General features: G+C 36.5%; 45 protein-coding genes, 1 rRNA gene, 1 pseudogene and 1 CRISPR repeat array (1 of these 48 running past the window's edge). Of the genes and pseudogenes, 7 read left to right on the plus strand and 40 right to left on the minus strand.

The genetic code is table 11. The features are described from left to right. From H3R25_RS06405 to H3R25_RS06430, 6 genes are all read right to left on the minus strand, one after another. Positions 1 to 414: ribosomal RNA gene (locus tag H3R25_RS06405) — 16S ribosomal RNA — on the minus strand; the annotation flags it as partial. Positions 415 to 984: 570 nt separating this feature from the next. Further along, positions 985 to 2,292, minus strand: coding sequence for a serine--tRNA ligase (gene serS / locus H3R25_RS06410; RefSeq protein ID WP_198194634.1), 1,308 nt, complete (start codon positions 2,290 to 2,292; stop codon positions 985 to 987). 417 nt (positions 2,293 to 2,709) lie between these two features. Beyond that, complete coding sequence (locus H3R25_RS06415; protein ID WP_198194635.1) at positions 2,710 to 3,675, minus strand: AEC family transporter; 966 nt, start codon at positions 3,673 to 3,675, stop codon at positions 2,710 to 2,712. 6 nt (positions 3,676 to 3,681) lie between these two features. Beyond that, positions 3,682 to 5,325 carry a malolactic enzyme gene (locus tag H3R25_RS06420; protein ID WP_198194636.1) on the minus strand — a complete coding sequence of 548 codons (1,644 nt, stop codon included), beginning with the start codon at positions 5,323 to 5,325 and terminating at the stop codon, positions 3,682 to 3,684. Positions 5,326 to 5,520: 195 nt separating this feature from the next. Beyond that, complete coding sequence (locus tag H3R25_RS06425; RefSeq protein ID WP_109715121.1) at positions 5,521 to 6,048, minus strand: GNAT family N-acetyltransferase; 528 nt, start codon at positions 6,046 to 6,048, stop codon at positions 5,521 to 5,523. Next, entirely contained in the window at positions 6,048 to 6,653 is a 606-nt protein-coding gene (locus H3R25_RS06430; protein WP_198194637.1) for a TVP38/TMEM64 family protein, read from the minus strand. Before H3R25_RS06430 ends, H3R25_RS06425 begins: the two co-directional genes overlap by 1 nt. Positions 6,654 to 6,895: 242 nt before the next feature. Between H3R25_RS06430 and H3R25_RS06435 the strand changes: the two genes are divergently transcribed. Both H3R25_RS06435 and H3R25_RS06440 read left to right on the plus strand, forming a co-directional pair. Beyond that, positions 6,896 to 7,684, plus strand: a complete 789-nt coding sequence (locus H3R25_RS06435) for an alpha/beta hydrolase (RefSeq protein WP_198194638.1) — start codon at positions 6,896 to 6,898, stop codon at positions 7,682 to 7,684. 114 nt (positions 7,685 to 7,798) lie between these two features. After that, a complete protein-coding gene (locus H3R25_RS06440; protein ID WP_198194639.1) occupies positions 7,799 to 9,175 on the plus strand; it encodes an NAD-dependent succinate-semialdehyde dehydrogenase in 1,377 nt (458 codons plus the stop codon). 48 nt (positions 9,176 to 9,223) lie between these two features. On the opposite strand, the gene H3R25_RS06445 is transcribed toward H3R25_RS06440, so the two are convergent. From H3R25_RS06445 to H3R25_RS06485, 9 genes are all read right to left on the minus strand, one after another. Beyond that, entirely contained in the window at positions 9,224 to 10,258 is a 1,035-nt protein-coding gene (locus H3R25_RS06445) for a zinc ribbon domain-containing protein (protein ID WP_198194640.1), read from the minus strand. Positions 10,259 to 10,354: 96 nt separating this feature from the next. Then, positions 10,355 to 11,911 (minus strand): ATP-binding cassette domain-containing protein, encoded by a 1,557-nt coding sequence (locus H3R25_RS06450; protein ID WP_198194641.1) that lies wholly within the window; start codon positions 11,909 to 11,911, stop codon positions 10,355 to 10,357. A gap of 297 nt (positions 11,912 to 12,208) precedes the next feature. After that, positions 12,209 to 15,157 (minus strand): MMPL family transporter, encoded by a 2,949-nt coding sequence (locus tag H3R25_RS06455; RefSeq protein WP_198194642.1) that lies wholly within the window; start codon positions 15,155 to 15,157, stop codon positions 12,209 to 12,211. Positions 15,158 to 15,171: 14 nt separating this feature from the next. Continuing rightward, positions 15,172 to 15,735 carry a TetR/AcrR family transcriptional regulator gene (locus H3R25_RS06460; protein ID WP_074425966.1) on the minus strand — a complete coding sequence of 188 codons (564 nt, stop codon included), beginning with the start codon at positions 15,733 to 15,735 and terminating at the stop codon, positions 15,172 to 15,174. Positions 15,736 to 15,921: 186 nt separating this feature from the next. Beyond that, complete coding sequence (locus tag H3R25_RS06465; protein ID WP_198194643.1) at positions 15,922 to 16,851, minus strand: serine hydrolase; 930 nt, start codon at positions 16,849 to 16,851, stop codon at positions 15,922 to 15,924. A gap of 13 nt (positions 16,852 to 16,864) precedes the next feature. Then, positions 16,865 to 17,782 carry a magnesium transporter CorA family protein gene (locus tag H3R25_RS06470; protein WP_074426120.1) on the minus strand — a complete coding sequence of 306 codons (918 nt, stop codon included), beginning with the start codon at positions 17,780 to 17,782 and terminating at the stop codon, positions 16,865 to 16,867. Positions 17,783 to 17,918: 136 nt separating this feature from the next. After that, on the minus strand, positions 17,919 to 19,229 hold the full coding sequence (locus H3R25_RS06475) for an extracellular solute-binding protein (RefSeq protein WP_198194644.1): 1,311 nt from the start codon (positions 19,227 to 19,229) through the stop codon (positions 17,919 to 17,921). 250 nt (positions 19,230 to 19,479) lie between these two features. Further along, complete coding sequence (locus tag H3R25_RS06480) at positions 19,480 to 20,982, minus strand: FAD-dependent oxidoreductase (protein ID WP_198194645.1); 1,503 nt, start codon at positions 20,980 to 20,982, stop codon at positions 19,480 to 19,482. 11 nt (positions 20,983 to 20,993) lie between these two features. Next, the gene (locus tag H3R25_RS06485) at positions 20,994 to 22,241 is read right to left on the minus strand and encodes an MFS transporter (RefSeq protein ID WP_198194646.1); all 1,248 of its coding nucleotides are present in this window, start codon (positions 22,239 to 22,241) and stop codon (positions 20,994 to 20,996) included. Positions 22,242 to 22,352: 111 nt separating this feature from the next. Here H3R25_RS06485 and H3R25_RS06490 point away from each other — a divergent pair, with 111 nt between their 5' ends. Further along, positions 22,353 to 23,264: a LysR family transcriptional regulator gene (locus H3R25_RS06490; RefSeq protein WP_198189015.1), complete on the plus strand. Its 912-nt coding sequence runs from the start codon at positions 22,353 to 22,355 to the stop codon at positions 23,262 to 23,264. 57 nt (positions 23,265 to 23,321) lie between these two features. Here H3R25_RS06490 and H3R25_RS06495 read toward each other — a convergent pair whose 3' ends face one another. The 5 genes from H3R25_RS06495 to H3R25_RS06515 are packed head-to-tail and all read right to left on the minus strand — an operon-like array spanning position 23,322 to position 28,740. Further along, a complete protein-coding gene (locus H3R25_RS06495) occupies positions 23,322 to 24,635 on the minus strand; it encodes an extracellular solute-binding protein (RefSeq protein WP_198194647.1) in 1,314 nt (437 codons plus the stop codon). A gap of 49 nt (positions 24,636 to 24,684) precedes the next feature. Next, positions 24,685 to 25,980 (minus strand): MBL fold metallo-hydrolase, encoded by a 1,296-nt coding sequence (locus H3R25_RS06500; RefSeq protein WP_198194648.1) that lies wholly within the window; start codon positions 25,978 to 25,980, stop codon positions 24,685 to 24,687. Continuing rightward, positions 25,964 to 26,788: a carbohydrate ABC transporter permease gene (locus H3R25_RS06505; RefSeq protein WP_109715108.1), complete on the minus strand. Its 825-nt coding sequence runs from the start codon at positions 26,786 to 26,788 to the stop codon at positions 25,964 to 25,966. The genes H3R25_RS06500 and H3R25_RS06505 overlap by 17 nt, the downstream gene beginning before the upstream one ends. Continuing rightward, positions 26,789 to 27,655 carry a carbohydrate ABC transporter permease gene (locus H3R25_RS06510; RefSeq protein WP_046306029.1) on the minus strand — a complete coding sequence of 289 codons (867 nt, stop codon included), beginning with the start codon at positions 27,653 to 27,655 and terminating at the stop codon, positions 26,789 to 26,791. Then, on the minus strand, positions 27,655 to 28,740 hold the full coding sequence (locus H3R25_RS06515; RefSeq protein WP_198194649.1) for an ABC transporter ATP-binding protein: 1,086 nt from the start codon (positions 28,738 to 28,740) through the stop codon (positions 27,655 to 27,657). Before H3R25_RS06515 ends, H3R25_RS06510 begins: the two co-directional genes overlap by 1 nt. 840 nt (positions 28,741 to 29,580) lie before the next feature. Between H3R25_RS06515 and H3R25_RS06520 the strand changes: the two genes are divergently transcribed. Continuing rightward, the gene (locus tag H3R25_RS06520) at positions 29,581 to 30,405 is read left to right on the plus strand and encodes a helix-turn-helix domain-containing protein (protein ID WP_074425976.1); all 825 of its coding nucleotides are present in this window, start codon (positions 29,581 to 29,583) and stop codon (positions 30,403 to 30,405) included. A 240-nt stretch (positions 30,406 to 30,645) separates the two neighbouring features. Here H3R25_RS06520 and H3R25_RS06525 read toward each other — a convergent pair whose 3' ends face one another. From H3R25_RS06525 to H3R25_RS06545, 5 genes are all read right to left on the minus strand, one after another. Continuing rightward, a complete protein-coding gene (locus tag H3R25_RS06525; RefSeq protein WP_109715105.1) occupies positions 30,646 to 31,533 on the minus strand; it encodes a DNA/RNA non-specific endonuclease in 888 nt (295 codons plus the stop codon). Positions 31,534 to 31,635: 102 nt separating this feature from the next. Further along, a complete protein-coding gene (locus tag H3R25_RS06530; RefSeq protein WP_198194650.1) occupies positions 31,636 to 32,589 on the minus strand; it encodes an exonuclease domain-containing protein in 954 nt (317 codons plus the stop codon). A 9-nt stretch (positions 32,590 to 32,598) separates the two neighbouring features. Then, positions 32,599 to 33,423, minus strand: a complete 825-nt coding sequence (locus H3R25_RS06535) for a Sir2 family NAD-dependent protein deacetylase (RefSeq protein ID WP_198194651.1) — start codon at positions 33,421 to 33,423, stop codon at positions 32,599 to 32,601. Positions 33,424 to 33,436: 13 nt separating this feature from the next. Then, positions 33,437 to 34,072, minus strand: a complete 636-nt coding sequence (locus H3R25_RS06540; RefSeq protein WP_101138703.1) for a DUF421 domain-containing protein — start codon at positions 34,070 to 34,072, stop codon at positions 33,437 to 33,439. 12 nt (positions 34,073 to 34,084) lie between these two features. Next, entirely contained in the window at positions 34,085 to 34,534 is a 450-nt protein-coding gene (locus H3R25_RS06545) for a DUF3290 family protein (protein ID WP_074426121.1), read from the minus strand. Positions 34,535 to 34,811: 277 nt separating this feature from the next. On the opposite strand from H3R25_RS06545, the gene H3R25_RS06550 reads away from it, so the two are divergent. After that, positions 34,812 to 35,726 (plus strand): proline-specific peptidase family protein, encoded by a 915-nt coding sequence (locus H3R25_RS06550; protein ID WP_198194652.1) that lies wholly within the window; start codon positions 34,812 to 34,814, stop codon positions 35,724 to 35,726. Positions 35,727 to 35,914: 188 nt separating this feature from the next. Further along, positions 35,915 to 37,168, plus strand: a complete 1,254-nt coding sequence (locus tag H3R25_RS06555; RefSeq protein WP_198194653.1) for a glycosyltransferase family 2 protein — start codon at positions 35,915 to 35,917, stop codon at positions 37,166 to 37,168. A gap of 107 nt (positions 37,169 to 37,275) precedes the next feature. Beyond that, a CRISPR array of direct repeats spans positions 37,276 to 37,839; the repeat unit is 36 nt; unit sequence GTTCTAATCATCATTGATTTAACAACCATCTAAAAC. A gap of 32 nt (positions 37,840 to 37,871) precedes the next feature. Here H3R25_RS06555 and csn2 read toward each other — a convergent pair. The 6 genes and pseudogenes from csn2 to H3R25_RS06585 all read right to left on the minus strand — a co-directional run bounded on the left by csn2 (position 37,872) and on the right by H3R25_RS06585 (position 46,487). Then, positions 37,872 to 38,525: a type II-A CRISPR-associated protein Csn2 gene (gene csn2, locus H3R25_RS06560; protein ID WP_232354579.1), complete on the minus strand. Its 654-nt coding sequence runs from the start codon at positions 38,523 to 38,525 to the stop codon at positions 37,872 to 37,874. Between the two features lie 11 nt (positions 38,526 to 38,536). After that, positions 38,537 to 38,842 carry a CRISPR-associated endonuclease Cas2 gene (gene cas2 / locus H3R25_RS06565; protein ID WP_187158499.1) on the minus strand — a complete coding sequence of 102 codons (306 nt, stop codon included), beginning with the start codon at positions 38,840 to 38,842 and terminating at the stop codon, positions 38,537 to 38,539. Then, positions 38,820 to 39,736: pseudogene (gene cas1 / locus H3R25_RS06570) on the minus strand (type II CRISPR-associated endonuclease Cas1). The gene cas2 and the pseudogene cas1 overlap by 23 nt, the downstream one beginning before the upstream one ends. A gap of 218 nt (positions 39,737 to 39,954) precedes the next feature. Further along, a complete protein-coding gene (locus H3R25_RS06575; RefSeq protein ID WP_255527107.1) occupies positions 39,955 to 41,184 on the minus strand; it encodes an MFS transporter in 1,230 nt (409 codons plus the stop codon). A gap of 94 nt (positions 41,185 to 41,278) precedes the next feature. Then, entirely contained in the window at positions 41,279 to 45,463 is a 4,185-nt protein-coding gene (gene cas9, locus H3R25_RS06580) for a type II CRISPR RNA-guided endonuclease Cas9 (RefSeq protein ID WP_198194656.1), read from the minus strand. Between the two features lie 118 nt (positions 45,464 to 45,581). After that, positions 45,582 to 46,487, minus strand: a complete 906-nt coding sequence (locus H3R25_RS06585) for an L-lactate dehydrogenase (RefSeq protein WP_122034240.1) — start codon at positions 46,485 to 46,487, stop codon at positions 45,582 to 45,584. 197 nt (positions 46,488 to 46,684) lie between these two features. Here H3R25_RS06585 and H3R25_RS06590 point away from each other — a divergent pair, with 197 nt between their 5' ends. Continuing rightward, positions 46,685 to 47,626, plus strand: coding sequence for an aldo/keto reductase family oxidoreductase (locus H3R25_RS06590; protein WP_198194657.1), 942 nt, complete (start codon positions 46,685 to 46,687; stop codon positions 47,624 to 47,626). 101 nt (positions 47,627 to 47,727) lie between these two features. Here H3R25_RS06590 and H3R25_RS06595 read toward each other — a convergent pair whose 3' ends face one another. The 9 genes from H3R25_RS06595 to H3R25_RS06635 all read right to left on the minus strand — a co-directional run. Next, entirely contained in the window at positions 47,728 to 48,732 is a 1,005-nt protein-coding gene (locus H3R25_RS06595; protein WP_198194658.1) for an SLAP domain-containing protein, read from the minus strand. 92 nt (positions 48,733 to 48,824) lie between these two features. Next, entirely contained in the window at positions 48,825 to 50,087 is a 1,263-nt protein-coding gene (gene rpoN, locus H3R25_RS06600; protein WP_198194659.1) for an RNA polymerase factor sigma-54, read from the minus strand. Positions 50,088 to 50,147: 60 nt separating this feature from the next. Continuing rightward, the gene (locus tag H3R25_RS06605) at positions 50,148 to 51,263 is read right to left on the minus strand and encodes a glycoside hydrolase family 172 protein (protein WP_109715092.1); all 1,116 of its coding nucleotides are present in this window, start codon (positions 51,261 to 51,263) and stop codon (positions 50,148 to 50,150) included. 2 nt (positions 51,264 to 51,265) lie between these two features. Further along, entirely contained in the window at positions 51,266 to 53,419 is a 2,154-nt protein-coding gene (locus tag H3R25_RS06610; protein WP_198194660.1) for a hypothetical protein, read from the minus strand. 1 nt (position 53,420) lies between these two features. Beyond that, positions 53,421 to 54,248: a PTS system mannose/fructose/sorbose family transporter subunit IID gene (locus H3R25_RS06615; RefSeq protein WP_109715090.1), complete on the minus strand. Its 828-nt coding sequence runs from the start codon at positions 54,246 to 54,248 to the stop codon at positions 53,421 to 53,423. After that, a complete protein-coding gene (locus tag H3R25_RS06620; protein ID WP_109715089.1) occupies positions 54,245 to 55,069 on the minus strand; it encodes a PTS sugar transporter subunit IIC in 825 nt (274 codons plus the stop codon). Before H3R25_RS06620 ends, H3R25_RS06615 begins: the two co-directional genes overlap by 4 nt. A 10-nt stretch (positions 55,070 to 55,079) precedes the next feature. Next, positions 55,080 to 55,577, minus strand: coding sequence for a PTS sugar transporter subunit IIB (locus H3R25_RS06625; protein WP_109715088.1), 498 nt, complete (start codon positions 55,575 to 55,577; stop codon positions 55,080 to 55,082). 11 nt (positions 55,578 to 55,588) lie between these two features. Beyond that, positions 55,589 to 56,005 carry a PTS fructose transporter subunit IIA gene (locus tag H3R25_RS06630; RefSeq protein WP_109715087.1) on the minus strand — a complete coding sequence of 139 codons (417 nt, stop codon included), beginning with the start codon at positions 56,003 to 56,005 and terminating at the stop codon, positions 55,589 to 55,591. 133 nt (positions 56,006 to 56,138) lie between these two features. Then, on the minus strand, positions 56,139 to 57,671 hold the 3' portion of the coding sequence (locus H3R25_RS06635) for a sigma 54-interacting transcriptional regulator (RefSeq protein ID WP_198194661.1). It continues 1,029 nt past the right edge of the window; 1,533 of the gene's 2,562 nt are visible here — the last part of the coding sequence; its start codon lies beyond the right edge, outside the window; it ends in the stop codon at positions 56,139 to 56,141.

Below are 57,671 nucleotides of genomic sequence, written 5' to 3' on the forward strand. Positions count from 1 at the left end.
CCATCAGACTTGCGTCCATTGTGGAAGATTCCCTACTGCTGCCTCCCGTAGGAGTTTGGGCCGTGTCTCAGTCCCAATGTGGCCGATCAGTCTCTCAACTCGGCTATGCATCATTGCCTTGGTAAGCCGTTACCTTACCAACTAGCTAATGCACCGCGGGCCCATCCTTTAGTGACAGCTCGAAAGCCGCCTTTCATAGCTTGAGCATGCGCTCTTACTTCTTATTTGGTATTAGCACCTGTTTCCAAGTGGTATCCCAAGCTAAAGGGCAGGTTGCCCACGTGTTACTCACCCATCCGCCGCTCGCGCTATTAAATTCCTACCGAAGTATTCCTTTAACTTTGCTCGCTCGACTTGCATGTATTAGGCACGCCGCCAGCGTTCGTCCTGAGCCAGGATCAAACTCTCATTTTTAAATGTTTGTTTGAATGTTTGCTCATTCGTTCCAAGATTTGCATCTCGGATTTATTTGCTTGCGAAATTGACTTCGCTCTTTTGTTTTGGGTTCTTTAAACCCGCACATTTTTGCGAAAACATTGTTCAGTTTTCAAGGTACTACCTGCCGCTTATTGCAGCGCCTTAGATATTTAATCAGATCTTGTTCTCTTTGTCAAGAACTTTTTTCTGACCGCTATCTTCGACTTGCCTTAGCAGCGTGTGTTATCTTACTAAACCTGCTAACTTTTGTCAACTGGTTTTGCTCGATTTTTTCTTTGTCCGACAGTGCTTTTGAGCACTTCGTCAAGAACAAATAATACTTTACTCCAATTGGTAGAACTCGTCAAATAATTTTTTATGTTCGGTATTCGAGGAGTACTAAATCAAAATTAGTTTAAGCTAATTACTAATATCATCATTATCTCTAATTATAATATTTACTTTAAAATAAAATATTCGTAATTTGTTCATTTTTGGGTTGGATTTTGTAATTTTATGGCAAAAAAATTTCAATAAAAAAAGGTCGAAATCGACCTTTTAAGTTATTTAGATTAAGCTTTCTTCCTTAGTAATCTTTGTTTTACCATTCATATAAGGAACTAAAGCTTCAGGAACTGTTACTGTTCCGTCTTCATTTTGATAGTTTTCTAGAATTGCTGCAACTGTTCTACCTACTGCTAGTCCTGAACCGTTTAATGTGTGAGCTAAGTGCAATTTACCATCTTCATCGCGATAACGAATTTGGGCACGACGTGCTTGGAAGTCAGTACAGTTTGAACAACTGGAGATTTCACGGTACTTATCTTGAGCTGGCATCCATACTTCTAGATCATAAGTTTTTGCACTAGTAAAACTTGCATCCCCTGTTGACAATGCAACGACATGGTATGGCAAGTTCAGTTTTTGTAATAAGTGTTCAGCATTCTTGGTTAATTTATCAAGTTCATTCCATGATTCTTCAGGCTTACAGATTTTAACCATTTCAACCTTTCTGAATTCATGCATTCTGATTAATCCACGAGTATCACGACCAGCTGAACCTGCTTCACTTCTAAATGCTGGTGAAAGTGCAGTTACATTAATTGGTAACCGATCTTCATGAATAATTTCATCACGGAAGTAGTTAACTAATGGAACTTCTGCAGTTGGAATTAAAGTTAAATCAAGTGGCTTGTCAGGATCATCATTATCTACAATTGTGTAAACATCTTCACGAAATTTAGGGAATTGGCCCGTACCTTGCATTGATTCATCATTAACTAAGTAAGGTGGAATTACTTCTGTATATCCTTCTTTAGTATTTTCATCTAAGAAAAAGTTAAATACAGCACGTTCAAGTAATGCACCGGCACCTTTATAGTAAACAAAACGTGCACCAGAAACTTTTGCACCACGATCCCAGTCTAAAATGTCTAAATCAGTTCCTAATTCCCAATGTGCTTTTGGTTTAAAAGATAATTTAGTAGGTTCATGCCACTTACGTACTTCTTCATTGAAACTTTCATCAGGGCCAATTGGGTCTGAATCATCTGGGAAGTTAGGCAATCTTAACAAAATATAATTTTGCTTTTCGGTTAAGTCAGCAACTTTTTCATCAAGTTCTTTAATTTCTTGACCAACTTCACGCATTTTTTCAATCGCAGGAGTTGCATCTTCCTTGTTTCTCTTCTTTTCAGCAATTTCCTTTGAAACTTTGTTACGCTCTGCCTTTAATTGTTCACTACGGTTCAAGCCCTCACGACGATCAGCATCAATTTTTACCAATTCATCGAGTTCTTCAGGCTTAATGCCACGTCTACTAAGTTTGTCCTTAGCCCAATCAAGATTCTCGCGAATCACTTTAATATCTAACATAGTTTACCTCCACAAAAAAAGCCAATTCATCCCTCAAATTGGGACGAATTGGCTCTACATGGCTTCGCGGTACCACCCAGTTTCAACCACGAATTTCGCAGTTGCACTTCATTAAGTTGGCGATAACGGTGCCGCAATGCCGTGTAACTATTAATTACCCACATTAATGGAATCTGGAAACGACTTCTATTCGCTTACACCAAAATGCGAACTCTCTGAATCAGTCTTAGGACTCCGTGTTTTGAAATTATTTTAAGTCATTCCTACCCGTTTGGCAAATACTATTTTAAATTATATGAACATTTATATTTTAACCAAAATAAAACCAATATACTTATTGCGGCATCAAGTTAATTCTTACCTGCAAAAAAAGAAATCCAAGCATTACTTGGGTTTCCTTTTATTTAACATTATTTACTACAAAAGCATTTGGGTTATTTCTAAAACGAGCGGGACAACAATCACAAACAATACAGTCGAAGTAGTTACAACATTAGTTGCATATTGTACATCCCCATGCGATTCACCTACAAGAATCGGTAAAACTGCTAAAGCAGGTGTCGCGGACTGTACTATCAATGTTTGTTTTGCTAGCCTCGTTAGTGCTGGTCCCCAGCTTCCACCAACAACAATTAAGGTAATCATCAATGCTGGAACTAATACAAATCTACCAAGTAAAGCCCAAATTGTATCACGGTCGAGGTGAATAGACTTTAAACCAGCATCAGCCAAAATAATACCAATATAAATTAACGACATTGGTGTTACAATTCCACCAACCATGCCTAAAACAGCAGTAATCCAACTTGGGATTGGTACTTCAACTAGCAAGCAGAGCAAAGCAATTAAGAAACCTACTAGTGGTGCTGGTAGTAATTTCTTCCAGTTAAATTTTTGCTGTTTCTGTTTTTGTACAGTTGGATCATCACTAGAAATAAAGAAGACACCGATTGCCCAAGTTGAAACTGTATTTAATACGTAGTAAATCAAAAAATACGGCATACTTTTTTGACCAAACAGCGCAATATTTAATGGTAATCCAATAAAAATCGTATTGGCATTAGTAATCGCATTAATAAATGTCCCTCGCCTACCTTTACGGATTCGTAAAACTTTGCATAGTAACCAAGCAAAGAAATAGCTTAAGGCAAAACAGATGATTGCATAGATCAGGCCACCAGTTAGGCCAAATAATTTTTCCCTCGTTAGATACTTTAAAACCGAAACAAAAATTGAAGCAGGTAAAGCAATATTCATAATCAAATACGAAATGTTACTTTTAAATTGATCACCAAGCTTTCCACTACTACGCAACCAATACCCTAATGCAATCACTAACAAAAGTTCGACAACACTAGTCAAAGATGTAAGAAAGGCTTGCATTTATTCTCACTTCCAATCATCTGAATAAACTGGAGACCAGCGCAAAGCTTGCACTGCTTCTTCACCATCTTGATAATCGTTTTGATTAAGGTGGTCTTTAATTGCTTGGTTAGCTACAGCTTTTGCCACAGTTTGTGAAAAGACGTTTAATTTTTCAACCGGTGGTAAAACTGCGGCTCCCGGCTTACTTGAATCAACAATTCCACCTAGAGAATGGGCAGCAACACTAATCATCTCATCACTCAAAATCTTAGCATTGACTGCTAATGCTCCTAGGCCAAGTCCAGGATATACTAATGCATTATTAGCCTGACCAATTTCATATTTTGTTCCTTGATATTCAACTGGATCAGCTGGGATACCGGTTGCCACCAATGCCTTTCCTTTCGTCCATTGAATCAAGTCCTGGGCTTTTGCTTCAGCTAACTGTGTCGGATTAGACAGTGGAAAAATAATTGGTCGCTCAGTATGAGCTGCCATTTCTGTCACAATTTCTTGCGTAAAAGCACCAGATCTAGTCGAAGTTCCGACTAAAATGTCTGGATGTACTGCTTGCACAACACTCTTTAAATCTGTTAGTTGCTCCGGATGGGCAAACTCAGTCTTTTTTCTAACAAAAGGCTTCTGGGCAGGAGTTAAATCAGGGGTATCCTCAAATAGCAGTCCCTGTTTATCAACTAGGTAAAAATGTTTGCGTGCTTCATCTGGTTTCATCCCCATTTGCAACATTTCGGCATATACTTGTTCAACAATCCCGGTTCCAGCAGTTCCAGCACCAAAGCAAACATATTTTTGTTCGGTTAGCTTTTGGCCACTGATTTTTAACGCGCCTAAAATTCCCGCTAAAACAATTACACCAGTTCCTTGAATATCATCGTTAAAAGTTAGGATTTGTCCGCGATAGTGTTTCAACAAATTGTCAGCATTGTCACGACCAAAATCTTCAAAGTGGAGGTATAGCCCAGGAAAAAGCTTTTCAACCGCCTGAACAAAACGATCAACAAATTGATAATATGGCTCGCCATTTATACGCCGATGATGATTACCCAAATAAAGCGAATCACTCAGCAGCTTCTCATTGTTTGTTCCAACATCAAGTACTACTGGTAAAACACATGCTGGATCGACACCTGCCGCAGCAGTATAAACCATCAACTTACCAACAGAAATGTCGACACCTTGTGTGCCCCAATCACCTATTCCAAGAATTTCTTCACCATCGGTTACTACGATTAGTTTGATGTCTCGACCGTCAGCCGCATTTTTCAGGCTAGCCTCAATTTGATCAGGCTCATCAATAGAAAGAAAAGCGGCATTCTGTGGATTAACAAACAAATGACTGTAATTTTCAATTGATTCCGCAATTGTCGGATCATAAACAATGGGCATAAACTCAGTTACGTGTTCACTAAAGATCTTAAAAAACAAAACACGATTTGTATTAAAAACAGTCATGAGAAAAATGCGCTTTTCCAAATTAGTCTTTTTCTCTTGGTATTGCAGATAAACTTCACGCGCTTGTTCCTCAAGCGTTTGCTGTTTTGGCGGCAGCATTCCTTCTAAATGATATTGCTCACGCTGCTCTTTTGTATAAGCAGTGCCACGATTCAAAAACGGATCATTTAATCTTGTTTGACCTATCTTATCCATTTTGGACACTCTCCCATCTGTGTAATAATATATTCATTTATTAACACTTTCAGGGTATTCCCTTTATGTAGCAAGTTCAAATAATTAGCTTACTTAAGGTAATTAGCACTTTTTACAGACTCAATTTAATGCTTTTAGTTAGCGTAACTATTTTTAGCAAAAAAGTCTGGGAAACTGTATTTCCCAGACTCAAGTTTAATGATCTTTCAGCCATTGTGCTTTTTTCAGCACGTAATATTTTTCTTCGTATTTGAACAGCTTACTAATCTGACTTAGGTCAACCGCATAAGCATAGTCAAAACCTAGCGTCTTGAGCAATTTTTGTGAACGCAGGTTCTGCTTAAAAGTGCCGGCCCAGATTTCTCTTTGTTGCAACTTTTTAAATGCAAAATCAAATAGTAAGGTTAACGCCTCTGTCATATAACCATGGCCTTCAAACGCACGATCAAGTAGAAAGCCAACTTCCTTGGTATCTAGCAGTTCTTTTTCGCTCGTTCCTCGTTCATATAGTTCGACCAAGCCGATTACTTCTTCTGTTTGCATTAGACAAACCGCATAACTATACTTGCGTGCAGCGTATTGACCAGCGGCAACTTCTGCTTGGGCAAAATTGTCATAGTGCTGAAAAGCGGCTAGCTGCTTATAATAATCGTCCTGACCCCATTTTAACAATACTTCTGCATCAGTATTTTGAAAGGGTCTCAAAAACACCCGACTACTCATTACTTACCAACAATCTTGAGAAGCCAGTCCATCCCAAACATTAAAGCGAAACTATAAGCTGCGATTGTCCATGGTTTACCTAAAATAATGATCCAGAAATATGTCCAGAATTTCATGTCTGTCAATCCTGCTAATAAACATAGAACATCATCAGGAGCCATAGGCGCAACTATACAGACCGCAAAGAACCAGTTAAATTTATTCTGATTTTTAGTCCATTTCATATACTTATCAAGGGTCTTTTCGGACACAATATGCAGAATAAAGGGCCTACCATAAAAGCGGGCTAAGAAGAAGTTGATAATCGAGCCAATGCAGACACCAACGTAGTTATAGATAAAGCCTGCTAAAGGGCCAAAGAACACAACCCCACCCAGCAAAGACACTCCGCCTGGAATAATTGGAATGACCACTTGAATAATCTGGATTAACACAAAAATAACTGGGCCAATAATTCTTTTATCAGCCAGATATGCTTTCATTTTTGCTTGACTAGTAAAAATTCCTAAATTGTACCAGTAAATACATAATAAAATGATGATAATCCCGCTAACAACGGTCAAGATATTAATTAATTTTCGACTGGTTTTAGCTGACAGATGCATAGCTTACCTCCAATATTAGGGCTCATTTTACCAAAAAACTTAGTCTAATGATTAGTTTTTACGTCATTTAACTTAATAATTAAAATATTTTAACTTTTTTAAAGATTGCACTTAAATTTGCATCATGTAACTTAATGATAAACTAAAAAGAAGAAATTAAACGTACTAATAACTTTTATTTAAGTATAGTCCATCTAAACAATTAAAAAATAGTAGCCTAAATAATTGGGAGGAAATAGACAATGACAGAGATTTTAACTGATATCATCTTCGACGAGCAAAAGCAATTAGCGACAGATATTTATTTGCCCCAAAGCAACGCAAAAACCAAAATTTTGCTATTTTGGCACGGTGGCGGTTGGTTCCGTGGCGATAAAAGCAATCTTAAAGAGTTATGTTTGATGGCAGCTACTCGTGGTTTTCTTGTTTTTGCCCCTAATTATTCACTTGCTCCTCAAGCAATTTTTCCTGCTGCACATGAAGACAGCACTAATTTTGTTAAATGGCTATTAAACAGTAAATATGTCGCAGAAGGAACACAAATCAGTCAAATTGGCGTTAGCAGTGGGGGTACGCTAGCCTTACTAGTGGCAGGAAAATATGGCTTTCCAACCGTTACGTGGTCTGCGCCCGTCTCATTCTCTAATTGGATGAAAGATCATCCCACAGTTAAGCCATCACCTCAGGCTCATAAAGATTTTGGAACAGAAGACTTGAATGAAATCAATGACTCATTTTACAAGTATTTCACTTTAACCTATGCCGGTTCACCAAAAATGAGCACGCTCAAACTAATCGATGCAGCGTCATATGATTACCACAATCTCCATCAGCTTTTAATGATTAATTCAACTGATGAATTAGCACCAACTAAATATCTGCTTGCTTTTATTAACTATTTAGCCAGTCAAAATCTTGGGATTGAACTCAAATTAATTCCTGGGAAACGTCATGCAATGGCGTATGCCAGCGAGTACATTGATTTTTCTTTGACATATCTCGAAAACAGTCTAATGAATAACCAGCAGTAATACCGGTTAATTAAAAGTTAAAATTAGTAGCTAGTGCAACTTTTTATTGAAAACGGTTTATAATAGAGTTTATCTATTTGTAACGTAGAAAAGTATCTTTTAAGGAGAATTAATATGGCTAAATATCAATCAGTCAATCCATATACCAATGAAACTTTTGCCAGTTACGATAATCCAACAGCTAGTCAAATTGAAGATGCAATCAACTTGGCAGATGCACTTTATCATAAATGGCGTCACGAGACTCCAGAAAGTCGCGCTGAAATTTTACACCAAGTTGCCGATGGCTTCCGCCAAAATGAGGAAGAAATGGCTAAAATAATGACTCTAGAAATGGGCAAAATGATCAACGAGTCCAAAGGAGAAGTTGAACTATGCACATCAATTTGCGATTACTACGCTGATCATGGTCCACAAATGCTTAAGCCACAACCAATCGAATCAAACTTGGGTAATGCTTATTATCTTAAGCAAGCTACAGGAGTAATCATGGCTTGTGAACCTTGGAACTTCCCACTTTATCAAGTCATTCGTGTTTTTGCGCCAAACTTTATTGTCGGTAATCCAATTTTATTAAAGCACGCACATAATGTTCCTGGTTCTGCCGCATTAACTGCCAAAATAATTAAACAGGCTGGTGCACCTGAAGGTAGCCTCATTAACCTTTACCCTAGTTACGATCAACTTGACCAAATTATTGCTGACCCTCGTGTACAGGGTGTTGCACTAACTGGTTCAGAGCGCGGCGGGGCTTCTGTTGCAGAAAATGCCGGAAAGAACCTAAAGAAGTCAACTATGGAACTTGGCGGTAATGATGCCTTCATCGTTTTAGATGATGCGGATCCATTAGTATTGAAGAAAGCCTTAAGTTCTGCTAGAACGTATAACGACGGTCAAGTATGTACTTCATCTAAACGTATTATTGTGGTTAAATCACGCTATGATGAAGTTTTGCATGAACTGAAAAATGCTTTTTCAGTCTTAAAAGCGGGGGACCCACTCGACACTAGCACGACATTACCACCAATGAATTCAACTAGATCAAGGGATAAATTAAGTAAGCAAGTTGACGAAGCCATTGACGCTGGCGCAAAAATTTTCTACGAATATCCTGAGATTAATTCTGATGGAGCATTTTTCAGACCAATTATTTTAACCGATGTTGATAAAAACAACCCAGCTTATGACCAAGAATTCTTCGGCCCAGTTGCAATTGTTTACGAAGTAGAAGATGAAGATGAGGCTATTGCACTTGCTAACGACTCAAGCTATGGTCTAGGTTCATCTGTCATCAGCGCAGATGTTAAACATGCACAAGAAGTTGCAGCTCAAATTGAGACTGGAATGACCGTTATTAACGGAACCTGGATTAGCTCTGGAGAATTACCTTTTGGCGGAATTAAAAAATCGGGTTATGGCCGCGAATTGAGTGATTTAGGGATGATGGCATTTGTCAACGAACACTTGGTAATTGATATGCCAACGGAATAATCTTTTATAAATAAAAAAGCTGGACAGCTATAATGTCCAGCTTTTTTGTTACTCTTGTTTATATTTTTTGTATAGGTTATAACCTAATAAAATTGTCGTCATGACGCTTGATAAAATTAAGAAATAGGTCGAAGCACCTATCGAAACAGCATATAAAAGTAATTGACTAGTAATGTTCTTCAAGAAGCCTGTATTTGAAAGTGTAGTATTTGATAAGCGGAAAATTAGATAAACTAGGAAAAGTGACTCAATTATCGACAAAACAAATGCAATATTGCAATTCTTTTTTGTATCCTTCAGTGTATTATAAGTAATCACAATTGGGAATAGGAAAATCAATAGCCAGATTACACAGACTTCGATTCCTGGCACCAAAGTGCTACTTGATGAAAATAAACGTCCGGCCAGCCCAAATAAAACACGTGTAATTGACATTTTACCTGTGTATGAAATGTCAGAAACGGAAGCACCAGAACCAGTAAACAAAACAATTAGATTAATAATTGCCATTAAAATGACTAGCAGTTGGGTGTAATTAAAGTGCTTTTTGACCGTTGCAACTTCTTCTTCAACTCGCCTTTCGCCCTTGGAAGGCTCTTTTCCGTTTCTTTTAGACTTAACTTTTTCCTTAGACTCATCAACATTATTGAACATATTAGAGCCAAGCTGATTGACCTTTTCAGTTAATCGCTTATCGACTGTATAGCGCTCTATTTTGTCTGTTCGCATACATACCACATAGAGCCAGATAAATAATGCAAAAAAGCAAATCCAACCGATGCTACGAGAGAAACTCATAATCAGTAGCAATAAAATACCCAATAACAAAACAATCATACTATTGGCACGAATCCAATCGAGCATCCTTGCAACAATTATATTTTGCTTTTTAGGGTAAAACTCTTGGCGATAGTCTTCTCTTCTTGTAACAGTTCGTTCTGCTTCTTGTTTTTCTTTATTTTGAGGTTCGCGGGGGGCATCAGCAAAAAAGAGATCATGATATTTTTGCACATTGAAGTGACAATTAGGACAAATCGTATCCTCTGCTGAGATTTTCCGCCCGCAATTTGGACAAGTAGTCATAAAAAACATCCTTTGCTTGTAGTTAAATTAATACACTAATCATAAAACAAAAAAGGTGATAAAGAAAATTTCTTTATCACTCTTTTTAATGAAAAATCATTGTAAACCTTCAATTTTTGCTTTAAGTTCTTTGATTTCCGCAATTGTTGCATTAGGTGACAGCATTAAGCTATCCAATTTAAACTTAAGCAATTCAAGTTCATTTGCGTTGCTTTTCTCATTTTCATTAATTGGTGGTTCAGAAACCAGCAATTTTTTACTCTTAATCTGCCACTCTTTCAGCTTAATTTGATCAACAAATGCTTGGTCATGAGATACCAAAATAATTGCAAATGGATAATTTGTGATGAATTCGGCTAATGCGTTAATTGACCCAATATCCAAAAAGTTAGTTGGCTCGTCTAATAGCAGCAAATTATATTGCCCGGTAATGATCTTAGCTAAATTAAAGCAGACCAGCTGTCCACCGCTTAAACTACTAATCTTTTGTTGTGCAAACTGCTTCAAGTGCAAATCACCTAGAATCTGCATTGTTGAACTGTCATCAAACATACTGGTTTCATTAAGCGATGCAATCAATGTTTGATCAGTTTGTTTTACACAAATATTCTGATCAAAATAGCCAATTTTTAATTTGGGGCTATAATAACCCACTAGTTCCCGATGCTTAATTTGTTTTAAAAAGACGGTTTTGCCTACTCCATTTTGGCCAGCCAATAACACTTTTGTTTGGAAATCTATGTTAATTTCATTGTCAATGGTAAAAAGATTACGCTCAAAAGCCTGAACTTTCTGCTTATTTAGCCTAATTGCTTTATCATTACTGATATCTGCAATAGCTTGCTTTTCTGTTCCATTTTTAAATGTAATGGAACGACGAACCTGTGGCTTTTCGAGCTTAGCTTTCTCTCGGTTAAGTTTATTAGTCAGGTTTTTACTAGCCTTAATGACGCTGTTCTTGGCTCTTTGCTTACCCAATGATTTCGACCGCCAATCAGACGACGACAGACCTTTTTTATTCTTATTAAAAGTTTTTGCCTTATTGAGTTTCTGATTGGAACTAACTTGCAACTGATTAACACGCTTTTTTTGTTGCTCATACTCTTTTTCAAGAAAGTGCTGCTTATCAGCTTGAAACCGTTGAAATTCAGAATATGTTCCTGTAAAACCGCTGGCCTTTTGCTTTTGAATGTACCAAATATTATTGCAAACTTGACTTAGAAAATTTTGATCATGACTAACTATTAAACACGCAATCTTGCTTTTTTGTAGTAATTGAACCAACCACTTTTGCTGTTTAACGTCCAAATTAGAAGTTGGTTCGTCCAACAATAATAAGCCATTGGACATGTTTTTTAATTTAGCAATTGCTAGTTTAATAGCCAATTTTTCTCGTTGTCCACCGCTCTTGTCCTTTGCATCGAGCAATTGGGGAACATAAGCAAAATTACAATTTCTGGTAATTTTGCCTTTAATTATAAATGAATCGGTCATATCTTGTTGAGCAAGTATGTTAACTAGAGTAGTTTTGCCAACTCCGTTGTCTCCAATTAAACCGATTTTTTGACCTGAAGTAACATTTAAACTGTCAATTTCAAGTAATTTGGTAGCTGCAACGTCAATTTTTAAATGATCTATTTTAATTAATTCCACTTTAAACACCTCAATGTGTAAGTACGCTATTAATTTGCTTTTTTGCCAAATTAATACCTTGCCTCGCCCCACGTTGAGCTGATAATTAATTTTCCTATTTGAAAAGTGATTTAATTATTTAGCTATCTGTAGAGCTTTATTGATTATTTACATCTCTTGACATTTCAGTTCTCCTCATAATTCTGTTAATAAGTTAATTAGCGTTATTCTAGCTTATCTTAAAAGTTTTGTAAAGCTAGTCTAAATATACAAAAAAAGATTGAACACTCAAAATGAGCAATTCAATCTTTTAAAATTCTATTGTTTAACTCGTTTACTCTTATTCCAGTGCACGCCTTCATAAGTCAGTTTAACTGCTGCAGATAGCGTGATTGGCATAATGAAGACTAAAATAATTAGTCCGATAATTACAGTTAAAGCAACTTCAATTAAAGTTGGAATACCTGATGGAATCAATGCAGCGAAAGTACCACCTAAAATAATTGCAGCTGAAACAACAACTGTTCCGATAATACCACAAGCTTTAAGCATTCGTTCACTCGGCTTGCCTCCTTCAATTGCACGATAACGCGTCATCAAGAAGATACTATAGTCTACACCTAAGGCAATTAACAAGATAAAGCCAAAGAATGGTGTATTCCAAGTTAACATGTCTTTGCCCATTGTTGCCTTAACTACCCATTCAGTAATTGATAATGAGCAGAAGTACGCAATAAGTAATGTACCCAAAATATATAGAGGTTGCAATAATGAACGAGTAACGAAAATCAATGCGATTCCGATACCAATCAACATAATTGCGGCTGTTCTGATAAAGTCCTTGTTGGCAATATCCTTAATATCAGCAATGTTTGAGCTTTCTCCTCCCATTGCGATAGTTGCTTTATCAAGTCTTGTACCTGCTAAAGACTTTTTAGCCATTAAGCTTAAGTCTTGCGCCTTCTTGGTTGCCTTAGTGCTACTTGGGTTTGAACTAAAGACAATCATGATCATTGCTGATTTTTTATCAGGGCTCAGATAGTTCTTAACCGAGGTTTGGAACATATCATTCTTGATAAATTCCTTAGGAATATAGAAGCTATCTGCTGCTGATGAACTAGCAAGTCCGGTAAGATAAGCTCCACCTTGGCCCAAGCCACTGTTAACTTCATCTAAACCAGAAGTTAACTTAGGAGTGTTGTCTGCCAACTGACCTGCACCGGAATTCAATTTTCCTACACTTGAGTTCAGTTGACCTACGCTTGAGTTCAATTGACCAAGACTAGAATTAAGTTGACCTATTCCGCCGTTTAAAGTGGAGGCACCGCTACTTAATTGACCTGAAGCTGAAGCTAATCTACCAACACCTGATTGTAATTGACCCATCTGGCCAGAAACATTTGGCATTGAAGCTGAAGCTTGTGCCCATGATTTTTCAAGTGCAGCACCTGCTGCTTGCATTGCCGCCATCTTTTGTTGTGGTGTCAAGCCTGGAATGCTATTCATGCTTTGAGCCAAGTTGGCCTTGTAGCTCTTTTCCAAGGCTGCTTTAGTATTGGCTTGAGCTGAAGCAATGCCTTGAGAGCCAGCTGCTAATTGAGAATTAAGTTGATTCAAGCCGCTAGTCATTTGTTGCGTACCGCTTTGGAGTCTTCCAGCACCACCTTGCAATTGACCCGCACCACTTTGAAGTTGGCCGGTTCCGCTTTGGAGCTGTCCGGTACCATTTTGTAATTGACTTGTTCCACTAGCTAACTGACTTGCACCAGTTGATAATTGCTTACTTGCTTTACTTAGTTTACTTAAACCATCTCGAGCTTGGTCGACACCCTTATTAACTGTGTTTAATTGGTTATTAACATAAAGTTGATCAATTCGTTCTCCGTATGGTTGAGTAACAGAAGTTACTAGAGAAACATCCCCAGAAGATTGAATTTGTCTGGTAAGTTGATCAAGCAGTCTCAAATCTGCTTCATTGTCTAATTTATGATCACTCTTGATATAAAGGGTTGATGGTTCTGCCATCCCCTTGGAGAAGTGCTTTTCAACTACAAGCATTCCGGCCTTGGCAGGGGTAGCATTATCAATTTCATCAGTATCATCATAATTAAGATGACCTGAGTACATTAAAGCAAATGGTGTTACCACAACTGCTAAAACGACTAAATAGATAATTGGATGAGCCATAGTACTCTTAGAGATACCATGCCAGAGCTTATCTTCATGTTCACCAGTAAATTTCTTAACTGGCCAGAACATTTTTTCGCCTAAAACAGCCATGAAGAATGGGTTTAGTGTTAACAAAACAACCAGTAGGATAGCGACACCAACTGCAACACCGACTGCAGATTGGTAAATTGAGAATTTAGCTAAGCTAAGAGCTGAAAAACCAATTAAGATCGATGATCCTGAATACAAGATTGTCTTACCTGCTACCTTAAGTGCATCCTTCATCGCACCATAGCGATCAAGGCCATTACCTAGATTTTCTTTGAATTTATCATACAGTAAGATGTTGTAATCCGTTCCGATTCCGAACAACACAATGATCATAAAGACTTGTGTAAAGTTTGAAAATGGGAAGTTTTGATACTTAACTAGATTGGTAACAATCGAGAAAGCAGTGATAAATGAAACACCAACTGTTAACAAAGAAATTAATGGCACGATTGGTGACTTAAAGACAATTACTAGAACAATGAAAATGAAGACAATGGTAATGACTTCAGTCTTTTTAATTCCCTCTTGAATTGAGTTCGAGAAGGCGTTCTGTAAAACGTCTGCACCGGTGACATAAGTTCTGATACCTGCAGTTTTAACAGCCTTGGTTAATTCCTGCTCTACTTCATTAATTGGAGCGTGTTTTTTTGCAACGTTAACTTGTAAAATCCAAGTAGTCTTATCTTTTGACTGTAGTTGCTTCTTGGTAGCGATATTATCGTCTGGTGCTAAGACCATCTTAATACCGTATTTATCCTGATTTTCTTTAATGCGATCAATTGTGTCATTAATTGCATTCTTATCGTCTGCAGTTAATTTACCGTTTTTCTTATTAAAAACAACTGCAATTTGATAAGTGTTCTTTTGCTTAGGTCCCCAATCATTTTGAATTGATTGTGCGACCTCACTTTGAACATCCTGTGGTAAGGAAATGTTTGAGTGCTCACGCGTTAACCCAGTAACGTCTGGCAGTGCCACAACAGAAATAATCAGGATTAAAACCCATGCAATAAATGAAAAAATATGATTTTTAAATAATTTTTGCACTTTGTTTTTCCTCTCTATTCTTCCAAAATATTTTTCGGCTGGACCAGTTTGATAATCATATCATGGTAGCCTTGATCAGCCTCGGTACTGGTTTCACCCTCAATCGACGCGGACACATCTAAAAAGATATAGCCCAAAACAGCGCCAATTAAGGAATGAAGCGAAACAGTGCTGTCGCTTCTTAAATTCAGTTTGTCAGCAAATGCAATTATGTTCATGATTTCCTTAGTAATTGCATCTTCCGGCTTATACTCATTGAGGTGATAAAGAATGCTAAACAATGCAGGATCGTTCAAAATAAAATTGCGAACGATATCTGCAAATTTAAATAATGCCTCCTTACCTGAAAGTCCAATCAGATTATCAACTAACTGCTTACTTAGAATTTTAATCCTACTTGCACCAACAAGTGATAATAATTGCTTACGACCAGAAACATAGTGATAAAGAGATTGCGAACGAACACCAAGCTCCTTAGCCAAGCTAGGCAGCGTTGTTGCCGATAATCCTTTTTGACCAATCATTTCTGTTGCCTTAGCAATCACTTTATCGAGATCAAGGCTTCTTTTTTTAACCAACTTCATCCCTCCCTCTGACAGCATAGGAAACAATATAACACTACAAACCGCAGAATACAATCTACAGACTGTAGATTAATTCAAAAAAATTTCCAAATTGACTAAAATCTTGATTTAACAGGATTTTTGCATTAAAAATACCTCAAAAGCAAGTTAGCTCTTAAGGCATTTTTAAATTTATTTTATCTATTTAAAGAAATTGCTGACGACTTCTCCAAGTTTAGCAAACTTTTTATTTGAATTACTCCAAACGGCTACACAATATGCTTGACCATTATTTTCAATAATAGCAACACTAGAACGATCATCACCAATCGCATATACAGTCGCGCCGTGAACCTTTTGTACTAATTTTGGCTTTTGTCCTGTTGCGTTTTGATTCAATGATCCAAGTGTCAAATTAGAATACTGACGACTTAGTGTTTTATTTTTGTACAAGTCATCCATTACAGCGACCATATCGTTTGCCGTTGTTTGAGCTAATGGGTTGGCTGTATATTTTTTGCTAAATTTAGTGGAATCAGCTCCCATTTTTTTAGCCATAGCATTAACTTTTTGCGGTTTAACCTTGCGTAGTAAAACATTTCCTGCGGTTTTATTCCCCTGCATCAAAGTCTGCCTTAAAAAAGTTGTTCCATAAGCTATTCCAGGCTGCAAAGCTTTTTCGCCTTTAGCGCGGTCTGACTTTTTAACTTTGATTGCCGAATGACTGGTAAGCTTGCCGTGTTCTTCTTGGTAAAAAACTGCTGCTAGTAAAAATAACCGCCCAGTCCCAGTAACACCATGTGCTTTAGTGGTATTTGCCACGCGTGCAAACTTGCCAGAATTAAGGTCCTGAACTGCAACTTGGTAGCTCTGATCCTTTCCCATTAGCTTCTCAATCTGCTTGGCCCAAGTTTGATCACTACCTGAAGCAATCTGAACATGAGTCGGATATTCTACTTCAGCAACTTTTGGCTCATGCGATAGTTTACCTTTGCCACGCTCTTTTTTAACACTTTGGCTTTGACCCACAATTTCAACACTTGTATTTTGTACTCGCTTTAGGTTTAACGAATAGAGCATAAAAGCAAGTAATGTCGTAATCAGTGAGCCAATAATAACCTTGTTTTTCATATATCTACCTCAATTAAAAGAAGTGGTGTCGTTTCATCAAGATGATCAGCCAAAGCATTAACACAATTCCAATCAGCGAAATAAAAATCCAATCGGTTGAGCTATGACCTACCGGTAAACTTACGTTCATGCCATAAAAACCCGTTAGGATAGTTGGAATAGTCAGAACCAAAGACCAAACTGTCAAAAACTTCATCGTATCGTTCAGATTATTGTTCATCATATTATTGGATGTCGCAGACAAAGTTTGCGTAACCTGTTGCGAAATTTTGACCATTTCTGCGGACTGATTAGACTCAATTAAAACATCATCTAAGCGCTCACGAGCAGGTTTGGTAAAATCAAGTTCTGAAAGCTTCAAACTGTGAAGCATCATCAAATTGGTTTGGATTGAACTAGATAAGTAAACCAAACTTTTTTCAATATTAGATAATTCAACTAAGTCCCTATTGTCGATATCACCAGACAATTTTTGATCCAAAGTATTGCGCTGAACATCTAGCTGCGTAACTGCACGTTGGAAATACTGCGATAAAAACAGCAAAAATTTCATCAACAATTCGGTTACATCTTGTGCTAATGATAATTCGCGTCTCATTGCACGGTCATTAAACTCGTCAAACACATAACTAGTTGATTCTGTATGGAAGGTAAAAATGTTTTCTCCGGATACTAAAAAGGTTACCGGGTGAGCCGTAAAATGCTTGATGGTTTGTGTCGGCCAAATGGGCACATCATAAACAAGCAAGTGAATATGGGTGTGGGTGTCATAATCGTAGTGCGGACGTTCATGACGGTCGGAAATATAAGAGATCATATCGGGCGTGAAATTAAAATCATCTTGCAGTTTGTTACTATCTTCTTCACTCAAATTGCTGATATCATACCACTTATATTTAGTTTCTACCGGAAATCTTTGCTCTTTGATCATTTTCCCCATCCTTAGATTGGTTAGCTTTCTAGTTATAATGAAAGCTATTGATTTGCTTATCTTATCTTACCATTCCTTTGCAAAACGACAACTAAAAAAGCAGGCTAAAAAGCCCACTTTTTAATTATTTATATTTTTATTGTTTCCATGCAGCATCAAATTTTGTCTTACCAGTTTTAATTGCACTATTAACGTTACGGTCCTTTTGTGCAGCAGATAAAATTGATTGCATAATTGGATTTAATTGGCTAAATACTGCATTAGAATTTTTAATTACAGGCACACTGTATAGTGAGTTAGTTGACAGAATGTCCTCTAACTTAGCAGGTAACATAAATTCTTTATTTTCTTTATATTCAGCTGACTTTGTAGCGTCTTCATTAACTGGAATATAGCCGGTTTCTTTTGCCCACTTAATTTGGTTTTCCTTAGACGATAGGAACTTCATAAATTTGAATGCAGCTGCTTTTTCCATCGCGCTAGCGTGGCTAAACATGTAGATGTCAGTACCTTGTTGCATTGTGTATTTACCAGGACGAGCAGCCACTTCATATTTAAAGCCCTTCTTAGCAGCTTGCTTAATCCAAGTTTCGGTTGATGATGAAGTAACAAACATTGCTAGTTTTTGGTTAGTGAATGGTACATATAGGTACTTATCAGAACCAGGCATTCTGAAGTAACCTGCTTTTTCACCTTTTACGAAGTAGTCTAAAACGCGTGAAGATTCTTTGCCAGTAAAGTCAACTTTGCTGGAGAAGTTTTGGCCTTCATTTTTCATACCTAATACGTAGTAGTTGTTAAGGTTATCAAAACCTGCACCTACAACCTTGTGATTACTCTTTTGGTAAATTGTTTGTGCAGCCTGCTTTAATTCAGCATTAGTTGAAGGTACTTTAGTGATACCATACTTCTTCAACATGTCCGGATTGTAAATCAAAACTTCGATTGACTTGTTAAATGGAATACCGTATTGTGTGCCATTAATTTTGGCGCCGTCAAGCATCCCTTGCTTAATTTCTGATGCAGCAACGCTTCCCCAACCAACTTCTTTGTTATTAATGTAAGGAGTCAGGTTTACTAACATCTTATTCTTAGCAGCACTTTGAAGCCAACCAGGATATGCCTGGGTAATTGTTGGCAAGTTCTTTGGTGACTGCATTGTAGAAGTCAACTTAGCTTGCAAATTGTCATAATCGCCTTGTTGTTCAAGCTTAATTTTAATATTAGAATTTTTAGCTTCAAATTCTTTAGCAAGTTTCTTTAATGTAGTTTCTTGCTGACCTTGCATCCCATGCCAGAAAACAACAGTCGTTTTCTTGGTTACCTTCGGTATCTTATTTGTGTCAGAAGTTGAAGATGACGACGAGCCACCACTCGAACAAGCAGCAGTACCTACTAAAGCTAATCCTGCTACAGCTAATGCTGCCAGTTTTTTACCAAAATTCATTTTTGATTTTTCCTCCAAAATCGGTGTTTAATCAGCACGTTTTTTTGTCAATTATTTTATTCTTGTCTATTGTATAGCAGTAAAAGAAAGATTACAACAAAAACATTCGCTTTTATCTCGATATTAATCTGTTTTTGCAATTAAAGTTCGTTTTTGAAGCAATAAACTTGCTAATTAAGTTTTTTTGTTCTTCTTGATCAATTTTGGCAACAAAAAAGACTCGCCCTAAAAGGACAAGTCTTGTAAATTTCTATTCTGCTGCGTATTTACCAGCTAAGCGGCCAAAAGTTAAAGCATGGCTAGCAGTTAAACCAGGAACATGATCTGGGTAGATACCCCAGAAGAAACCGCCAGAGCAGTTACCAGCTGCATACAAGCCTTCAATTACCTTGTCTTGCTTGTTGATTACTTGCATCTTGGTGTTAACTCGCAGTCCATCGAGTGTAGCTAATAATCTACCCCCAACAATCGCCCCATAATATGGTGCCTTATTAACTGGCTCTAAACGATAGCTTTCTTTACCAAAGTCACTATCTTGACCTTTGCTTACCATTTCATTGTAACGGTCAACGGTCTTTTGCAAGTTTTCTTTTGGTAAACCTAACTTTTCAGCCAGCTCTTCGATTGTGTCAGCCTTTTGAACCAAGCCTTCGTTCAAACGATCATTTACTTCTTTACGTGCTTCTTCTCCAGTAAAGATTCCTGGGAAACCTAATCTTGAACAACCCAATGTATGATATTGCTTGAGGCTTTCATCACTCATTGTTTCTTCTGTCCAGATCATTGCACTTAAGTAACCAGGCTGTTTTGAAGCAGCTGTCATTTGGAATTGATATGGTGCACTTTCGTTAAAGAAACGTTCACCATTTAAGTTAACTTTTAGCATTGGATAGGAACCTAGCCATAAGTAACCTGGATCATCAGGCGGAGTCAAGTCAACTTCATAGAAGTCTTCCGCATTTGTTCCAACTGGAACTGCACCACGGTTGAACACAATTGAAGCAGGTTCTTCATCTTTAACGGCGCCTACTTTCAAAGCAGCTACAATTCCTGAGCCATCGTCTCTTTGACTATCGGTATAAACGTTTGTCTTTAAGCCAAGTGGATTCCATTTTTGCATTAGTGCTTGGTTAGAACCGTAACCACCAGTACATAGGATTACGCCTTTACGAGCTCTAAAAGTTGAAGTCTTCTTCGATTTCATGTTTTTCACAACTAAACCGACAACCCGACCATTTTCAACAATTAGTTCTTCTAGTTTTGTATGCCAAGCAAATTTTGCACCGAGCTCTTCTGCCTTAGCAATTACCCAATTACCGTAACCCATTTGCCAGTACTTACCGTCAGGCGCTGTTGCTTCATTTCCTGTAGGAAAGGCACGGTTACGTTCAGTTTCGTAATGCGCATCTGGCGTTGCCTTAATGTATGCACCATGGGGTTGCAAAACTTCATCATCGAGCCAATCAACCATTTCTGAACTGTTGTCTGCCCAAACGTTTAATAAACGCTGATCAACGTTTCCTTGGTTAAAAGTAGAAATAAAGTTAACTAATTCGTTACGGTCGATTTCAACACCGGCCTTCTTTTGTGCTTTACTGTGAATTGCAGCAATCGTTTCGCGGTATAAATAGCCAGCACTGCCCATTTTATCAATGACCAAAACCTTGGCACCTTTTTCGGCAGCAGCCGCAGCGGCCATTCCACCAGCGTTACTTGCACCAACAACGATTACATCATATTCTTGGTTGTTCATAAAAATACTTCCTAACTATGTGACTGATCAAAGTGATTTTTAGCAATAACGGCTACTAAGGCCATAATTACTACAGTGATAATTGCAAAGAAAATGTACACCGCAACAAAGCCGCCCATTTTTTCCGCAATCAAGTTATTAACTGGCATTGCGAATGCACCAATTAAAAAGGCAATTGAGTTAATATAAGAAAATCCTTTAGCAAATGCTCTTCTACCTAAAGCTGCAGTTGCAATTGTCGTAATACCAGTTCCGAGATATACATAGAAAACATCATTAATCCCTGCGCTGAAGATTGCCAAGCCAGCAGAACGAGTATTGGTGGCAATGATTAATAGTGCATAAGAGATAACTGCCAACAAAAGCCATGCTAAACTTGCTTTTTCTGCTCCATACTTATCACAAGTTGAACCAACTAATGGATTGAGGAAAATATCAAATAGCATTGCTGAAGTAACCATGAAGCCGCCCGCAGCACCATCAAAGCCTGCAGAAACAGCGTAAGTTGGAAACATCTGATTTAAGACAGCTGGGAATTGTAACAAAATTACGATTACTAATAGAATCCAAAAAGTTGCTGACTTGAAGAGTTCATGATTAGAAACAGGTTTAACCGTTTCAGCTGCGTCGGTTTGTGCCGTCTGTTCATTAAAGCCATATGGCTTACGTCCTTCTTTTTCAGGTGAGAAGTTAACACCAAATAAAGCACAAGGCACACTTAAAACGGCTACAATCATAGCTAAAATTGTTAAGCTGCTTTGCCAACCAACCTTTTCAATTAAAACTGATAAAATTGGGCTCATGATTCCTTGGAAAACAGAAGTAATTGCCCAGCAAAGTCCAACCGCAAAACCTGCTTTTTCCGCAAACCAGTTATCAAGCAAAATACCAACTGGTGTAAACGACATAAATGAAATCGCAATCCCGATAATGATGGCAATAATGAAAAAGAGCCAAATATTGGTAAAATGCGGCATCATAATTAAGCTGACTGCAACTGCCAAACTGGCAACTACATATAACAAGCGATTGTTTACCTTAGCCAAAATTTTGGGAACATTTGGTGTCATCACAGCCATTGTTAAAACCAAAACTGTGTAGTAGTAAGATAAGGTTGAAACCTGAGTATGTAGAGCTTGGCTTAATGGAGCTAAAAATGAACCCATTAAAACCATACTTGAGCCCAAACATGCTGCAGAAATCAAACCTATGCAGCACATAACTACCCAGGGCCTAATATTCCTTTTTTGATTATTCATCAAAATCACCTCTAAATACTAATTCTTGAATACAGCTTGATATTACATCAATAATGAGGGTGTGATAAACTGAAAACCGAATGGCATAATGACAAAAAGGAATATTAAATCATGAATTCAACTCAGGTGAACTGTTTTTTAACTTTGGCTAAAACACTAAACTTCACGCAAACTGCACAAAAAATGTACCTCTCACAATCAACTGTTTCTAAAAACATCAAGAACTTAGAAAAGGAATTACAGGTAAAGCTCTTCAAACGTGGCTATCACCAAATAGCATTAACCGATAAAGGAAAGATTTTTTATAATCAAATGGTGCTTTCCACGGCTGAAATTAACGACACAATTATTAATCTGCGCCAAAGTAGCGCCATTATGCGTCCTAAAATCAAGATGGGCTACACAGATCTGCCCTTTGAAAAAAAGTGGTTACCTGTTGCACTAAGACTAATCAATACGCAGACTAATCTTGAGCTAAAGCCTTTTTTCGTTGATCCTGGTCAAGAACACAATATCAACAAGCTGATTTGCGATGGGACAATTGATTTGATGCTCATGCAAAAAGATATTATTAACGAAAAGGATGAAACGCATTACGTCGAAGTATTACAAAAAGGCTTTTCCGTTGTTGTTCCGCAGGGTGACAGTCTTTTTATTAAAAACAACATTGATTTTAGCGACTTGGCTAACCGCCAAATTTATTTGTGGAATGGCCACGATAATTTTCCTGCAATTGAAAGTCTAAAATTTAGTTTACAAAGTAGTCCCTACGACATTAACTACCAAGAGGAAATTGACTCCTCGGTCTTAATCGCGTATGTCCGAGCAAAAATGGGAATTGGCATAGTCCCTAGCATTTTATACAACAAAGACGATACCGATCTGCGCTATATTCCCTTAAAAACAGATCAAAAATTGTCTTATGGTATTTTGTCGCTAGTCAACTCAGAAAAAAGAGCTAACATCAACATAGTCAACAAGTACATTGCACAGGCCATTAATATTTCAAAAACGCAGTGGTAAAGCAAAAAAGGATTCGTCATCAAGACGAATCCTTTTTATAATCTTGCTATTTAGTTTTTATTGCTTCCAAGCAGCATCAAATTTTGACTTGCCTGTGTTAATTGCATTATTAACATTTTGTTTCTTTTGTGCAGCAGCGAAAATATTTTGCATAATTGGGTTTAATTGACCATATGCAGCTCCAGCGTTCTTAACAACAGGAACACTGTAGAGGTTCTTCATTGCGTCTTCCAATTTAGCTGGTAACTTAATCTTCTTGTTGTCTTTGTATTCAGAAGATTCTGCAGCAGCATTGTTAACTGGGATGTAACCAGTTGCGTTTGCCCATTTAAGTTGGCTAGTCTTTGAAACTAAGAACTTGATGTACATGAATGCAGCAGCCTTTTGATCAGCAGATGCGTGGTTAAACATGTAGATATCAGTACCTTGTGACATAGTGTATTTGCCAGGACGTGGAGCAACATCGTAAGTAAACTTGTTGCCTACACCTTGCTTAACAAAACCTTCACCAGCTGAAGTACCGATGTACATTGCAACTTTTTGGTTAGCGAATGGTCCTGATAGGTAGTGCTCTGAACCAGCTACTCTGAAGTAACCATCCTTGATACCATCAGCATAGTAGTTGATAACTTTCTTAGAAGTTGCACCAGCAAAGTCAATCTTGCTTGAGAAATCTACGCCTTCATTCTTCATACCTAAAGTGTAGTAGTTTGATAATGAGTCAAAACCAGCACCAACAACTTTATGGTTACTCTTTTCATAAATTGTCTTAGCATCCTGCTTCAATTCTTCCATTGTAGCAGGAGCTTTCTTGATACCGTATTTCTTAAACATGTCAGCATTGTAAGTTAAAGTTTCAATTGACTTGTTAAATGGAATACCGTATTGAGTTCCGTTAATCTTAGCACCATCTAAAAGAGCGGTTTTAATATCAGAAGCCTTAGCACTTCCCCAACCAACTTCTTTGTTGTTAATGTATGGTGTCATATCTACCAACATCTTATTCTTGGCTGCAGTTTGTAGCCAATCAGGATAAGCCTGTGTAATTGTTGGCAAATTGTTTGGTGACTGCAAAGTTGAATTAATCTTAGCTTGCAAGTCATTGTATTGACCTTGGTTTTCCAACTTAACCTTGATCTTAGGATTATCCTTTTCGAATTCCTTTGTTAATTCCTTTAAGGTATCCTGTTGTACCCCGGTCATTCCGTGCCACAAAGTAATAGTGGTATTCTTCTTAACCTTGGTAATCTTAGATGAACTGCTAGATGATGATGACGAAGAAGAATTGCTTCCGCCATTAGAACAAGCTGCAGTACCTACTAGTGTCAAACTAACTGCAAAAGCGGCAGCAAGCTTTTTACTAAACTTCATTTGGTAAACCTCCCAAAAAATAAAAACTAAACAACAATTTTTTGATTAACTAAAGCGTAATAGTTTGATTGCGCTTCGGTAAAATCCGTTCTCCAAATGGGTTCTCTTCCAGCTCCGGATGCAATGTGTGCACCGGAATTAAGGTTGCTGGTTGAACCTCCTTAATAATTTCCTTGAGTTCTTTTTCATCTGCGTGACCGGAACAACGCAAGCCTTTGAACTCAATCTTTTTATCTGACAAAGCTTGCAGGAAAGGCTGATAAGCTGGATCAAAATCACCCAGCGGCTCAGCGTTTGAGTGGATGTATAATCCACCTTCCTGTAAGTCAGTATAATTACCAACTGCTTGCCAGAGGTATGCATGACTGTCATTTAGCAGTTCCTGATAAGAAACTGCTAGTTCCGGTTGCAAATCTGCAAATTTCTCTTCCCCTGGCAAGTAATAGTAATCAAAGTCCTTGCCCAAGCTTTCCTTGAGCAAGTGCGCTCTTTGCGCATGCAAAACAACGCGGCGCGGTGAATCTGCAATAATGCGCAAGAGTCGCTCAACATTAGTAGAATAAGTATTAAATGTAATCTGCCGCTCAGGATTGTCTTTTTGCAATTCAACAAATTGAGCAGTCAGTTCATTTTCATTCTTTGGACCAGTGAATTCTTCACTTGATTGATCGTGTTTTTCTTCAGGCCAAGAAACACCGGTACCTTCAATAATCAGGGCATCACAGTTCTTAGCGGCTGCCAAAAATTCGTGTACCCAGTCAGGGTGATAACCGTGTAAGCGAATATCACCAGTATATGCAATTCGCTTATCTGGAGTAGTAATAATTAAACCTGTTGCACCATAAGCATCGTGGTCACTCGGCCAAACTTCAAGCGTAATATCACCTACTAGAATTGGCTTGCGGTACTCCGCTGCAATAATTGGTCGAACGTAGCTTGCTTCATGACCAGCAGCTGGTAATAAAAAGTCACCGTGTTCGTTTAAAGCTGGCATCATCTTGGCAGTAAGTGGGCCTGCATATAGCGGAATCTCAGGTGCCAAGAAATTCATTGCTTTACTATGATCAAGATGCAAGTGTGACATATAGGCAGCAGCATGTTCCCAGCGTTGATGATCAATTGGCTTTCCAGTAAGTTCAGGATCGTAAAAGTTAGGAACATCACCAATCAACTGATTTTCAATCAAAGTTTGATATTTTTCATCAGGCAAATCTAATTCAGGACGATATACTTCACCTAAATCAAACAAAACATGTGATTTGTTATAAGCCACTTCGATCATTGGTCCGCCAATAGTTGTTAGACCATTATAAAAAGTAATAGATGTCTTAGCCTTTGATGTCATTACGTACTACTCCCTTAATAATCCGTTTTCTAAAGATGAAATACAAAATTAAAATCGGTAAAACAGTCAGTGTTGCAGCTGCTAGTTGCAATTGGGTTTCGCTACCAGCATCAGAAGCAAAGGCAGACAGACCGTTGTTTAACAGTCTCATCGTGTCTTCGTTAGTAACAAGTAATGGCCACAAGAATGAGTTCCAGCCTGAAATAAAGCTCAACAAACCAACTGTAAAGAGACCACTCTTTGACATTGGTACCAAAATTTTCCAAATGTAATCCCAGTCGCTTGCGCCATCAATCATCGCCGCTTTGTAAATCGTGGTTGAAATTGAGCCAAAATAACTTTGTAAATAGTACATGTAGAAAATTGACGTTAGGAATGGCAAAACCAAACCAATATAGGTGTTAAGTAAGCCGAGATGAGCAATTGTATTATAGTTAGTAAAAATAATTGCTTCACCTGGAACCATCAAAAGAGAAAGCATCACCATCTGGATGACACCCTTACCCTTGAAGCGCAGGTTAACCATTGCAAAGGCACCAAGTAGTGAATTAAATAGACTAACTACAGTCGTAACTGTTGCTGTCAAAACTGTGTTAAAGAAGTAGCGGCCAAATGGGGCTCTAGCAAAAACCTTTGCATAGTTGGACCACTCAAAGTGGTGCGGAATTAATGTTGGAGGAATTGATGTTGTTTCCTGAAAGTTCATCAATCCGCCTAGTATCATGTAAATGAATGGAAAAACGGTGATGAAAGCAAAGATGAATAAGATAATATAGCTGAAGACAACACCTAAACGAATCTTTTTCATTTAATTTTCTCCTATCTTTTTCATCATCTTACGTTGTAAGAATGTTGCAAATAAGATAATCAGGAACAAGACAACCGTCGCTGCCATTGCAACCCCTGGAGTACCCACTGTTTGGAACTTATTGTAAATGTAGAACACAGCAGTGGTTCCGGAGTTACCAACACCAGCTGCACCATTAAACAGCGCATAGACTGATGTATAAATCTTGAAGGCACCAATGATATTCATTGTCAGCAAAAAGGCAATTGTTGGAACAAGTTGTGGCATTGTAATTCGCCAAAACTTATCTTTGCCACTAGCACCGTACATATCAGCAATCGTGTAGAAGTTAGGATCAATGTTCCTAAGTGCACCCATCAGAATAACAATATTGAAGGCCAAAGAAGACCAAATACCGAAAATAATAATGGTTGTTAAAGACATTGCTGGATCATCAATCCAATCTGGCGCTGGCAAGTGTACAGCCCGTAGCAAAAAGTTCAACATTCCGTAATCGCCGTTGAAAATGTAACGGAAGACAATTCCGATTGCAATCGTTGACGTTACATATGGCATGAAAAAGGTGGTTTCAAACAATGCCTTATGTTTAACTTTGTCAAAAATGATCCAAGCTAGCATGATTGAAATTGCTAGACCAACCGGTACCGAAATTACGGCATAGAGTAAGGTGTTTTTAATTGCCAACCAAAATTCAGGATCACTAAAAATGTATTTATAATTATTGAATCCAGTCCAAGTTAAATCGATTAGTGATCCACTTTGGAAACTCATGCCAAAGGCACGTAAGATAGGATAAATACTGAATAAAGTTACAAAGATAATTGTTGGTGCTAAATACAGCCACGCTTTTTTCTGATTGGTCTTCATTAGTAAACCCGCTCCCCATCAGGTGTAAATAGAAATACACGGTCAAGTCTCATCTTAAGGTTAACTTGATCACCATGATTAACTGGTACTTCAAGACTAATCAAAGAGCGCGCTTGAGAGTCATCATGTGTAAATTTTAGTATACGTTCTCGACCAATTAACTCGACATCATCAACTTTCACGTTAAGAATGCCGTCTGAAGCAGGAACAATGTTTTCAGGGCGAACGGACAATAAGTATTCACCGTTAGGAATTGAGCGTTTAAAGCGTGATTCATCTAAATCAGCTAATTTGATGGTGAAGTCAGTTCCCTGCAATTCATTATCGGTCTTTGTTACCTTAAAGTTGTCAATTACGGGGTTGCCAACAAAGTTAGCAACAAAATAATTGTTAGGCTCTAAATAGAAGTTTTCACCCAAGTCATCTTGTTGAATGACACCATCATTAAATAAAATAATTTTATCACCAATTGATAAAGCTTCTTCTTGATCGTGGGTAACAAATAAGGTTGTAATACCAACTGATTTAACCAAAGAACGAATTTCTTCACGAATCTTCAATCTCAATCTGGCATCAAGGTTACTCAAAGGCTCATCCATCAGAAGAATCTTAGGTTCTTGAACTAACGCACGCGCAATCGCTACTCGCTGCTGCTGTCCACCAGATAAATTACCAGGCTTTTGATCAGCTAATTCAGTAATCTGCGTTAATTCCATATACTTTTCGGCAATTTTTTGCGCCTCAGGTTTAGACTTTTTATTTTTGCCTACTATTAAAGGAAACATTACGTTTTGCAAGACTGTCATATGAGGATACAATGCGTAGTTTTGAAAAACGTAACCAATATGTCGGTCCTTAGGCTCGACATTTACTACTGACTTCCCGTCAAAAAGAATTTCACCTGAAGTTGGATTAAGCAAACCAGCTAAAATATTCAGAATGGTTGTCTTCCCACAGCCAGAAGGTCCTAAGAGACAAACCAAATCACCTTTTTTAACAGAAAAGCTGACGTTTTTGATTGCTTCATGTCCATTATCGTAAACTTTTCTGAGATTTTTCACTTCAACGAATTTGTTGTTATCCATTAATCTGCACCACTATATCTTGTATTGCTTAAAGTTTTTCTTCACTAATTTTATGATAAAAACTAGCTGAATACAACTGGTTTTGTCTAATAAAAATTCGTACTTCAATAAAAAAGCACTTGCTTTTTCTTTCAATATTCGTTTTTATGGCTAAAACTACAAATTATTGACGCCGAATCATTCATAATGTTCTGCTTTTGTTAATCTTTCGATTCAACCTAATTGTTAACTAGACTTGCCAAGTCAACTTTGAAGCAATTTTTCCATAAAATGCTTTTTTAATCCGAATATTAATTTTATCTTTTTTCACCTAATTCAGTTAATTAGGTATTTATATATATAAAATAAATTAAGGATAATATCATCTTTGACTGCATACAAAAAGCACACTCCCATGACTGTCGTTAGGAATGTGCTTTTATATCATGCATTTAAAAAATGCACTCAATAAACCCACTACAATATTTCATTCTATAGCTTACTAATAACTACAAAATAATCTGCTTGTCTACGATGTTATTGAAAATATAGTTTTGCATTTGCAATTTAATTAGTATGAACTATTAAATGAAGTTTAACTTACTCAATTCGGCATCATTACTTTAGAATAGTGCTGCTAAGCAGCCAAATAAGAAAATAAAGTTAGAAATCATTTTTCCCCTTCTTTCTGTGAAACCTATAAGTTTTAAAGAATACATATATTCATCATTTATTCATAAAGTGATGATAATATATCCCTTACAATTAAATAATAGTACTAACTAAAGATTAGTTTAGTGAATTGTTGGCTTATTTCACATTAACCTTATTCAGATAAGCCATTGAAAGGGGTAACTTGCAGTGAAATCTTTCGGGGAAACAATAAAAGGAATCAGAACGGCGCGCGGTATTACCCAATCTGAGTTAGCTGGCTCTTTAATTAATCGAACCACGCTCTCTAAAATCGAAAATTCATTTGAAGAACCTTCTTATGAAAATGCAACAAAATTGATCAAACGATTGGGCATCACCCAAATTGAATTTGATTACATAAGAAACGATTATCAGTTTAATGCCAAAGAACAAATTATTTTTGATCTTTTCAATATTGCCTATAATTCTGAAGTTAATAAAATAGCTTCTTTGCTTAACCGCTGTGAGCAATTTCCTAATGATCAGGAGATTCAAAAAATCAAAGTCATTCTAAAAGCATTTAATGCAAGCAGCTTACGCGAAGCACGTAGCTTAGTCATACCACTTTGGAAAAACCAGGTGTCCAAAACTGACAACTGGAATGTTCTTGATCTCTATTTACTGAACATGATTTTTTTCGTTTTTGACGATGACACAATGATTGGTATTTCAAATCGTGCTATTAAAACAATTGAAGAAAAATATCCATTTTTAAAATCGCTAGAAACCAATTTTGTTCTTAACAAAGCAGCAATATTGATGAACAGACAGAACTTTGATGATGCTGCAATGATATTAGTTAAAGCAATTACCTTGGCCAAAGCAACCTTTCGCTATGATAAATTACTAATGGCTAAAGGGCGACTCGCAATTTGCCAAAAAGATAAAAAAGAAGCACTTTATTGTTTAAAAGTGCTTAAAGAGATTGAAGCAGACGATGTCTATAATGGATTGAAAAATGAAATTGAGCAGTTTGATTCCCGCTTGTCTTAACGCGATTACAACAGACAAGACTAAAGACCGCTAATTTATTTAAGCAGTCTCTAGAAGGGTATATTTTTATTGTTTTTACAAAATAGAATTATATTTAGGAAAGCCGACTTTAATTTATCTGACTTTCCCCGTTGCCTATGCTAATCATCCTCCTTTACTCTAAATTCTAAGAGGGTGAATCACTACCATTTAAAAATGTTCCATTATTTCACATTTTGTGCGAAAAAAGCTTACTACATATTAGTAGTAAGCTTTTTGATTTTCATTTTTAACTTGTATTTCGCGGTTAACCTTTGCGCGTCCATTTTGATAATTGAACGAAAAACCAGGTTGAACATTGAACAAATAAACATTAAAGTCGAGTGTGCCGTCAGTTGAAACAGCCTGCAGGTTGATTCCTCGTGCCATTAGCTCCTCGCCACGAAATATTGGCGTAGCCTGATAGATAACTCGCTTATTTTCTCTTAGTGCTTTTCGCACCCTACTTTCAAAAATAGTTTGAACCCTTTGGTTTGAATAAGCCGACTGCGTAAATAAATTTTTAGGATTATTCTGATCACCGGAAAGATTACGTGGATTAAAATTACCCGCTTGATCAATTCCTGCGGAAACAGAATACGCAATTAGGTGCCCACGGTTATAAATTTGCGTCCCATTACGCCGATTGTAGTGCCAAGCTGTCGGTTGAACATATTGCTGAACTCGTAAGCTATCATTAGCAACATTTCTTTTTTCCAAAAAGGCAGTGTTCGAGCGAGAAGTCCGATTTAAACTATCTAAGTTTGCATAAATAACGCGGTTAACGCGCCATGCATTTTTAATTAACGTCGACTTATCATTATTCACTGTAATGTAGGCTTCATTGCCACTTTTAAAATCAAGCTTAGCTAATTTAGCGTAATCTTCCTGTGATAACCCACCATATACTTTGGCAGCTGGTTTAGCCTGATCAATTTTGTTTTTCTTAGCTGGTTCATTACGTCCAATACGTTCGATTGTTTGGTGTCCGCTAGGATCTGAGCCACCCTTGGTTGAAACAAACCACAACAAAAAAAGGATGATAATGACAATTGCCCAAAAATCACTACCACTAGTTTTTCTGCTTTGCCGTCTTCGCTTGCGAGCCATTTAGTCAGTCCCTTACTTAAATAATAACTAAGTATAGCCAATCGAACTGCTGTTTGCAACAAAGGTAAATAAAAAAGCAAAGATTGCTCTCTGCTTTTTACTTTAAGACCTAGCCCATTCATCAAGCATATTTAAGAAGTAACTTTCGGATAGTCGCTTAATCTTACTACCATTCTTATTGTATTCCTGAGCTTTCTGCCATGCCTCGTTGTTTTTACTGAAAAAGTGATCATCATCAATAATCAAATAATTGGTTTCCGGAGTGACAATGGTTTGGGCTTGGCCACCCATGTTATTAACCATTAAAGCTGCTTCATCATTATCCATGCCAATTCCATCTGCAAATGTGATCAGCTTGTTACTAATCGGATTGCGAAAGCCTAGTTCCCAGGCCTCAAGTTCTGCTTCAAGTAAGTCCATGTTTTTAATTTTACCTTGCGCTTCTGTAAGAAGTTCATCGGTGAAATGATCGCGAAAATCATCGTAAACCTTTTTGGTATCGATTGAATCAGCCAAGCCATGATGCTGCTCTTCTTCTGCAATCCCAGCACGCTGAATACAGTCTAGCAACCGGTTATGTTGGAACGGATAGTACGCACGTGCAAGTCGCAAAACATCAACATAGTCATTGTTTAATGCTGGCAAATGGAATTTTTCCGTCAAATCATATAAAAAGTTCAAGTCAAAGTTAACGTTATAGCCAATAATAATATCGTCGCCAATAAATTCGCGAAATTCAGTCATTGCTTCTTTAACAGGCACACCTTCGCTAAGTAAAAGCTCGGTGGTAATTCCGTTTAATTTAGTTATAAAGGCAGGAACCTTATTTGATCTTGGATAAACGACTAGCTTACTAAATTCTGCAACAATTTCGTTATTGCGCACCTTGACCGCACCCAGCTCAGTCACATGGTCACGATAGGGATTAAGTCCAGTTGTTTCAATATCAAGCATTGTGTAATCAGAAATAAAGCTTGGTTTTTCTTCGCCTTTCGCACGCAATTTATCCTGAGAACCCGTGACTTGCAAAACGCCATTTTTGACATAAATACTCATGCAATCTTCCTAATCTGTAACTAAAGCCTGCAATAAACTCGCAGTATCCGCATTTACGGCTGCACTTCTATCTTGAATGTCCAGCGGTAACATTTCTTGTTGATAATCTGCCGCTACGTAAGTCCATTGTGGGAATTGTTGAACCAGTCTGATGATTGGCTCAAATAATTGAGGGCTCGTTTCATCAACACCGAGCTCCAAAAAGACCACTTTTTCCTCTTCGTTCCCAGTTAAAAACCAGCGAAAACGAGTGTTAGCGTCTGTATCTGGGTAAAAGTGCTCGTTTAATGGCATATGAATCTCCATTGGTTGACCACACTGCTCACACTTCGGGACTAGCTTAGTTATGTCTTGATCACCTTGGTGGGCTGTCAGTATTTGCCGGACAACTTCTTGGTCACTTTTAGCACCATGATTAACGCCACTTGAGCATTGCATCATCGTCCAGTCACCAAACGCATTGAAGATTCGATTTTTATTGAAATCAGCTTGTTCAAAAAAATGTCCAAAAGTTGAGGTAGCAATAAAAAACTTTTTTTCGCCAATTAATTCACGCAGTTTTTTCATTGCTGGACTTGGAACATAATTAAGTGAATATTTTTCAATTAATTGACTCCAAAATAACCATTGTTCAGCCCAGGAATCAAACTTGTGATCAAGAGCATCCCCAATTGAATTCACATGATATTTACTAGCAACTTCCGGAAAATCTTGCTCAAAATTTTCTGTTCCCAGTAAATCAAGTCCTTCATTTTTTGCCATTTTATTGCCTGCAGTGACAATCACAACATCCGCATCGTTAAGCAATTGCTGTGCTTTATTCAGATTTTCCATTAATTACTCTTTCTTATTTTCGGTCATACCCCGTGAAAGAAACATGACCATCTTCAAAATCAGCTAAAAAGATATCACTAGGATCATTAAAGCCGGCTTTTTTCACTTCTTCTTTCAGCCAGTTTTCATCCTCATCAATAGATTCAAGCACATCTTGATTGATTTGACCATCATTTATTAAAGGAAAACGAACATTTTTCTCATCTGTTTTAATTACAGTCAATTGCCCATTCTTTTCAAAAATACAATTCTTTACTTTATCAACAGAATAGATTCCCTGGCTACGCAATTTAAACATTAACTCATTGGCAGAAATACCAGCTTTTAAGCAGTTTTTTACTAAAACTTGCCCATCCTTGATGATCTGAATTGGCTTACCATCAATTAAACTGCGAATAAAATTACTGTGCTCACGCGCAAACTTCAAAATAAAGACTACTAATGTCCAAACAATTAGTACTAGTAAAAACTGTAAAACGGAAATACTGGAATTATAGATTACACCACCGATAATCCCACCAAGAACATAGTTCTGGAGTTGATCAAGAGCAGTTGTTGGAGCGATATTGGTTTTACCAAAAACATTTATTTGAAAAATTAAAGTTAACACACCTAAAACGAATTTAATAAAGAGCTGCGTATAGTCCATCTCAATCTCCTCCTAATTCTTTATATCAACTTGATGATTAATCACATGCGCTTGTTTCAAAGAATAAGTGTTATTGTCATCATTTAGTTCTAACTGATAGTCAATATCTTTTGAGTTGATCCGTACTATCAAACCGTCTTGAAGTGTCGTCGAACTTACCAAAACATCACTGGTAGGCACTCCAAAGTCCTTGGCGACAGACTTAATAAACGGTGTAATTTGCTCTGATTGAGACTTAACCAGGTTGGTTTGAACATATTTTTCATATTGTGTGCCACCAAATAGCAGCAAGAACAATAATGCAATAATACCTAAATCACGGTAGCGGGTGTTAAACCGGTGCCGCAAATAGAGGACAGTAAAAGCAATCATAGCAACCGCCGCAACCGCAATTAGAATATACAAAATTGTTTTGTTAGTATTTTGATTCTGCTCAATATACTTAAGTGTATAAAAAGTCATAACATTCCCACCTTTTTTAAAAATAGCAGCTACCCAAAAGCAGGCAAGTAGTTGCGCTACAACTTCGTTTATGGCTTTATAATCAGCTTTTTACTAGCTAGCTGAGCACCTAAAGCCACCTAATTTAAGTATAGCAAAGACTCATCAGAAGTGATCGATTCAAGCTTGCTAGGTAAATTTAGTTCCAAAAGCATACTCTATTTCTTCTTGTCCTGTTTTGCTTTAACTCGTTATAGGCTAAAATAGAGATTGATTAATAAAAAGTAAGGAGAAAAACATGAAAACTGGATCCAAAATTATTACTTTAGACAACGGTTACCATCTTTGGACTAACACCCAAGGACAAGGCGACATTCATTTACTTTGCTTGCACGGCGGCCCTGGCGGTAACCATGAATATTGGGAAGATACTGCTGATCAACTTAAAAAGCAAGGTCTAGACGTTCAAGTAACAATGTATGACCAACTGGGATCACTTTATTCAGATCAGCCTGACTATTCCGATCCCGAAATCGCTAAAAAATACCTGACTTATGAATATTTCTTAGACGAAGTTGATGAAGTACGTGAAAAGCTCGGCTTAGACAACTTTTATCTAATTGGCCAAAGTTGGGGCGGTCTTCTTGTTCAAGAATATGCTGTCAAATACGGCAATCACTTAAAAGGCGCAATTATTTCTTCTATGGTTGACGAAATCGATGAATACGTTGCTTCTGTTAACCGCCGCCGTCAACAAGTTTTGCCACAAACTGAAATTGACTTCATGCACGAATGTGAAGAAAAAAATGACTATGACAACGCTCGTTATCAAGAGGATGTCAACATTTTAAACATCAATTTTGTTGATCGTAAGCAGCCTTCTAAGCTCTACCACTTAAATGATATTGGCGGAAGCGCAGTATATAATGCTTTTCAAGGTGACAATGAATTTGTTATCACTGGTAAACTAAAGGACTGGCACTTTAGAGACCAACTGAAGAAGATCACTGTCCCAGCCTTGTTAACTTTTGGTGAAGAAGAAACAATGCCAATCTCAACTGCTAAAACTATGCAAAAAGAGATTCCAAACTCACGTCTAGTAACAACTCCAGATGGTGGACACCACCACATGGTTGATAATCCAGATGTTTACTACAAGCATTTGGCTGATTTCATTCGTGAAGTAGAAAACGACACTTTTAAAGGTGAATAACTAGTAAAAATCAAGTAGAACTCTACTTGATTTTTATTTTAGCTATTAAGTCACATACACTATTTATTCTATATTTTTGTATATCAATTTAGTCTTAACTGATAAGTCATTTTCTAACTGATTTCTTAATAATGGTGGTAAGATGAACATGAAAAATAGTAACTGTTAAATAACAAGGAGCTGATAAAATGAGGTATTTTATAGCGGCTATGCTTATCATCAGTGGGTGTGCCTTTATTTTCGACTTGTGTTTTAGCCTTTACTTAACATTTAGTCAACATATTAAGCAAGAAAAATATCTTCGCTTTCAGCGTAAATTCAATACATTGCTTCTTTTAATCCCTGCAATGAATGAATATTCGACATTGAAGCGAGATATGCTAGGATTGCTTACATTACACGATAAATGCAAAGACTTTATTGACTTAAAACTAGTTTTTATAGACGATGCTTCGAGCGATGGCACTACAGAATTGCTAGATGAGTGGTCACAATCTAACCCTGAAAATCTCTACATTATTCATCGCGTTAAGCCTAATGCACAGCAAGGTAAAGGACCGGCCCTGCAGGACGCAATTAATCATCTGCTTAAAATGAATTTTCCTGTAAAACAAACGTTAGTTGGAATTATTGATGCAGATAGTCATTTTGATAGTAACTATTTACACCAAGTAGTTAATACCTTTGAAAATTCTAATTATGACTTGGTTCAAACACGCGTAGATGTCTATAACACCGTCGACAATCTGACGATTATGCAGAACTTTGAATTATCCGTTTACAATGGCTTGTTGCAAATGGCTCGTACTAATTGGGGCTCGGCTCTCGCATCAGGCAATGGACAATTTGTCACATTAACCATGGCGGAAAAAGTTGGTTGGTCTTCTTCTCTGCTTGAAGATTGTGAGTTTTCACTAAAGGGACTGTTAAGAGGTTATTATGGCACCTTCTTAAATACCGCTGCAATTAGACAAGAAGGTATCACTAATCTTGGCAAGCTAATCCGGCAACGCACAAGATGGTGTCAAGGTGGTCTGCAATGCCTAAAAATCTATGGTGGAAAAATTATCAAATCTGACCGGATGTCAGCTGGTGTTAAGGCCTTTATCCTATTATTTTTATTAGTGCCTTATATATCAGTTATCGTGGTTCCATCATCAATCGTGTCTGTTATAACGTTGATTGCTTATGCCAGATTCAATTTGGGGGCAAGCTTAGCGATTATCCTGACTCTGTTATTAACTGAATACACTATTAATGGTTTAATGATTAAAAAACAGTGGTTTGAAACTGGTTTTAGTACCGTTAACAACCCAATTGAGATTTTAAGAATCATTTTTAGTTTTGGTGTTTACCGCTGGTTATTATCATTTATCCCCTACCGATCAATTGGTAGAGAATTAATCGGCAATAATTCTTGGACCAAAACTAGTCATACTTAGACTTTATTTGGAAAAAAGAAAAGCGCGCTCTATCTGGCGCGTTTTTTCTTTATGTAATTGTACTATGTCATGGATTAATTCAATTAATTGGAGAAAGAAGTTTTTCGTTTCTAATCATCATTGATTTAACAACCGTCTAAAACTTTATATCAGATTCATCATAAGGTTGACTAGTTCTAATCATCATTGATTTAACAACCGTCTAAAACTAACTCTTGTTCAAGCTTAGACAGCTTGGCGTTCTAATCATCATTGATTTAACAACCATCTAAAACTAGGCTTACAAGATAACGTTAAGTATTTAGGTTCTAATCATCATTGATTTAACAACCATCTAAAACTCTAAGAAAATTATCCTTTGTAATGTCAGGGTTCTAATCATCATTGATTTAACAACCATCTAAAACTTTCCCTGTATATCCACTTTCATTAGGGTAGTTCTAATCATCATTGATTTAACAACCATCTAAAACAATTGCCATATCATTCGTAAAAGTAAACGGGTTCTAATCATCATTGATTTAACAACCATCTAAAACAATTGCTAGGCACTGTTAACGATACTAATAGTTCTAATCATCATTGATTTAACAACCATCTAAAACCTCGTTCCGTTTGATAGTATTCCTTGATTTGTTCTAATCATCATTGATTTAACAACCATCTAAAACCGATTTTTTATAATCAAATTTTAATATAGCGGTTAGTACCAATCGACTAGATCTTGATCTATATAATAACAAGTAATGTTTTTAGATATTTTCAAATTTTGAGGATTAATAAATTCAAGAAAAATCACACTTGAATTGACTTCCATAGCAAGATTAGCTACCTCTTGCCATTCCTGCTCATCAAAATAATGCGCTACATTACAAAATACAGGAATTGTCCCCAAATCATAATTCTGATGAATTTTTAGAACAGTTTCTATTATAGCATATGGATTGGTTAATACACTCCTATCAAAATGAATTTCCACCAATTTTAACAGCTTTTTCAAATCTTCGTTAAAGTCAATGTCTATCGGAAGATCTTCTAGTAAAAGTGAATCATGCAATACAGTCTCTAGGTTGTAATAAGCTTTAAAGACTTTATTTCTGTTTTCTTCGTCTATAGTCTTCGCATAGCTGTTAATTATAAGGGTTAAATATCTTTTCGATATGTCTTCACTGAGTAATGGGTCTCCCACGAAATCAAAAGTTTTAGTTATTTCTAGAGAATTAAAGTCTCTGTCGCTACAAAGCAGCAAATTGTTTTCTCCTTTAAATCCCTGAACTAAATCACGATATGCAATCGGACTTTGTAAAGTAATAACTGTCACTCCTGAATCTCGTAAATTCCACTTTTTGTGTGTCAAATATGACAGAATCATAAAATCACCGTCCGATCAGAAGTATTACGCACATCTTCGACGGGCTTTCCGACTAAGAAACGCATATCATTATATTGTTTCTCGGTTACCATTAGTGATTGAACCAGTCCGCCATGAGGCAAAAAATTTTCAACCCGCTTTTCTAAGAATTTTGCAGTCTGTCTAGTTACACAAACTCTTACATAAACAGAAAATTGTACCATTACGAAACCTTCATTAATTAGCTTCTTTCGAAACTGACGGTACTCTTTTCTTTCTTGAGCAGTTTCAGTTGGTAAGTCAAACATTATCATTAAGCGCATTATTCGGTACCTCATTAGTTAAACTCATCTCCATTTCTGGCAAGGCATTATTTTCATTATCACTTAGAAACTTCAAACATTCTCTTACATATGTTGTAATTGCATTAGTTAGAAGAGTTTTCTTACCATTAAAAATAATTTCTAAGCTTAAAAGTTCGACTAAACCATATTTTATATCCGGCGTTAATTCCTGCATCTTTTCGTGTGCCTTTACCCAATAATCGACAAACGGGCGAAAAGGTTCCATTAAGTCTGAAGCTAAATTAAATTGATTCTCATTTGAGCAATGATGAATGCCAAAGTAAGACAGGTAACCATTTACAGCAATTTCCCGTGTAAAACTTGAAAGTAAAATAGCATAACCATAATCTAAAGCCGCGTTTACCGCACTAGTATCTCGTCTAACAAAGTCTTTATTAAATAAAAGCATGAAATATTTACGTGCAGAACTTGCCTCACGAGTGGTCACGTCATTTAGTTCCAACTTATCTAACTCAGCTTGAACAGTATCTGTCTTTAATTGATAATTGCTCAAAACAGCAATTTGATTTTTAATTTTGGTGCTAACAATTTTAGTCCACAATAATTCTTTTTGACTTTGATGCCAATTAAACTGTAGTTTTAGTTTATTAGCATTACGTGCCCCAGGGTAATAATCAACCGCTTCGGTAACTGGATTATACTTTTCATCAACAAAAAAACTACTTCAGTTTGATTTTGAGCCAATTTACTAATTAATGCACTTGTAATCACTGCCTGCGTTGTTGAAACAAGTAGCAAATTAATATCTTCAATTGGAATTTGGTTAATGCCATCACGCGTTTGTACAATCATCATATTCATTGAGTAGGTTAACTTGGCATGTTGTGTGATAATGACTGATCTCCATCCCATACAATTCTCCTTGTATTTTCCAAAATAAATGTTAAGATGAAGTTGTTGGGTAGCTCCCAGCAACTAATCATTATTGATTTAACAACCAGATTTAAAATCAAGCGACATATCATTTAAGATATGAAGTTTCAACGCGGTATTATTATCGTCCTGCCTCAGCTCTATAGCGGAGGTTTTTTTGTGCATAAAATTCTGAAAACAATTTTTTAGTCCAAAAATCAGTTCTGCTTAGTTTTTATCATCAAAGAAACACTGATTACAGCAATAATCAAAAGTTCAAATGCTGACACACCTATTCCAGATCTTGAACCTACTTTTTTTGCTACAAGACCTCCAAAAAGGTAGCCCAAAGAATTCACCCCAATTAGGACGGTTTTATATATACTCGTAACTCGTCCAAGATACTTTTGCTCAACATGCTCCTGTCTATTAGTGATTATGCTAATGTTAATAATTGATTCAATGATTGAGATAAATGCAATGGCGGCAGTTAATATTAGTAAATTTTTGTTTAATGCAAAAATTACTCTAAAAAGGGCAGCCATAAAAACTAGCATGGGTAGCAGTAAATTGAAGCCAACCCTTTCATTAAGTCTATTTACAATCAAAGTACCTATTAAAGCACTGACAGCCGCAATTGCTGAAATAGTACCAATACTTTCAGAAGAAAGGCCAATTTGTGCACGTAATACTATTAAACTATCGTTATCAAAATTCGCTGATGCAATATTAACTAAAGCAGTCAAAATTAGTGGATATAGTACAGAAGGAAGCTTAATTGTATAGCGCAGTCCTTCTTTTATGTCCGCAGTTACCGTTTTACCCGCTGATTTAAGAGTCGAAAATTCATTAGAAGCATTAGATACAGTTTTTACTTGTATTTCTTTTTCTAATAAAAGGCTAGTTAAGTAGAAAAATGAACAGATTGCAATCAAAAGACTGTGCGAAACAAATTTATATAGCACTCCACCAACAATCGGTAGTACAAAATTCGTCGCATACTGTATTCCATAGATCAGACTGTTTAATTCAGCAAAATCCTTTTTTTCGACTAAGAAAGAAACGAATGTAACTTCTGATACCGTATTGAACGCATTAGTAATACTGACTACCAGAGAAACTATATAGATAATTAAAATCATGAATTTTACCGGCAAATTCATTGCTAAAGCAGTAGTCAGAACAAGGTAACTAATTAGTCTAACTAAATCACTAACGATAAGAACTCTTTTTACATCAAGCTTATCTATTACTGCTCCAACAGGAAGCCCTAAAACTAAAACAGGCAGTGTTTGGATTACGGAAATAATCGATAAATGGAGACCATTTTTTGTAATATCAAGTACCATCAAAGGTAATACAAATGCCATTAAAGCACTACCCAGATTGTCAGTAATCACTGATAAAAGATATAATCTATTATTCCTACTTCGTAGTATGGTTTTCATATGAACAAGCAGATGCTACTCCTTTACTTAAGATAAATAAAATTGATTTCTATGCGCAAAATAGAGGGCTAGTTAAACCTAACTCTCTATTTTTCTATAAATTCGTAATTTTTACTCTTTTTTCAAACAAGCCGGTTGGCGATTGAAAAATTAATACTGCATTAGATGAAAGAACCACACCAGCAGCTGTTTGCATTACTCCAAATGGTGTCTTAATTCCTAAGTTCTTCAAATCAGAAGCCATCAGATTATCATGTAATCCATTTAAGATATTAGTTATGGTGTGCTTCTTATCTTTAACTGTTAAGTTAATAAATTTTGTTCTACCATTATGTAGCCCTAATCTAAAGTTGTTTGTATCAAATAATGGTAAATATAGGTCAACTTTAGACAAGATTTCATCATAAGCATTCACTAAGAGCTGGTCTTCGTTATCTTCTTTTTGATTCATATTATCAGTGACAATTTTCATAGTCTCTTGTGACAAGGTAAGCTGTTTTGCATTAACTTGGTAGCTAGCAGAATACAGCATGAACTTTTTATCGCCGTCCACTACAACTTGCTTAAAATGAAGATGGTCTTTTATTATTCTGAATCCTTTAAGACCTCGTTTAGGCTTTCCACTTTTATCGAGCATAATTAAAGACTCAAGAATTTTATGTAGTTCATGATTATACTTTCCCTGCTTTTTAGCTTGTTGTAATCTAGCTAAAAATCGCATCGGTACTCCAACAACTCTATAAATATCTCCCTTAGTCTTTTCAATTTTGACAATAACCATATATGCATTTGCATTACCACTATAACCACCATAAATTGTCGGATCCAAGTTTTTACCTTTCGGAATCAACTTTCTAGTCTTTTTACGATCACGTTCTTGACGTGGATAAACAGTCATATTAAACAATCCACTGTTTTCGGTAGTCGTTTCGCGGGAAACCAACATATATTTATAGTTATAAGCTTTACAAAGTCTATCAAAAATATCTGGGTGTTTAAGAAAGACTACTCTATCACTATTATTTTCTAGAATTTTTTCTGGAGCCTTACGTTCGCTATTGTCTTTCTGTAGCAACGGCCATAAAAAGTTAAAACCCTTAAAATTGCTAATAGCCTCTCTTTGTAATTGAGGATCTTCACTAAACTTTTTATATTTACCGTAGACAAAAAATGGGCGGTACTTAGGATAAACTTGATATAAAAAGTTGCCGCAAACAATTGATAGATAAGCATCAATTGCGTGATGATAATCATTAACTTCTCTACTTTTATACAGATTTAGTCGTTGGCGTAGTGCCGAGTTATCTCTCGCCCTAACTGTAATAATTTCTGAATCAGGATATTTATTTTGTAAAATAACTGATACTAATTTAATTATCTGACTCGTTTCCACTAATTGTCTGTTAATGAAGCCTTCTTTTTGGTATTTGCTTAGTTTATCAGGGTCCAGAATCAAATTATTAAGTTTGTACTTGCTTATTAGGCCGATTGCTTGCCATTGACGCCATAGTTCATTGATTTTTATATTCAAATCGGCAACAACATCGTTACCAAATCTTTTATACGGGACATCATCAGCTTTTTCTGCGTTTATTGCTTTAGCAGTCAGTACACGATTATCTAATGAATCATCCTTAATAAATGCTTGTGGCAAAATGTGGTCAATATCATATTTCGAAGATGACGATAACTCATCAACATCAATTTTCTCGCCCGTATATGCATCACGCCCTGCCTGTATGAAATATAAGAAGTACTTATCTTTCACTAGTTTTTTGTTTTTAATTGCATCCTTCAGGGCATCGGTTAAGCTCTGGTCAATAAGTTCACTGTCAGCATCTTGATAGATCTTAAGTAACTGACTGCCTCTAATTTGGGATAACTTCGGATTTTTTTGTGGTTCACGTGTATATTCAATTGTAAACTGAGCTGGTGCGGCTCCAGCAGCTTTAACTACATCTTCCACAACTTTAACAACTTGCCTAATCGCCTTTTTATTAGCTGGTGAAGTGTAAGCGTCAGCTAAAATTTCTTCTACTCCGTTTTCCTTAGTTATTTGTTGATTCTCTTGGGCAATTGCACTCTTAAAATCAGGCTCTGTGATAATTTTTGCAAAGTTCTTCTGACTATCCCAAAGCTGCTCCATGACATTTTGGCCATTTTGATCACGTAAACCAACTAATAGCTTACTAGAAAGTCTGCCCCAACCTTGCAAACGCCAATTTGATAACGCCTTAAATTGATCTTGAGATAACCAACTAATTTCATGTAGTTTTTCTTGAAAAATCTTATTATCTTCAAAGATTGAGGAATATTCAATTATCTTCTCAAAGTCCGAACTATATTTAGGATCTTCTAATTGATTAGAAAATACTTTTAAGCCTTTTAGATGATAGTAACTTGATAAACTAGAGTTGAATTTAGTTGGATCTGCTAATCCATCAATTTTTACAATCATCATATTTTCATGTTGTTTGATATAACTAATTAGCAATCTAGTAGTAACCGTCCGCTTATTTTTAAATAAGTTATTAAAAATATCCTGCTTAAGACTTACGCTTATTTTCTTTCCATTAATTCTAAGATTATTTAATTCATTTAAGACTTCAAATCGTTGATAAAGTAAACTATTTGCAGGTAAAACGTCTTCACCTAAAAGATATGTGTCTTTAATAGTCATTCGCTTAATAAAACGGTTAGCTGATTCTTGTCGATCTATTTTTTGCTCAAAATTCCATGGCGTAATTTGTCCAGGTTCTTTTCTTACCATCCAAGCAAAATTCTTACCAGAAGTTTTCTCTTGATCCTGTACAGTAACCATCGGGCCAACATAATATGGTACTTTAAATCTAACTAGTTCATCTAATTTATATGGCGCCTGCTTTCGATGCTCTTCAACTGGATTCTCAGTAGCTAGAAACGGATAGTACTGACTTTGGTTAGCAATAATTTTATCTAACTCAATTTGATGCAGCTGAAATGGGATAACACCGTTACTGTTAGTGCGCTGCTTAGGCATAAAACTATCAGTTTCAATTCCTTGTAAAATTTGACTAGCTGCCTTGGAATCATCAAGATTTTCTTTAACTACTTTATAAAAATCTTCTTTAGTTAAAGCACCATCTTGACCAAATTTAGCCTTGGCCTCTAATAAGTGACCATGACGATTATTAACATACAAGTCATAAGCAAGCCGTAATGTTTTAGCCTTTTGTCGATCTGCTTGACCATCAATCACTATTTTTAGTAATTTATAATCACATCTATGCTGGTTGTACTTGTTTACCATTGATGCAGATAAACTCTTACCTTCATCAACAATAGTACCCAATGTAATTGAACTAAATAACTTTTTAATTTCAACAATAATAGTTTGGTCATCTTCATCTAATTCTGGCAATAATGCATCCAATTTTTCATCTGCATCCGCATCACTAAGTTTAAATTCCCATCTTACTTTATCGCTTTTATCGATTTCTTTAGTCAGGATAGTTTCAAATTGCGTTTTATAGCCCATAATGGCATTGGCAATCTGCTTAGACACATTTTTTGCATTTTTATCTGTAGAGGCCGGTAACAATAACGCAATCTTTTTGACTTTATCCTTTTTATAAGTCGTTTTGTCCGGGTCCTTACCCTTGATTACCTCTTCAACAGCATGTGCATTTTTTAAGTTTAATTCTAGCTTTTCGCAAGCTTCATCCGCTTTATTATTAAAAGCCTCATTAATTGAATTTAATACTGATACTACATCTATTTTAGAAGCTTCAAAGTTTTTTACAGGCGTATCCTGTAAAAAATTGCCACGGTATTTAACAATGTGGTGCATTGCCAAAAAAACTTCCCGTAAATCAAATTTACGATTTTCTGTCATTAAGGCTTGACGCAAATGATAAATCGTCGGATATTTCTGATAAAACTTTGCATCTTCTTTGGCTGTTGGAAAAACAATTGCGGCGTATTTTTGCCGATCTTTATCAAGGGGAGAAACCCATGATTGGTGAAGACGAACAAAAAATGCCGGATCAACTTCAGCCATTGGCTCCGCAAAAATTTCTTCTAACAATCCTAAACGCCATTTTCTTCGCTTAAGACGACGGCGTGTAGTTCTAAAGCCGCGACGATCTGCAGCGGAATGTCCCTCTTCAAATAAGTGTGAACCGATTGCAGTTTTACCACGTAATTTTAAAAGTGCATTCTTCTTATCAGCTACAGCCCACCCGCATGAGTTTGTCCCGATATCGAGACCTAATATGTAGTCACTCTTTTTTTGACTCATTTTCTTCTCCTAAACAAACTGTAATTACTATAATAATACATTAAAAAAGCGGCTTAGTCCTTGATTTTTTAAATACGAAAAATGATGGCTTAACTAGCCATCATTTAGCAAAAAATACTTATTTCGATTTTTCTTTAATTGTTTCTGCCGATTTTGCCAGCAGTTTTTCTTCTTCATCAGTTAAAGCCAATTGGACTTGTTGAACTATGCCGTCACGTCCAACTATTGCTGGGTATGATAAGTAAGTACCGTATTTCTCCTGGTAATTTGAAACTGGAAGCTCTGTGCGTGCGTCACTTTCAATTGTTTCAACTAATCTAGTAACTGCTGCTGCAATCCCATAGTTGGTGTATTGCTTACCCTTATAAACAGTTTGACCGCCAAACTTAATTTCATCATTTAGGTCTTCAAGCTTCCACGGCTTGTCTTTAACCAACTCCGTAATTGGTTGCTCCAAAACTTTAACAGTTGACCAAGCAGTAAATTGCGAGTTGCCGTGCTCACCTAAGTTAAAGCCTTCAACTGAACGAGGATCAACGTTCAACCTCGAGCCAACAGCTCTTTTCATTCTTGAGGTATCAAGAAGTGTACCCGTTCCAATGACATGCTTTTTAGGCAAACCAGTCAATTCTTGATACATATTAGTAATTGCATCAACAGGATTGGTAATTGCGACCAAAATGCCATCAAAACCACTCTTTTTAATTGAAGCAGCAATGTCCCCAATTCGTTCTCTATTATAGTTTAATTCCGCAAAACGCTCGCCACCAGCTTCTAAACTAATGTTACCAAAAGCACTAATAATAATATCGGCATCTTTTAAGGCAGAATAGTCATTAATTACAATGTTGGTGTGATGCTTCAAGTTAGCCATTGCATCTTGGAAATCAAGCTCATCCGCAGTAACTTTTGCCTCATTTACATCAATTAAAACCAAGTCATCAACCAAACCTGAAACAAGTAACTGATGTGCTACTGTGCTACCAACATGACCATCACCTATGATACCGATCTTATTACTCATGATATTTGTCCTCCTAGAAAGTAATTTAAGGTATTATCTAAAAAATTTGTTATCTCTCATTATAGCTGTTTTCTATTAAAGATGAACTTAAATTTAAAAAATAATTAGATTCGCTAACGAAGTTTCAACAAAAATTAAAAAATGATTTCAACCCTTTTTATCTTTCATGAACTATACTAAGCATTAGGAGGTACATTATGAGACAAATAAAAATTGGTAACACTAACTTTAGTGCTTCTGCAATCGCATTTGGGATAATGCGGATGAACAAGCTGTCAGTTGATGAAGCTGTTAAAGCATTAGAAACTGCTCATGACACAGGAATTAACTTTATTGATTCTTCAGACATATATGGTCATGGCAAATCAGAAGAAATTTTTGGCGAAGCTTTGGAAAAGTCCTCACTTAGTCGTGATGATTTTTACATTCAATCAAAAACTGGAATTTTTGAGGATGAATCGCAAAACTACAAGACAACTCGCTATGATTTTTCAAAAGAACATATCATTAAAAGTGTTGATGGCATTCTTTCTCGCATGAAAATTGACTATTTAGACAGCCTACTTTTGCATCGTCCAGATGCTTTGATGGATCCTGCCGAAATTGCGGCTGCGTTTGATGAACTGCAAAAAGATGGTAAGGTGCGTCATTTTGGCGTGTCCAACTTTAACCCAATGCAAGTCGAACTATTACAGGCTGGATTGAGTCAAAAATTGCTGATTAATCAATTGCAACTGAGTGTCATGCACACTGGCCCAATTGACTTTAATATCCACACTAATATGACTGATGCTCGCAGTATTGACCACGACCGCGGTGTCTTAGACTATTCACGCTTACACAATATGACAGTTCAAGCTTGGTCGCCATTCCAATATGGTCAAATTGAAGGTAACTTTATCGGCAACCCTAAGTTCCCAGAAGTTAACGACGCATTACAAAAGTTAGCAGATAAAAAGGGCGTTTCCAAAAACGCAATTGCATCTGCTTGGATACTACGTCACCCAGCAATTGGTCAGGTAATCATTGGAACCATGACACCAGAACACATTGTTGACAGTGCTAAAGGTGCAGACATCTCTCTAACAGCTCAAGAATGGTATGATATTTACCTAGCTGCTGGCAATGACTTGCCTTAAATTTCCATCTAGAAATAATACTCTAGCATTTTTAAAGAAAAGCTAACTAAATATAAAAGCCTAGACTGTTGTCTAGGCTTTTTATTCATATAGAATATATTCTAAAGATTTGTACTTACTATAAAAGTAACACCGTTTGGATCATAACCATTATAGTAGGTTGTTGCCAAACCAATTCCAATAGTTTTAAGAGAGCGGCTTTTTAAATCATCTCTATGGGCAAAATTTGCCTGAGCGTCTTTATAAACAAATTGTTGAAAGGCTTCTTGTGCCATTTTTTGTGGAGTATTATACGTGACAAGTGTTTCTAGCTCTCCATATTTTGCACCAGCGTGCATGTCGGATACTTTATATTTGTCATAGTGCTGAGCATCTTGAACAGCCCTTGTAACATCATAATCATATCTGCTGGTAATATACGCTATTTTAGTCTCAATCCCTTGGCTTGCTCTCCACTCATTAACAAGTTTTTCAAAACATCTTGCAGTTTCTTCGATTGTGTTTCTATCCAGTGCTGTTGCACTTGGAAGGTTACTTTTCATTTCTTCTTCTTCAAAGCTTGTATTATCATTTGGATCATCCCAATTATCAGAAGTTGGAATATCTTTATCTTCTTTTGGTTTTGACTTTTGTGTGTCACTTGCCTTAACCCAGTTATGATACTTAAGTCGGTACCATATATGGCCATCACTGTCTGTATATGTTTCATAGACGTTTTGCTTTCCAATCAGTGTATAAAGTGAATTGTCACCATTAGGCTTTGTGTAAAGCTCAGCGTCATATTTCAAGTAAACTGAAAATAAAACTGGATCTTTATCTTCTTCAGGTACAATTACTGCGTTATTTGTTCTAATATAACGGCCTTTACCAATTCTATAGTATTTTTTACCCTTAATTGCCTTCTTGCTCAAAGCACGTAAATACGTCCCTCTTTTTAGAACAATTTTGCCCTTTCTTTTGCCAGATATGGAATAAACATAAGAATTCTGTCGTAATTGTAATCTAGGTGAAGTGGCTGCTGATGCCGTAACTGCACTATATGGCAATGCAATTAGACCCAATCCTAATGCAAATCCTGCCGAAATGGTTGTCAAAAGTTTTTTCATGGACATCTTACTCTCCTCCATAATATCTAAAAGCTCTATATTCCATATTCTAAACAATTAATAAATAGAAGTCAGAAAAACTTTTGCTTTTGTCAGTCTCTTTTACGCTGATAGCTATTGGGAATATTTAGTTTTTTACGATATTTCGCGATTACCCTCCTGCTCAAAGTAACACCGTGATCCGCAAAATGTTCGACTAATTGCTGATCACTTAATGGCTGCTGAGGACTTTCTTGATCAATTAATTTTTGCAAATCATACTCAATTCGTGCCTGAGATAAATCGGTCGTAACTTTGCGTGGAAATAGAATTTTTAAACTAAAAATTTTATTCTGACACTGGATGTACTTGTCCTTTATTGCCCTACTAATCGTACTTGGAGCTAAGTTCAATGCATTAGCCGCATCTTTTAAGCCTAAAGGTTTTAATTCCTGCGTTTGCATTGTAGTTAAAAATGCTCCTTGATATTCACCAGCATATTTTCCCAAGCGAAGGATAGTTTGTTGCCGCTGGTCTATTGCATTTTTCATTTCTAAATAATCTTGACGTTGTTGCGAAAAATATTTACCTTGGTCAGATTGTGTTTTTAATTCCTTGTAAGTTTTTTCATCAAATAGTAATTCGGGAATTTGCGACTTCGCGGTTTCAATTGTTAGACGTCCATCTTCAACTTTAAAAATCAAATCAGGTAGCAAATATTGAACGTTTTGCTCAGTCACATATTCACTTGCTGGTGTCGGATCTAGTGTCTGAATGTTAGCTAGTGCCTGCGTTAATTGACTAGCCGAAAAATCTGACTGCTCCCATTTTTGTGGATCCGCAAGTAACTCCAAACTGTCAGAAAGTAAAATTTGCATTGCAGTTTCATCAAAGTTCTCTTTTTGACGAGCTTGAATTAACAGACATTCATTTAGACTACTTGCACCAACCCCACATGGGTCTAAACTTTGTAATAGTACTTTTGCTTGCTCCAAATCTGCAAGTGAAAATTCTGATGCTTGTGCAAGCTCATTTAGTTTGGCACGCAGATATCCATCATCATCCAAATTATAAATTAGTAACTTAACAGTGCTCTTTTCCTTATTACTCCAGTCACTCATCCTTACCTGTAATAAAAGATGATCGGGCAAGCTTTCACTTTCAGTATCACCAATCCATTCCAAGCTATGAGTTTCACTCTTAGGTTCAGCCAATGAAACGAAGGGATTACTCTCGCTTAACTCCTTCATTGCACTAACCAAATCATAGGTGCTATAAGATAAAACAGTTAGGTTTTGCTGAAGTTTAGGCGACAAAAAAAGCCGCGTAACTAACTGCTCTTTCGGTTTTAAGACCATTTTTTGCAATCGTGTCATCGGCTTTTCTCCTTTATTATTAATATTATAACAGATAGTCGAGTTATAATAATTGGTATTTTAGCGTGGACGCAAGCTTTCTAAAGTAGGTAAACTTGCTTCTATTCCTTCTGCCTTACCACCATACCAGTATGAAACGGATGAAAGATCATCACTACGTTCAAATAATCCAACGTCATCATTTCCTATTTGCTGTAAAGATACTTGAATGTCTTTCTCAAATTCAATTGGATCAACCAAGTGCCATCGATATAGGGCATTCTGAGGTAATCCGTCATTGCCAAACGCATGCGGTGAATTTGGCTTGCCTGTGCTAAAGTGCTCACGTGAATGATCTACATTACTATGATAAGGGAAGCCGAGATAAGGTGTACAGAAGGTAGCAGGATATGTAGTTCCATCTTCATGATACTTATGAAATGCCCAAGCACCACCAAAATAATCTTCCATTCCAGTGGATGTTACTGTTGGATACTCATTGTCACCATCAAGATAAAATTTGAATTCACCTTCACCCCACCAATATCTTTCTAATGCTGTTAAGCCAATAAATGTACCTACATAATAGCCATGATCATTTAATTTGGGTAGGAGAACATAATCTTCTTGTAGCTCTGTTTGGCGCTGCCTATTCCAATAAGCATGGAAATACAATTTGTTTTCTACATCGGATTCTTCATGGAGTTCATAATTTATTGTGTAAAAGAATGAACGAATATCTTCTCGAAATAGGTTAGTTATAGTGATTTTTGCACCCTTTTTAAAAGGCATTTCAAAATAAGAATTCATTCCACCAGTTGGAGCAACTACAATTGGAATCGAATTAACATCATAGCGTTCCCCAAAACCATTACAGAAAAAATCACCTAGTGGGCAGTTAACTGCCGGTACATTACTGCCGTCCCAATAAATCCGTAATATTGTATTACGCATCACAAAGCTACCTTTTTCAGTATGATCACGAATTGTAAACCAAAGATGTTTAATGGTGCCAGGCCCCTTAATGTCAGCAATTGTCACTTCTTCACTCTTAGGTAAAGTAATACTTGCCTTCCCTTTTCGCGAAGGACCTAGATCACTCGCAGTCATTGCTGCTTTGCCTTTTTGTCCAGTAGGGTTTTCTGGAGTTATTGCTCTAGTCTTAAATGAAGAAAACTCTGTCAGATTATTGAACATCCCTAATTTCTCTCCTTTTCAAATCGAACCTTAGTATCAGAAGTTAAATCTTTACTTATCCCAGTTGACCAACCTTGTGGCTTAAATTCTAGTGTAACTTTTCTCTGCTCTGCGCCATGCAAGTTAGCTATTAATTTTTGTTGTCCACTCTCACTTTGATAACTAAGATTTACTTTTAAGTTATCAGTCAGAGGAAAATCATTCCAGTTAAAACTAGGTGTAACTGTTAACGGCCTAATCTTCAATAGGTCTTTTTGTGCATCAAATTCTATACCTAAAACGTTTTTAATCATTAAAACACTGAATGAGCCATCACTCCAGCCACATTTACCGCAGTGGTTAAATCGCATGACATTATCTCCACTGCTTCCTACTTCATATGGCCACCACCACCAGCTACCATCTAAGTCGGTTAACTTCTCTAATATGTCAATCTTTTCCATAAATTTTGAATGGTCATTGACAGTACCCATTAACAAAGTGATGTAGCCGGGAAAGGTTGCTTCGGACTGATCACCCCACGATATTCCCTTACTTAGCTTGCTGTATGTAGGATTATCTGAGCTACTAGCAAATTGGAGTGTTTCCAAATAATAGCCTTCCAATACATCATTAAAGCCATAAAACGGGGCAAGTGTTGTATCAGATTCTTCGCCATCATGAAATTCTAAAGTGATCTTGTCTTCTTTAATAACTCTAGTTAAAAAGTCTAGACCTTGATCTACAATATCAGTTTGATATTGCTTTAAGTCTGTCGCTAATTCTCCATTTTCAGGATTAACGCCTTCTATGAATCGTTTTCGTCCTTGATTGTTTTCAATTAAACAATATTCTAGAATTTGTTTCTTTAGTTCATCAGCAATTTCTTCATAACGCTTTGCTTCATCTGGTTGATTTAAAACTTCACGGTAGATTTTGCCAATGCCATTTACAGCTGTCCAAAAGGTGATTTGTGTACCAGTGTGAAATTCCCCTAGCGCAATACCGTCTGATATCCATTGTGATTTTATCAAGCCAAATTTGGAATCGCGACGTGCAATTAGGTAATTTACAACATATAAAATATGTTCCCACATTTGAAGGTTTTGCTTAAGAAATTCAACGTCGTTAGTTTCAGTAAGATATAGTGTTAATAAAATCGCGCTATTCAAAGAATTTTCAACTGAATGTTGGATTCCACCATTAAATTTTCCACCCTTTGGTTTTATTTCATATTGAACAAACCAAAGAATTACCTTTTTAGCTAGTTCATGGTCAAAATATATTGCTGGCAAACTAGCATAAAACATGTCACGAAGCCACGTTCGATCAACAACTGGACTTGAACCCCAATTAGCACCTACCACTTTCCCATTTGTGCTTTCTGAAATACTATTCAGCGCATTAGCTGCTTTACGTGTAATCAAAGTAGCTAATTCTGGATTAGTCGGTATTTCTAGCTGACCGTATTTTCCAATAAGATAATTATAAGAAGAAAATATTATTTTGTTCATTTCTTCATCTGTCACATTAAAAGCTGCGTTAGGATCAGTTAAAGTAGCCCAGCCTGCTTGATCATCCATTACACGCTGATTATTAGCATAGTTAAATTCAACATTATGACGATCAGAATACTTCAAATGATAGCATTTAGGAAAAATCAGCTTTACATCCTTCGAAGGGTCATTTCTTATGGCACAGAGTTCAATTAACCCACTGACCGATTCTCCTGATTCCAGATAAATTGGTAAAAACAATTGCAAAACTGTGAAATCAGAGTAGCGATGAATAAAACGAGGTATCAGCTTAAACAACAAATCGTATTCAATTTGATGGTCTTCTTTATCTAGCGGAGTTGCATGCCCATTTACTTCGATTTCTGTGCTGATATTTGCCTCTTGAACAAATCCATTTGAGACCCAAGTACCAGGCTTATCTTCCGTAAAATATGCATCTCTAAAAAAGCTAATTGCTTTTATAAGTCCCTTTTCGCTTATACTAGCTTGCATTTTTTGATTACTGACTTCAACCGAAAAGTCTGTAGCAGGAAATAAATGACCATAATAACTCTTTTGGTTAGTAGTTATTTGGCTGTCGTTATTAGTAGTGACATTATAAAACTGATTCTTTTTAGTTTGCCAGCCAGTTTCAAAAATAAATCCAAGTTCTTCTTTCATCTTAAACAATACCAATCAGTGAAGCCAATACAGACAGAATAACAATTGCAAATATCAATGTAATTACGCCAATCTTCTTGTCCTTTAACAGTTTGTAGCAAACTAAAGTAATTGCTACCGGTAAAAGACCTTCAAAAATTTGATCAAGAACGGATTGGACATTCATAATTGTTTTTCCGCCCATTGTCCATTTAATCGTTGTCTTAAAAATGACCATTTGCACAGTCATAGCACCAACCATCACAAGCCCTAAGATACTTGCTGCTTTGGTCAGAACATTCATTAGCCCATTTTCGTAAAGTTTCTTAACATAACTTGATCCAAGTGAATATCCCAAAAAACCACCATAATAACGAATAACATAGTTAGGGATGTTAAACATTACCAAGAAGATAATTGGAGCCAAAAAATTGTCATTACGTGCGAAGTTAATTGCTAATGCTGCACACACTGCACGCCAGACTCCCCAGAATAAAGAATCACCAATACCAGCCAAAGGTCCCATTAAACTAGTTTTAACTGCATTAATTGAGTCCGCATTAAAATCCGGTTCTTGACTATTTTCTTTTTCCATTGAAGCAGCAATTCCCATAACAAAAGTCGACATCGGAACCGTTGTACTGAAGTAAGAAGTTTCTCGTTCTAGAGCTTTTCGTCTACCTTCCTCATTGTTTTTGTAGAATTTATTGATGAATGGCATTAGTGAAAAACAGAAGCCACCACCACCCATTAGCACTGGGTTAACGGAAATATACATTGTTGATGACCGCCAGAACATGCTGCGGATCATTTTCTTTTCATCTTTGGATAAATTTTGTGTTAGTTTCATGCGAAGAAATCCTCCTCTTCTTGACTAATGGTCGCTTTTTCATCCGTTTGCTTAGCTTCAGCTGCAGCAGCTGGCTTATTCTTCATAATTTTCATTTCACTCATATCACGTTCAGCGACAACAACAGCGACAATAGCTGCGAGTACGGCAATAGCCATCAATGGTAATTTTAGGTAAGCCATTAAAACTACGCCCAAGAAGTAATATTGTGCCAATTTATTGTCCCATAGAAGCAGCAGTAACATGGCCATTCCAACGGCTGGTAACAAATTACCTGCAACAGTTAGACCATTCATGATTGTCTTTGGAATTGCTTGGAGAGCAATCTGTACAGCCTTTGAACCGAATAAAACGGCAAAAAATGGAATCATTGCATATAGGCCATAGTGAAGAACCCATAGTCCAAAGTGAAGTCCAACCATTTTCTTGTCTTCACCTTTTTTAGCAAACTTATCAAACAGCGGTGCAAAAGGCCCAATCACAAATGAAAGAATCATGTTCAAAAATTGTAAACCCAAAACGGCGAGCGGGAATGCCAACGTAATATTTGCTCCCATGTTACCTGACTGGATGGTGAAAACAGTTGCTAAGGCTGCTGCCAAAGCAGGCTCTGCTGTACTGGAAATACCAATATTAACTACTCCCATAAAAATAGTTTCAACTGATGCTCCGACCATAAGACCTGTATGAACGTCACCCAATAAAAAGCCCAAAAGTGGAGCTACAACAATTGGTCGACTCAACATCGCGTTACCGAAAAACTCGTGACCAGCTGTACCAATAAATACAGCAATCGCGGTCATTAATGCGTCATAAAACATTTTCTATCCCCTATTCCTTGATTTTCTTCAAAATTTCTTTTCCCGTATGTTTTTCCATATTAGGAGTACCTTGGAAATATGTATCTGGGAATTCATCTACTAACTTCCTTAGATTTTCGATTTCTGCTGGCGACAGCCTAACTTCTTTGGTTAAAGTTATTTCATCTCCTTCAGCATTCATTTTTCCAGCATTACCAATAATGACCTGATCTGGCTTTTCATTAATATGATCTGCTACTGTCAGTGCGTCTTTAACCGTAGTTGTAATCACTAGAAGGCGCATGTCTTTAGAGCGAGCATCATTCAATAACTCAGCTGCATTATCAACTGATAAAACAATTGTTTTAATATCAGACGGTGCCGCCATTTTTAACATCATTTTTTGCATATCATCAGCTGCTGCCTTGTCGTTAGCAACAACAATTCCATTCAGTCTCAGCGCCTTGCTCCAGGACATTGAGACTTGTCCATGAATTAGTCTTTCATCTACACGTAAAGCTGCAATCATTTCTTAACTCCTTATTCAAAAAAATCAGATTTCTGATCTTCTACATTCTTTTGTTCTTTTTCCAACTTAAAAAGTTCAACCTGACTTTGGCCAATCAATTCTTCTAAATGTTCTTCTGTCAGCTCTTCACTATCAAGAAAAACTGCCATTACAATTGCTAGATTAGTTTGAGTAACTATAAAAATATCTTTTTCCTTAGCTGCTTCTAAAACCACTTTTTGATTAACGCTACCACCCTTTAAATCTGTGAAAATCACGGCTGGGCGTTGGGCGCCTTTAATAAAGTCGGTGATTTTACTTGTATAATCAGTTTTGTCTACATAAGCGTCTATCACTTGGATTTTGTCTCCCATGCCAGTTAAGATATCAACTGAGCTTTTCAGGCCACTGGCTAAATGCCCGTGACTTGCAATCAATATATCAGTCATCTTTTCCCTCCTTTATTTCCTGTTTACTTTTCTTTTAGCAAGATCTATGCCAGGTTAAACAAAGCTTGAAATAGCAACACAAAAAAAGAAGTGTTTAAAAATTAAACACTTCTTTTTACGCTTTTAAACACTCTTAGATAAACTGTCTAAACAGCTCATATAGCAATGACATTTCGTATGTTGAAACTTTAATATTATATTTCAATTCAATTGGTTGAAAGATACTCTTAGTAATTTTAAAAAATGCACTTTCTTTTTTCGAAGATGGTTCAACCTCAACTTTACCTTCATTGTGCATCATCAATCGTTCAATCATTAAAGCAATGTGCATATAAAGATTCAGCTTGACCTTGCCGTCCAGTTTTAAATTATAAAAGTCTTCGTATTTTTTATTAATTGTTTCAACCTCACTTAAGACAACGTCAGGATTTAAAAAACTCAGTCGTTCTGAAATTCCCTCTTTTGAAAAGAAACGTAACAATTCATTATTAAAACTGTCCAACTGCTCAGGACTTAAATATGGAGAGAGCCACTTCTTGAGCTTGTTTTCCCCGCTTGAATCCAAGATATCGTATAGATTCATGAAGTTAAATTCAACTTCATCTGTAATGTCAATTGTTGTTAATACGAATAGTGTCTGCTTAAAGTATGACCATTTCTTTTCTTCAATTTTTTCCTTTAATGCGTTATAGCCAAGTGGGATGACCTTAATATTATTAGGCAAATACTGTCTCATAATTTCGCTAATCTTTTCGGCAATTCCCAAGCCAGAAATACATGAAACTAAAATATTTAGTGATTGTGAAAAGCCTTCATAATACTTCACACTAATGCCATAGTCTTTATCTGCTTTTTCAGCAATTTGTTTGAATGGCAAGTTTTGCTTCATTTTCAATGCTAAATCAAGTGCCGTTAATGTCGTTAGGTTGTTAACGACCAGTAGATCGCCATCTAATTGAGAGCTAATTTTTGCATAAAGTTGACTTAAAGAGCCCATATCGACCATTAAAATAAACCCATTTGTTGTGTTAAAACTGGCAATTAACTTGTTAGCTTCATTAATGATTAATTTGATATCAGCATCAATTGGCATATCAATTGCATCAAACACATAATTACCACAAAGTGAATTAATAACGCTTTGAATGCTCGTAGCAGTACTCTCCCCGTGCGCAACCATCAGACCACGCAATTGGATGTTTTCATCCACATGATCACTCAATAAGATTGCCAAAATCAAAATCAATCCATTTTGACTTTCTTTATCTAAAACGGATAACTGTTCATAAAACTTATATGACACATGCAATGATCGCGGTAAATGCTCTCTAATAGCTTCTTTAAGATCCTCTAAGTTACAATCGGGCTTAAAGTGATGCTCATAAAGAACGTAGATAATTGGTTCAAGATAATGAGTTTTATTCAAACCATATTGTTTTTCAATGATTTTTTTAAACAAATAACGATGCTGTACATGTAACCCTGATACCAATTCATCGTCAGTAAGAAACTTATTAATTGCTTGAATTTCTAACAGGCAATTATTTAAATTTTTCGTAGAATAGTTAGAAGCTAGCTCATTTAACGAATCGTTAATACTTGCCAATTCGTTGGCTAGACTGAAGTTTTTTGTATAAAATCCTTTGTTGCCTTTACCTACCTTGAT

It is taken from the genome of Lactobacillus sp. M0390, assembly GCF_016102085.1.
GTDB lineage: Bacteria > Bacillota > Bacilli > Lactobacillales > Lactobacillaceae > Lactobacillus > Lactobacillus apis.

Coding starts and splice junctions, on each gene's coding strand:
- serS (WP_198194634.1), bottom strand. CDS start 2,292: ATGTTAGATATTAAAGTGATTCGCGAGAATCTTGATTGGGCTAAGGAC.
- H3R25_RS06415 (WP_198194635.1), bottom strand. CDS start 3,675: ATGCAAGCCTTTCTTACATCTTTGACTAGTGTTGTCGAACTTTTGTTA.
- H3R25_RS06420 (WP_198194636.1), bottom strand. CDS start 5,325: ATGGATAAGATAGGTCAAACAAGATTAAATGATCCGTTTTTGAATCGT.
- H3R25_RS06425 (WP_109715121.1), bottom strand. CDS start 6,048: ATGAGTAGTCGGGTGTTTTTGAGACCCTTTCAAAATACTGATGCAGAA.
- H3R25_RS06430 (WP_198194637.1), bottom strand. CDS start 6,653: ATGCATCTGTCAGCTAAAACCAGTCGAAAATTAATTAATATCTTGACC.
- H3R25_RS06435 (WP_198194638.1), top strand. CDS start 6,896: ATGACAGAGATTTTAACTGATATCATCTTCGACGAGCAAAAGCAATTA.
- H3R25_RS06440 (WP_198194639.1), top strand. CDS start 7,799: ATGGCTAAATATCAATCAGTCAATCCATATACCAATGAAACTTTTGCC.
- H3R25_RS06445 (WP_198194640.1), bottom strand. CDS start 10,258: ATGACTACTTGTCCAAATTGCGGGCGGAAAATCTCAGCAGAGGATACG.
- H3R25_RS06465 (WP_198194643.1), bottom strand. CDS start 16,851: ATGAAAAACAAGGTTATTATTGGCTCACTGATTACGACATTACTTGCT.
- H3R25_RS06470 (WP_074426120.1), bottom strand. CDS start 17,782: ATGATCAAAGAGCAAAGATTTCCGGTAGAAACTAAATATAAGTGGTAT.
- H3R25_RS06475 (WP_198194644.1), bottom strand. CDS start 19,229: ATGAATTTTGGTAAAAAACTGGCAGCATTAGCTGTAGCAGGATTAGCT.
- H3R25_RS06480 (WP_198194645.1), bottom strand. CDS start 20,982: ATGAACAACCAAGAATATGATGTAATCGTTGTTGGTGCAAGTAACGCT.
- H3R25_RS06485 (WP_198194646.1), bottom strand. CDS start 22,241: ATGAATAATCAAAAAAGGAATATTAGGCCCTGGGTAGTTATGTGCTGC.
- H3R25_RS06490 (WP_198189015.1), top strand. CDS start 22,353: ATGAATTCAACTCAGGTGAACTGTTTTTTAACTTTGGCTAAAACACTA.
- H3R25_RS06495 (WP_198194647.1), bottom strand. CDS start 24,635: ATGAAGTTTAGTAAAAAGCTTGCTGCCGCTTTTGCAGTTAGTTTGACA.
- H3R25_RS06500 (WP_198194648.1), bottom strand. CDS start 25,980: ATGACATCAAAGGCTAAGACATCTATTACTTTTTATAATGGTCTAACA.
- H3R25_RS06505 (WP_109715108.1), bottom strand. CDS start 26,788: ATGAAAAAGATTCGTTTAGGTGTTGTCTTCAGCTATATTATCTTATTC.
- H3R25_RS06510 (WP_046306029.1), bottom strand. CDS start 27,655: ATGAAGACCAATCAGAAAAAAGCGTGGCTGTATTTAGCACCAACAATT.
- H3R25_RS06515 (WP_198194649.1), bottom strand. CDS start 28,740: ATGGATAACAACAAATTCGTTGAAGTGAAAAATCTCAGAAAAGTTTAC.
- H3R25_RS06525 (WP_109715105.1), bottom strand. CDS start 31,533: ATGGCTCGCAAGCGAAGACGGCAAAGCAGAAAAACTAGTGGTAGTGAT.
- H3R25_RS06530 (WP_198194650.1), bottom strand. CDS start 32,589: ATGAGTATTTATGTCAAAAATGGCGTTTTGCAAGTCACGGGTTCTCAG.
- H3R25_RS06535 (WP_198194651.1), bottom strand. CDS start 33,423: ATGGAAAATCTGAATAAAGCACAGCAATTGCTTAACGATGCGGATGTT.
- H3R25_RS06540 (WP_101138703.1), bottom strand. CDS start 34,072: ATGGACTATACGCAGCTCTTTATTAAATTCGTTTTAGGTGTGTTAACT.
- H3R25_RS06545 (WP_074426121.1), bottom strand. CDS start 34,534: ATGACTTTTTATACACTTAAGTATATTGAGCAGAATCAAAATACTAAC.
- H3R25_RS06550 (WP_198194652.1), top strand. CDS start 34,812: ATGAAAACTGGATCCAAAATTATTACTTTAGACAACGGTTACCATCTT.
- H3R25_RS06555 (WP_198194653.1), top strand. CDS start 35,915: ATGAGGTATTTTATAGCGGCTATGCTTATCATCAGTGGGTGTGCCTTT.
- cas2 (WP_187158499.1), bottom strand. CDS start 38,842: ATGCGCTTAATGATAATGTTTGACTTACCAACTGAAACTGCTCAAGAA.
- H3R25_RS06575 (WP_255527107.1), bottom strand. CDS start 41,184: ATGAAAACCATACTACGAAGTAGGAATAATAGATTATATCTTTTATCA.
- cas9 (WP_198194656.1), bottom strand. CDS start 45,463: ATGAGTCAAAAAAAGAGTGACTACATATTAGGTCTCGATATCGGGACA.
- H3R25_RS06585 (WP_122034240.1), bottom strand. CDS start 46,487: ATGAGTAATAAGATCGGTATCATAGGTGATGGTCATGTTGGTAGCACA.
- H3R25_RS06590 (WP_198194657.1), top strand. CDS start 46,685: ATGAGACAAATAAAAATTGGTAACACTAACTTTAGTGCTTCTGCAATC.
- H3R25_RS06595 (WP_198194658.1), bottom strand. CDS start 48,732: ATGAAAAAACTTTTGACAACCATTTCGGCAGGATTTGCATTAGGATTG.
- rpoN (WP_198194659.1), bottom strand. CDS start 50,087: ATGACACGATTGCAAAAAATGGTCTTAAAACCGAAAGAGCAGTTAGTT.
- H3R25_RS06605 (WP_109715092.1), bottom strand. CDS start 51,263: ATGTTCAATAATCTGACAGAGTTTTCTTCATTTAAGACTAGAGCAATA.
- H3R25_RS06610 (WP_198194660.1), bottom strand. CDS start 53,419: ATGAAAGAAGAACTTGGATTTATTTTTGAAACTGGCTGGCAAACTAAA.
- H3R25_RS06615 (WP_109715090.1), bottom strand. CDS start 54,248: ATGAAACTAACACAAAATTTATCCAAAGATGAAAAGAAAATGATCCGC.
- H3R25_RS06620 (WP_109715089.1), bottom strand. CDS start 55,069: ATGTTTTATGACGCATTAATGACCGCGATTGCTGTATTTATTGGTACA.
- H3R25_RS06625 (WP_109715088.1), bottom strand. CDS start 55,577: ATGATTGCAGCTTTACGTGTAGATGAAAGACTAATTCATGGACAAGTC.
- H3R25_RS06630 (WP_109715087.1), bottom strand. CDS start 56,005: ATGACTGATATATTGATTGCAAGTCACGGGCATTTAGCCAGTGGCCTG.